The 57,671-nt window shown below is 71.3% G+C and carries 46 protein-coding genes, 2 pseudogenes and 1 riboswitch (1 of these 49 running past the window's edge); of the genes and pseudogenes, 18 read left to right on the top strand and 30 right to left on the bottom strand.

What is annotated here, in order from left to right; genetic code table 11:
- Together pruA and PJ985_RS12515 are read right to left on the bottom strand one after the other, a co-directional pair.
- Nucleotides 1–1,549 carry the 5' portion of an L-glutamate gamma-semialdehyde dehydrogenase gene (pruA, locus tag PJ985_RS12520; protein ID WP_271683758.1) on the bottom strand. 83 nt of this gene lie to the left of the window's left edge, so 1,549 of the gene's 1,632 nt are visible here — the first part of the coding sequence; it begins with the start codon at nucleotides 1,547–1,549; its stop codon lies off the left edge, out of view.
- Between the two features lie 53 nt (nucleotides 1,550–1,602).
- Entirely contained in the window at nucleotides 1,603–2,529 is a 927-nt protein-coding gene (locus tag PJ985_RS12515) for a proline dehydrogenase family protein (RefSeq protein WP_271683757.1), read from the bottom strand.
- Nucleotides 2,530–2,711: 182 nt separating this feature from the next.
- On the opposite strand from PJ985_RS12515, the gene PJ985_RS12510 reads away from it, so the two are divergent.
- Both PJ985_RS12510 and PJ985_RS12505 read left to right on the top strand, forming a co-directional pair.
- Nucleotides 2,712–3,917, top strand: coding sequence for a PucR family transcriptional regulator (locus PJ985_RS12510; RefSeq protein ID WP_271683756.1), 1,206 nt, complete (start codon nucleotides 2,712–2,714; stop codon nucleotides 3,915–3,917).
- Nucleotides 3,918–4,098: 181 nt separating this feature from the next.
- Nucleotides 4,099–5,226: a winged helix DNA-binding domain-containing protein gene (locus PJ985_RS12505; protein WP_271683755.1), complete on the top strand. Its 1,128-nt coding sequence runs from the start codon at nucleotides 4,099–4,101 to the stop codon at nucleotides 5,224–5,226.
- 93 nt (nucleotides 5,227–5,319) lie between these two features.
- Here PJ985_RS12505 and serA read toward each other — a convergent pair whose 3' ends face one another.
- The 6 genes from serA to PJ985_RS12475 form a co-directional block, all read right to left on the bottom strand.
- The gene (gene serA / locus PJ985_RS12500; RefSeq protein ID WP_271683754.1) at nucleotides 5,320–6,912 is read right to left on the bottom strand and encodes a phosphoglycerate dehydrogenase; all 1,593 of its coding nucleotides are present in this window, start codon (nucleotides 6,910–6,912) and stop codon (nucleotides 5,320–5,322) included.
- Nucleotides 6,913–7,114: 202 nt separating this feature from the next.
- Nucleotides 7,115–8,134 (bottom strand): ketol-acid reductoisomerase, encoded by a 1,020-nt coding sequence (ilvC, locus tag PJ985_RS12495; protein WP_271683783.1) that lies wholly within the window; start codon nucleotides 8,132–8,134, stop codon nucleotides 7,115–7,117.
- 69 nt (nucleotides 8,135–8,203) lie between these two features.
- Nucleotides 8,204–8,728 carry an acetolactate synthase small subunit gene (gene ilvN, locus PJ985_RS12490; RefSeq protein WP_271683753.1) on the bottom strand — a complete coding sequence of 175 codons (525 nt, stop codon included), beginning with the start codon at nucleotides 8,726–8,728 and terminating at the stop codon, nucleotides 8,204–8,206.
- Between the two features lie 37 nt (nucleotides 8,729–8,765).
- Entirely contained in the window at nucleotides 8,766–10,619 is a 1,854-nt protein-coding gene (locus PJ985_RS12485; RefSeq protein ID WP_271683752.1) for an acetolactate synthase large subunit, read from the bottom strand.
- 236 nt (nucleotides 10,620–10,855) lie between these two features.
- Nucleotides 10,856–13,720, bottom strand: a complete 2,865-nt coding sequence (locus PJ985_RS12480) for a putative bifunctional diguanylate cyclase/phosphodiesterase (protein ID WP_271683751.1) — start codon at nucleotides 13,718–13,720, stop codon at nucleotides 10,856–10,858.
- Between the two features lie 214 nt (nucleotides 13,721–13,934).
- Complete coding sequence (locus PJ985_RS12475; RefSeq protein ID WP_271683750.1) at nucleotides 13,935–14,873, bottom strand: 2-hydroxyacid dehydrogenase; 939 nt, start codon at nucleotides 14,871–14,873, stop codon at nucleotides 13,935–13,937.
- Between the two features lie 123 nt (nucleotides 14,874–14,996).
- Between PJ985_RS12475 and PJ985_RS12470 the strand changes: the two genes are divergently transcribed.
- From PJ985_RS12470 to PJ985_RS12460, 3 genes are all read left to right on the top strand, one after another.
- Nucleotides 14,997–15,980 (top strand): aldo/keto reductase, encoded by a 984-nt coding sequence (locus PJ985_RS12470; RefSeq protein ID WP_443033473.1) that lies wholly within the window; start codon nucleotides 14,997–14,999, stop codon nucleotides 15,978–15,980.
- A 155-nt stretch (nucleotides 15,981–16,135) separates the two neighbouring features.
- Nucleotides 16,136–17,257 carry a PQQ-dependent sugar dehydrogenase gene (locus PJ985_RS12465; RefSeq protein WP_271683748.1) on the top strand — a complete coding sequence of 374 codons (1,122 nt, stop codon included), beginning with the start codon at nucleotides 16,136–16,138 and terminating at the stop codon, nucleotides 17,255–17,257.
- Between the two features lie 47 nt (nucleotides 17,258–17,304).
- Nucleotides 17,305–17,538, top strand: a complete 234-nt coding sequence (locus tag PJ985_RS12460; protein WP_271683747.1) for a hypothetical protein — start codon at nucleotides 17,305–17,307, stop codon at nucleotides 17,536–17,538.
- 79 nt (nucleotides 17,539–17,617) lie between these two features.
- Here PJ985_RS12460 and PJ985_RS12455 read toward each other — a convergent pair whose 3' ends face one another.
- Complete coding sequence (locus PJ985_RS12455) at nucleotides 17,618–20,671, bottom strand: helix-turn-helix transcriptional regulator (protein ID WP_271683746.1); 3,054 nt, start codon at nucleotides 20,669–20,671, stop codon at nucleotides 17,618–17,620.
- 81 nt (nucleotides 20,672–20,752) lie between these two features.
- Nucleotides 20,753–20,911 (bottom strand): hypothetical protein, encoded by a 159-nt coding sequence (locus PJ985_RS12450; RefSeq protein WP_271683745.1) that lies wholly within the window; start codon nucleotides 20,909–20,911, stop codon nucleotides 20,753–20,755.
- 287 nt (nucleotides 20,912–21,198) lie between these two features.
- On the opposite strand from PJ985_RS12450, the pseudogene PJ985_RS12445 reads away from it, so the two are divergent.
- A pseudogene (locus PJ985_RS12445) lies at nucleotides 21,199–21,432 on the top strand (SAM-dependent methyltransferase); the annotation flags it as partial.
- Between the two features lie 98 nt (nucleotides 21,433–21,530).
- Here PJ985_RS12445 and PJ985_RS12440 read toward each other — a convergent pair.
- Together PJ985_RS12440 and PJ985_RS12435 are read right to left on the bottom strand one after the other, a co-directional pair.
- On the bottom strand, nucleotides 21,531–21,734 hold the full coding sequence (locus tag PJ985_RS12440) for a DUF397 domain-containing protein (RefSeq protein ID WP_271683744.1): 204 nt from the start codon (nucleotides 21,732–21,734) through the stop codon (nucleotides 21,531–21,533).
- Nucleotides 21,731–22,615 carry a helix-turn-helix domain-containing protein gene (locus PJ985_RS12435; protein WP_443033471.1) on the bottom strand — a complete coding sequence of 295 codons (885 nt, stop codon included), beginning with the start codon at nucleotides 22,613–22,615 and terminating at the stop codon, nucleotides 21,731–21,733. Before PJ985_RS12435 ends, PJ985_RS12440 begins: the two co-directional genes overlap by 4 nt.
- Nucleotides 22,616–22,813: 198 nt before the next feature.
- On the opposite strand from PJ985_RS12435, the gene PJ985_RS12430 reads away from it, so the two are divergent.
- A complete protein-coding gene (locus PJ985_RS12430) occupies nucleotides 22,814–23,533 on the top strand; it encodes a leucine-rich repeat domain-containing protein (RefSeq protein ID WP_271683743.1) in 720 nt (239 codons plus the stop codon).
- Nucleotides 23,534–23,614: 81 nt separating this feature from the next.
- On the opposite strand, the gene PJ985_RS12425 is transcribed toward PJ985_RS12430, so the two are convergent.
- The 9 genes from PJ985_RS12425 to PJ985_RS12385 form a co-directional block, all read right to left on the bottom strand.
- Nucleotides 23,615–24,187 carry a dihydrofolate reductase family protein gene (locus tag PJ985_RS12425; protein ID WP_271683742.1) on the bottom strand — a complete coding sequence of 191 codons (573 nt, stop codon included), beginning with the start codon at nucleotides 24,185–24,187 and terminating at the stop codon, nucleotides 23,615–23,617.
- A gap of 236 nt (nucleotides 24,188–24,423) precedes the next feature.
- Nucleotides 24,424–25,932 carry an Asp-tRNA(Asn)/Glu-tRNA(Gln) amidotransferase subunit GatB gene (gene gatB / locus PJ985_RS12420; RefSeq protein ID WP_271683741.1) on the bottom strand — a complete coding sequence of 503 codons (1,509 nt, stop codon included), beginning with the start codon at nucleotides 25,930–25,932 and terminating at the stop codon, nucleotides 24,424–24,426.
- A gap of 22 nt (nucleotides 25,933–25,954) precedes the next feature.
- Nucleotides 25,955–26,179, bottom strand: coding sequence for a hypothetical protein (locus PJ985_RS12415; protein ID WP_271683740.1), 225 nt, complete (start codon nucleotides 26,177–26,179; stop codon nucleotides 25,955–25,957).
- Nucleotides 26,176–27,687 carry an Asp-tRNA(Asn)/Glu-tRNA(Gln) amidotransferase subunit GatA gene (gene gatA / locus PJ985_RS12410; RefSeq protein WP_271683739.1) on the bottom strand — a complete coding sequence of 504 codons (1,512 nt, stop codon included), beginning with the start codon at nucleotides 27,685–27,687 and terminating at the stop codon, nucleotides 26,176–26,178. Before gatA ends, PJ985_RS12415 begins: the two co-directional genes overlap by 4 nt.
- A gap of 5 nt (nucleotides 27,688–27,692) precedes the next feature.
- Nucleotides 27,693–27,989 (bottom strand): Asp-tRNA(Asn)/Glu-tRNA(Gln) amidotransferase subunit GatC, encoded by a 297-nt coding sequence (gatC, locus tag PJ985_RS12405; protein ID WP_271683738.1) that lies wholly within the window; start codon nucleotides 27,987–27,989, stop codon nucleotides 27,693–27,695.
- A 95-nt stretch (nucleotides 27,990–28,084) separates the two neighbouring features.
- On the bottom strand, nucleotides 28,085–30,298 hold the full coding sequence (locus tag PJ985_RS12400; RefSeq protein WP_271683737.1) for a putative bifunctional diguanylate cyclase/phosphodiesterase: 2,214 nt from the start codon (nucleotides 30,296–30,298) through the stop codon (nucleotides 28,085–28,087).
- A 161-nt stretch (nucleotides 30,299–30,459) separates the two neighbouring features.
- Entirely contained in the window at nucleotides 30,460–32,682 is a 2,223-nt protein-coding gene (ligA, locus tag PJ985_RS12395; protein ID WP_271683736.1) for an NAD-dependent DNA ligase LigA, read from the bottom strand.
- A gap of 3 nt (nucleotides 32,683–32,685) precedes the next feature.
- Nucleotides 32,686–33,735: a methionine synthase gene (locus tag PJ985_RS12390; RefSeq protein ID WP_443033470.1), complete on the bottom strand. Its 1,050-nt coding sequence runs from the start codon at nucleotides 33,733–33,735 to the stop codon at nucleotides 32,686–32,688.
- Nucleotides 33,736–33,809: 74 nt separating this feature from the next.
- Nucleotides 33,810–34,499 (bottom strand): SDR family oxidoreductase, encoded by a 690-nt coding sequence (locus tag PJ985_RS12385; RefSeq protein ID WP_271683735.1) that lies wholly within the window; start codon nucleotides 34,497–34,499, stop codon nucleotides 33,810–33,812.
- Between the two features lie 175 nt (nucleotides 34,500–34,674).
- Between PJ985_RS12385 and PJ985_RS12380 the strand changes: the two genes are divergently transcribed.
- Nucleotides 34,675–35,250: a TIGR03086 family metal-binding protein gene (locus PJ985_RS12380; RefSeq protein WP_271683734.1), complete on the top strand. Its 576-nt coding sequence runs from the start codon at nucleotides 34,675–34,677 to the stop codon at nucleotides 35,248–35,250.
- Nucleotides 35,251–35,404: 154 nt separating this feature from the next.
- Nucleotides 35,405–36,196: a carbon-nitrogen hydrolase family protein gene (locus tag PJ985_RS12375; RefSeq protein ID WP_271683733.1), complete on the top strand. Its 792-nt coding sequence runs from the start codon at nucleotides 35,405–35,407 to the stop codon at nucleotides 36,194–36,196.
- 25 nt (nucleotides 36,197–36,221) lie between these two features.
- Here the strand turns inward: PJ985_RS12375 and mnmA are convergent, their stop codons facing one another.
- Nucleotides 36,222–37,340 (bottom strand): tRNA 2-thiouridine(34) synthase MnmA, encoded by a 1,119-nt coding sequence (gene mnmA, locus PJ985_RS12370; protein WP_271683780.1) that lies wholly within the window; start codon nucleotides 37,338–37,340, stop codon nucleotides 36,222–36,224.
- Between the two features lie 110 nt (nucleotides 37,341–37,450).
- Nucleotides 37,451–38,620, bottom strand: coding sequence for a cysteine desulfurase family protein (locus PJ985_RS12365; protein WP_271683732.1), 1,170 nt, complete (start codon nucleotides 38,618–38,620; stop codon nucleotides 37,451–37,453).
- A 72-nt stretch (nucleotides 38,621–38,692) separates the two neighbouring features.
- Between PJ985_RS12365 and PJ985_RS12360 the strand changes: the two genes are divergently transcribed.
- Nucleotides 38,693–39,370, top strand: coding sequence for an N-acetylmuramoyl-L-alanine amidase (locus PJ985_RS12360; RefSeq protein ID WP_271683731.1), 678 nt, complete (start codon nucleotides 38,693–38,695; stop codon nucleotides 39,368–39,370).
- Nucleotides 39,371–39,473: 103 nt separating this feature from the next.
- Here the strand turns inward: PJ985_RS12360 and PJ985_RS12355 are convergent, their stop codons facing one another.
- A complete protein-coding gene (locus PJ985_RS12355) occupies nucleotides 39,474–40,841 on the bottom strand; it encodes a diaminopimelate decarboxylase (protein WP_271683730.1) in 1,368 nt (455 codons plus the stop codon).
- A gap of 233 nt (nucleotides 40,842–41,074) precedes the next feature.
- A complete protein-coding gene (locus PJ985_RS12350) occupies nucleotides 41,075–41,548 on the bottom strand; it encodes a Dps family protein (RefSeq protein ID WP_271683729.1) in 474 nt (157 codons plus the stop codon).
- A gap of 83 nt (nucleotides 41,549–41,631) precedes the next feature.
- Between PJ985_RS12350 and PJ985_RS12345 the strand changes: the two genes are divergently transcribed.
- Complete coding sequence (locus PJ985_RS12345; protein WP_271683728.1) at nucleotides 41,632–42,234, top strand: GNAT family N-acetyltransferase; 603 nt, start codon at nucleotides 41,632–41,634, stop codon at nucleotides 42,232–42,234.
- A 34-nt stretch (nucleotides 42,235–42,268) separates the two neighbouring features.
- Here the strand turns inward: PJ985_RS12345 and PJ985_RS12340 are convergent, their stop codons facing one another.
- The 3 genes from PJ985_RS12340 to PJ985_RS12330 all read right to left on the bottom strand — a co-directional run bounded on the left by PJ985_RS12340 (nucleotide 42,269) and on the right by PJ985_RS12330 (nucleotide 44,644).
- A complete protein-coding gene (locus PJ985_RS12340) occupies nucleotides 42,269–43,111 on the bottom strand; it encodes a thioesterase family protein (protein ID WP_271683727.1) in 843 nt (280 codons plus the stop codon).
- A 38-nt stretch (nucleotides 43,112–43,149) separates the two neighbouring features.
- Complete coding sequence (locus PJ985_RS12335) at nucleotides 43,150–43,803, bottom strand: trimeric intracellular cation channel family protein (protein ID WP_271683726.1); 654 nt, start codon at nucleotides 43,801–43,803, stop codon at nucleotides 43,150–43,152.
- A 70-nt stretch (nucleotides 43,804–43,873) separates the two neighbouring features.
- The gene (locus PJ985_RS12330) at nucleotides 43,874–44,644 is read right to left on the bottom strand and encodes an enhanced serine sensitivity protein SseB (protein ID WP_271683725.1); all 771 of its coding nucleotides are present in this window, start codon (nucleotides 44,642–44,644) and stop codon (nucleotides 43,874–43,876) included.
- Between the two features lie 232 nt (nucleotides 44,645–44,876).
- A riboswitch (glycine riboswitch) is annotated at nucleotides 44,877–44,969 on the top strand.
- Nucleotides 44,970–45,137: 168 nt separating this feature from the next.
- Between PJ985_RS12330 and gcvT the strand changes: the two genes are divergently transcribed.
- The 5 genes from gcvT to PJ985_RS12305 all read left to right on the top strand — a co-directional run bounded on the left by gcvT (nucleotide 45,138) and on the right by PJ985_RS12305 (nucleotide 50,832).
- The gene (gene gcvT, locus PJ985_RS12325) at nucleotides 45,138–46,265 is read left to right on the top strand and encodes a glycine cleavage system aminomethyltransferase GcvT (protein ID WP_271683724.1); all 1,128 of its coding nucleotides are present in this window, start codon (nucleotides 45,138–45,140) and stop codon (nucleotides 46,263–46,265) included.
- Between the two features lie 62 nt (nucleotides 46,266–46,327).
- Nucleotides 46,328–46,705, top strand: coding sequence for a glycine cleavage system protein GcvH (gene gcvH, locus PJ985_RS12320; protein WP_271683723.1), 378 nt, complete (start codon nucleotides 46,328–46,330; stop codon nucleotides 46,703–46,705).
- A gap of 44 nt (nucleotides 46,706–46,749) precedes the next feature.
- Complete coding sequence (gene glyA, locus PJ985_RS12315; RefSeq protein ID WP_271683722.1) at nucleotides 46,750–48,021, top strand: serine hydroxymethyltransferase; 1,272 nt, start codon at nucleotides 46,750–46,752, stop codon at nucleotides 48,019–48,021.
- Between the two features lie 89 nt (nucleotides 48,022–48,110).
- On the top strand, nucleotides 48,111–49,493 hold the full coding sequence (locus PJ985_RS12310) for an L-serine ammonia-lyase (protein ID WP_271683721.1): 1,383 nt from the start codon (nucleotides 48,111–48,113) through the stop codon (nucleotides 49,491–49,493).
- 388 nt (nucleotides 49,494–49,881) lie between these two features.
- A complete protein-coding gene (locus PJ985_RS12305) occupies nucleotides 49,882–50,832 on the top strand; it encodes a PIN domain-containing protein (protein ID WP_271683720.1) in 951 nt (316 codons plus the stop codon).
- A 171-nt stretch (nucleotides 50,833–51,003) separates the two neighbouring features.
- On the opposite strand, the gene PJ985_RS12300 is transcribed toward PJ985_RS12305, so the two are convergent.
- Both PJ985_RS12300 and PJ985_RS12295 read right to left on the bottom strand, forming a co-directional pair.
- Complete coding sequence (locus tag PJ985_RS12300) at nucleotides 51,004–52,338, bottom strand: hypothetical protein (RefSeq protein ID WP_271683719.1); 1,335 nt, start codon at nucleotides 52,336–52,338, stop codon at nucleotides 51,004–51,006.
- A gap of 352 nt (nucleotides 52,339–52,690) precedes the next feature.
- Nucleotides 52,691–52,975 (bottom strand): transposase, encoded by a 285-nt coding sequence (locus PJ985_RS12295; RefSeq protein WP_271683718.1) that lies wholly within the window; start codon nucleotides 52,973–52,975, stop codon nucleotides 52,691–52,693.
- Nucleotides 52,976–53,527: 552 nt separating this feature from the next.
- Here PJ985_RS12295 and PJ985_RS12290 point away from each other — a divergent pair.
- Nucleotides 53,528–55,549: a restriction endonuclease gene (locus PJ985_RS12290; RefSeq protein WP_271683717.1), complete on the top strand. Its 2,022-nt coding sequence runs from the start codon at nucleotides 53,528–53,530 to the stop codon at nucleotides 55,547–55,549.
- Nucleotides 55,550–55,671: 122 nt separating this feature from the next.
- A pseudogene (locus tag PJ985_RS12285) lies at nucleotides 55,672–57,048 on the top strand (IS1380 family transposase).
- The last annotated feature ends 623 nt before the right edge of the window (nucleotides 57,049–57,671 follow it).

Below are 57,671 nucleotides of genomic sequence, written 5' to 3'. Positions count from 1 at the left end.
TGAACTTCGAGCCCGCCTTGTCGTTGGTACCGGAGGCGCGCGCTCCTCCGAAGGGCTGCTGCCCCACGATCGAGCCGGTGGGGCGGTCGTTGAGGTAGAAGTTGCCGGCCGCGAACCGCAGCCGCTCGGACACCTCGGAGAGCACCTGCCGGTCCTGCGCCAGGACGGCACCGGTCAGCGCGTACGCCGAGGCGGACTCCATCTGGTCCAGCATGGTGTCGAAGTCCTCGTCCTCGTACACGTGGACGGCCATGATCGGGCCGAAGTACTCGGTCTTGAATACCTCGTTCTCCGGATCGGTGCAGGTGATGACGGTCGGGCGGACGAAGTAGCCGACCGAGTCGTCGTAAACGCCACCCGCCACGATCTCGCAGGCCGGGTCGGCCTTGGCACGGTCGATGGCGGCCTTGTTCTTGGCGAAGGCCCGCTCGTCGATGACGGCTCCGAGGAAATGGGACAGGTCGGTGACATCCCCCATGGGCAGCTCCTCCGTCTCGGCGACGAGCCCGTCCCGGAGGCCGTTGTCCCACAGCGAGCGGGGGATGTAGGCCCGGGAGGCCGCGGAGCACTTCTGGCCCTGGTACTCGAACGCTCCCCGGATCACCGCGGTCTTCAGGATCGCAGGGTCCGCGCTCGGGTGGGCGACGATGAAGTCCTTGCCGCCGGTCTCACCGACCACCCGCGGGTAGCTGCGGTACCGCTGAATGTTGTTCCCGACCTGCTGCCACAGGTACTGGAACGTCGCGGTGGAACCGGTGAAGTGGACACCCGCCAGCTCCGGATGCGGCAGGGCGACCTCGGAGACCTCCTTGCCGTCCCCGGTCACCAGGTTGATCACCCCCTTGGGCATCCCCGCCTCCTCCAGCAGCTCCATCAGGAGCACGGCGGCGTGGGTCTGCGTCGGAGAGGGCTTCCAGACCACCACGTTGCCCATCAGGGCCGGAGCGGTGGGCAGGTTGCCCGCGATGGCGGTGAAGTTGAACGGGGTCACCGCGTAGACGAAGCCCTCCAGCGGACGGTGGTCGAGGCGGTTCCACACCCCTTTCGGCTGGGTGGGCGGCTGCTCGTCCAGAATCTGGCGGGCGAAGTGCACATTGAAGCGCCAGAAGTCGATCAGCTCGCAGGGCGCGTCGATCTCCGCCTGCTGGATCGTCTTGGACTGACCGAGCATCGTGGAGGCCGCGATCGTCTCCCGCCAGGGGCCGGACAGCAGCTCGGCCGCCTTCAGGAGGACGGCGGCCCGGTCGTCGAAGGACAGCGCCCGCCATGCGGGGGCGGCGGCCAGGGCAGCGTCGATCGCGTCCTGGGCGTCCTGCCGGGTGGCGTTGGCGTACGTGCCGAGCACGGCCTTGTGACGGTGCGGCTGGACGACGTCGAAGCGCTCGCCGCCGCCCATCCGCTTCTCACCGTTGATGGTCATCGGCAGGTCGACCGGCCGCTCGGCCAGTTCCTTGAGCTTCTGCTCCAGCCGCGCGCGCTCAGGGCTGCCGGGTGCGTAGGTGTGCACCGGTTCGTTGTACGGGGCGGGGACCTGGGTCACAGCGTCCATGGCCTTGGGCTCCTTCGAAAGTCGGGGTCGTCCGGTGTGCGGGGCCGGGGCGGTCAGCCCCGGGTGGCCAGCGACCGGAGGAAGAACGCGAGGTTGGCCGGGCGTTCCGCCAGCCGGCGCATGAAGTAGCCGTACCAGTCGGTGCCGTACGGGACGTACACCCGCATCCGGTGGCCGTCAGCGACCAGACGGCGCTGCTCGCCCTCCCGGATGCCGTTCAGCATCTGGAATTCGTACGAGCCGGGCTTCCGTCCGTACCGGCGGACCAACTCCTCGGTCAGGGCCACCATCCGCGGATCGTGCGAGCCGATCATGGGATAGCCCTGCCCGGCGAGGAGGATCCCCAGACAGCGGACGTAGGCCCGGTCGACCTCGTGCCGGTCCTGGAAGGCCACGGAGCCGGGCTCCTTGTAGGCACCCTTCACCAGCCGCACCCGGGAGCCTTCCCCGGCCAGCGCCCGGCAGTCGTCCTCGGTCCGGAAGAGGTAGGACTGCAGGACCGCGCCGGTCTGCGGGAACCGGGAACGCAGGCGGCGCAGGATGGCGAGCGTGGAGTCGACCGTGGTGTGGTCCTCCATGTCCAGCGTCACCGTGGTGCCCGCCTCGGCTGCGGCCTCGACGACCGGGAGAACGTGGTCGTAGGCCAGGTCGTCACCGCCGGGCAGCGCCTGCCCGAAGGCGGAGAGCTTCACCGACACCTCCACCCGGGCGCCCAGCTGCTGCTTTCCGAGGGCCTCCGCCAGCGCCAGGTACGCGTCGCGGGTGCGCAGTGCCTCGGAAGGGTCCGTGACGTCCTCGCCGAGATGGTTCAGTGTCACCTCCATACCGCGGTCGAGCAGCGCGCGGACCACAGCCAGGGATTCGTCAAGCCGCTCGCCGGCCACGAACCGGTCCACCACGGGCCGGGTCAGCGGGGTCGCCGAGACGGCGCGGCGGATGCTGTCGCTGCGCGCGGCGGCGAGAAGCACGGGACCGAGCACGGGCACCTCCTCCTTGGGGGTCGAGTGGCACACACACGGCGAAGCCGTCACCCGAACATAAGGAATGTCCGCATACCCCGGCCAGCGACAGCTGTCACGCCTCCGTGGCCCGAATCTCAGACAGATGTATGACAATGGTGTGGGAGCGGTGCGGGACAGCGCGAACGGTGAGGCGGTGCGCGGTGCGGGAGGAGTACCAGGAGCTCATCGATGAGATCTCCGCCCGGCTGGGCACCCCGGCAACGCTGGAGGGCCGGGACTTCGGACTGATCGCCTTCGGGGCGCACGACAGCGACGACGACCGCGTGATGGACCCCGTCCGCACCCGGTCGATTCTCCGGCGCCGTTCGACGGCCCAGGTGCGCGCCTGGTTCGAGAGCTTCGGGATCGCCCGGGCCCAGGGGCCGGTGCGGATCCCCGCGGACCCATCGGCGGGCGTGCTCACCGGCCGACTGTGCCTCCCGGCCCGGCACGGCGGGGTGGTCCACGGATACATCTGGCTGCTCGACGACGGGGTGCGGGGGGCCGGTGATCCCCGCCTCACCGACGCCATGAGCACCGCGGCACGCATCGGGGCCCTGCTCGCCGGGGAGGCCCGGACCGGGTCCCGCCGGGGGAGCCGGCTGCGCACGCTGCTCACCGCCTCCCCCGCCCTGCGCGAAGCGGCCGGCACCGAGCTGGCGGAGATGCTGGGCCCGGCTGCGGCCGGACCGATGGCCATGATCGCCGTCACTCCGTGGGTCGCGTCGGGCGAGGAGGGCTTGCCGATGTCCGGGCTGCCGGCCGTGCTCGCGGCCACCGCCCTGCCGTCCGGCCTCGCCGGGCTGGTACGGCTGCGCTCCACCTCCGACCCGCTGGAGCCGGCCCGGCTGGCGGCCCGGGAGCTGCTGCGGTCGCCGTGGACGGGGGCCGCGGGCCGGAACCACAGCACACCGGACAGCGGTGCGGCCCCGGAGCCCGGCAGTGCCACCGCAGGGGTCAGCGCACCCCGCACCGGGCTCGCCGAGCTGCCCGCCGCCTGGCGGGAGGCCGTCTCCGCCGCGCGGGCCGCCCGGGCCGGCGGCCCGCGGCACGGCCCGGTGGCCGACTGGGAGCAGCTGGGCCCCTACCGGCTGCTGACCGCGCTGCCGGACTCCGCACCGGACCCTGCCGTGCGGACCCTGCTGGACCCTGCCCACCGGGAACTGGCACGCTCCGCCGAAGTGTTCCTGGACCACGCGGGTCAGGCAGGAGCGGCCGCGGCGGCCCTCGGCATCCACCGGCAGACGCTCTACTACCGGCTGTCCCGGGTGGAAAGGCTCACCGGGCTGGATCTGCACGACGGCGAGGCCCGGCTGCTCCTCCACATGGCCCTGAAGACCGTCAGGCTGCGCGACACCACGGGATGAGCCGTGGGGCGCGGCGGGGCGGTCCTGGCACGGAGCGGCAGCAGCCGGTGGCCAAGGGGGCTCCACCACGGGTCGAGTCGCGCCGCATTAGGGTGACCGTGCCCGGCACGACGGCCCCCACTGCCGTCGTGGACCCGACGATCCCCCGCGGTGACATGCGCTTCTTCTCAAGGACCCTCCCGTGACGGCGGCCGGCCCGGTCCTCAGCCCCCGTGCACTCAACCGGGCGCTGCTCGACCGGCAGTTGCTGCTGCGTCCTGCACGGATGACCGCTCCCGAGACGGTCGAGCACCTCATCGGCCTGCAGGCCCAGGCGCCGTTCCCCCCCTACTACGGGCTGTGGTCCCGGCTGGTGGACTTCGGCCCGCAGGAGCTGGCGGAGCTGCTGCTGGAGCGTCAGGTGGTGCGGGCCGTCCTGATGCGGAACACCGTCCACCTCGTCTCCGCCCGCGACTGCCTGGCGCTGGCCCCCCTGCTGCAGCCCATGCTGCGGCGCGGTCTGTTCGGCGACCAGACCTTCGACGCGGAGCTGCGGAGAGTGGCCGACCCGGAGACGGTGGCGGCGACCGGCCGCGCGCTCGTGGAGGAGGAGCCTCGCACCTCCAAGGAGCTGGGAGCGCTGCTCGCCGAGCGGTGGCCGGACATCGCTCCGAGAGCCCTCACCCGGGTGGTCCGCCACCTCGTGCCGCTGGTCCAGGTGCCGCCGCGCGGAGTCTGGGGCAGGTCGGGGCAACCGACGCTGACCACCGTGGAGCACTGGCTCGGCCGGCCGCTGGACGCCCGGCCCGACCCGGACGCCCTCGTGCTGCGCTATCTGGGGGCCTTCGGCCCGGCGAGCGTGGCCGACGCGCAGAAGTGGTCGGGGCTCACCGGTCTCGGCGATGTCATGGACCGGCTGCGGCCCCGGCTGCGCACCTTCCGGGACGAGCGGGGCCGGGAGCTGTTCGACCTGCCCGAGGCGCCCCGGCCCGGACCGGACGTGCCGGCCCCGGTGAAACTGGTGGCGGAGTTCGACAACCTGCTGCTGTCGCACGCCGACCGCGCCCGGATCATGGACGACGGCTACCGGGCCCGGGTGATGGGCAAGAACGCGGTGATCAAGGGGACGGTACTGGTCGACGGGTTCGTGCGGGGGGTCTGGCGGACCGAGGAGCGCCGCCGGGAGCGCTCCGCGGCGGCGGTCATCACGGCTTTCGAGCCGCTCACCGACGCGGACGCCGAAGCTGTCGTGGCGGAGGGGGAACGGCTGCTGGCCTTCGCCACCCCGCTCGCGCAGACCCGCACGGTGCGGTTCGCCCCGCCGGAGTGACGCCCGGGAGCCGGGGACAAGCCGGTGAACGACAGGGCGGGCCCGCCTCCCGGTGTGGGGAGCGGGCCCGCCCGGAACCGCGGCGCGGGGGTGTCAGTCCGTGAGGTTGACCCCGCGGGCCGAGGTCGCCCCGATCTCCTGGGCGATCTCCGCGAGGACGGCCGGCGGGACGGAGTCGTCCACGGTGAGCGCCACCAGCGCCTCCCCGCCCTCCTCGGCACGGGCCACCTGCATCCCGGCGATGTTGATCTGCGCCTCACCCAGGATCCGGCCGACCGCACCGACGACCCCGGGACGGTCCACGTAACGCAGGAACGCCATGTGGTCGGCGAGCGCCAGGTCGACGGTGTGCCCGCCGATGCCGACGATCTTCTGCTGGTGCTTGGGACCGGCGAGGGTGCCGGAGACCGAGACCTCGCCGCCACCGGTGAGCGTGCCGCGCACGGTGATCATGTTCCGGTGGTCGGGGGACTCGGAGCTGGTGGTCAGCCGGACCTCGACCCCGCGCTCCTGCGCGAACAGCGGGGCGTTGACGTAGGAGACGGTCGTCTCCGCGACGACGTCCTCGAACACACCCTTGAGGGCGGAGAGCTCCAGCACCTTCACGTCGTGCTGGGTGATCTCCCCGTAGACCTCCACGTCGAGGCGTTGGGCGACCTCGCCGGCCAGCGCGGTGAAGATCCGGCCCAGCTTCTCGGCGAGCGGAAGACCCGGGCGCACGTCCTCAGCGATGACACCGCCCTGCACGTTGACCGCGTCCGGCACCAGCTCACCGGCGAGCGCGAGCCGCACGGAACGGGCGACGGAGACCCCGGCCTTCTCCTGTGCCTCCCCCGTGGAGGCGCCCAGGTGCGGAGTGCACACGACGCTGTCGAACTCGAACAGCGGGGAGTCGGTGCACGGCTCGGAGGCGTAGACGTCCAGCCCGGCTCCGGCGACCCGGCCCTCCTTGAGCGCGCTCGCGAGGGCGGGCTCGTCGACGATGCCACCGCGCGCCGCGTTGATGATCCGCACCGAGGGCTTGACCTTGTGCAGCGCCTCGTCACCGATCAGGCCCAGCGTCTCGGGGGTCTTGGGGAGGTGCACGGTGATGAAGTCCGCGGTCGCCAGCAGTTCGTCGAGGGAGAGCAGCTTGACGCCCATCTGCGCGGCGCGGGAGGGCTGCACGTAGGGGTCGTACGCGATGACCTTCATGCCGAAGGCGGACATCCGCTGAGCGACCAGCACCCCGATCCGGCCGAGCCCGACGACGCCCAGCGTCTTCTCGGACAGCTCCACGCCGGTGTACTTGCTGCGCTTCCACTCGCCGTTCTTCAGCGCCCGGTCGGCCTGGGGGATGTTGCGCGCGGTGGCGAGAACAAGACCGCAGGCGAGCTCGGCGGCGGTGACGATGTTGGAGGTGGGGGCGTTCACCACCATCACGCCGGCCTTGGTGGCGGCCGAGACGTCGACGTTGTCCAGGCCGACACCCGCCCGGGCGACGACGCGCAGCCGGTTCGCCGCAGCGATGGCCTCGGCGTCGACCTTGGTGGCGCTGCGGATCAGGATGGCGTCGACATCCGCGATGGCGCTCAGCAGCTCGGTGCGGTCCGCTCCGTTGCAGTACCGGATCTCGAAGTCCGGCCCCAGAGCCTCAACGGTGGCGGGGGAAAGCTCTTCAGCGATGAGTACGGCGGGCTTGCTCACTTGGTCTCGATCCTCGCTAGTCCTCTGCGGTTGGCCGCGTCCCGACGGCCGAAGGCGGTGGAGGTGGGCAGCCGCGTGAAGACGCACGACGCTGTGAGCCTGTGACGCGCTTGTTGCTGTGCAGTCTATCGCCGCCGCGGGGGCCGGGGGCCGGACCTGACCGGCCCCCGCGGCATTCAGCCGCCCTCCGGGGAGGGACTGCTCACTTCTTCTCGTCGACCCAGCTCATGAGGTTCCGCAGCTCCTTGCCGGTGGTCTCCAGCAGGTGGTCCTCGTCGGCCTTCTTGTACTCCTGGTACTTCGGCAGGCCGGCCTCGTACTCGGCCATCCAGTTCTTGGCGAAGGTGCCGTCCTGGATTTCGCCGAGGATCTTCTTCATCTCGGCCTTGGTGCCGTCGTTGATGACCCGCGGGCCGCTGACGTAGTCGCCCCACTCGGCGGTCTCGGAGATGGACCAGCGCATCTTCTCCAGGCCGCCCTCGTACATGAGGTCGACGATCAGCTTCAGCTCGTGGAGGCACTCGAAGTACGCGATCTCGGGCTGGTAGCCCGCCTCGACCAGGGTCTCGAAGCCGGCCTTCACCAGGGCGGCGGTCCCGCCGCAGAGCACCGCCTGCTCGCCGAAGAGGTCGGTCTCGGTCTCCTCGGTGAAGGTGGTCTTGATGACGCCCGCGCGGGTGCCGCCGATCGCCTTGGCGTAGGAGAGGGCCAGCGCGAAGGCGTTGCCCGTGGCGTCCTGCTCGACGGCCGCGATGCACGGAACGCCGCGGCCCTCCTCGTACTGTCGCCGCACCAGGTGGCCCGGACCCTTGGGGGCGACCATGCAGACATCGACACCGGCGGGCGGCTGGATGAAGCCGAAGCGGATGTTGAAGCCGTGGCCGAAGAACAGCGCGTCGCCGTCCTTCAGGTGCTCCTTCACGGACTCCTGATAGACCTTGGCCTGGAGCGGGTCCGGGACCAACACCATGATCACGTCGGCCTCGGCGGCGGCCTCGGCGGGGGTCGTCACCCGCAGGCCCTGCTCCTCGGCCTTCACCCGGGACTTCGAGCCCTCATGGAGGCCGACCCGGACGTCGACGCCCGAATCGCGCAGGGACAGCGCGTGGGCGTGGCCCTGGCTGCCGTAACCGAGGACCGCGACCTTGCGGCCCTGGATGATGGACAGATCGGCGTCGTCGTCGTAGAACAGCTCGGCCACTTGGCTTTTCTCCTTGCTCAGTCGCTTGCGGTGTTCCGCCGCGTGCGGACACCGTAAGCCGTGGATTCGGTGGGTGGTCTGCAGATCTCGCTATGCGGTCCGGTCGAGGGCACGCAGCGACCGGTCGGTGATGGAACGGGAGCCGCGGCCGATGGCGATCGTGCCGGACTGCACCAGCTCCTTGATACCGAAGGGCTCCAGCATCCGGAGCATGGCCTCCAGCTTGTCGCTGCTGCCGGTGGCCTCGATGGTGACGGCCTCGGGGGCCACATCGACCGTCTTGGCGCGGAACAGCTGAACGATCTCCACCACCTGGGAGCGGGTCTCGTTGTCGGCCCGGACTTTCACCAGAACGAGTTCGCGCTGCACGGCGGACGCCGGCTCCAGCTCGACGATCTTCAGCACATTGATCAGCTTGTTGAGCTGCTTGGTGACCTGTTCCAGCGGGAGGTCCTCCACGTTGACCATGATCGTGATCCGGGAGACATCGGGGTGCTCGGTCGTGCCGACGGCGAGGGAGTCGATGTTGAAGCCCCGGCGGGAGAACAGCGCGGTGATCCGGGACAGGACACCGGGCTTGTTCTCGACCAGAACCGAAAGGGTGTGCTTGGACATGGTTCGGTTACCTCGGGTTCTCTTTCGTCCTCGGCCGTCAGTCGTCGGTGTCGCCGAAGTCCGGACGGACCCCGCGCGCCGCCATGACCTCGTCGTTGGAGGTGCCTGCCGCCACCATCGGCCAGACCATCGCGTCCTCGTGGACGATGAAGTCGACGACCACGGGACGGTCATTGATGGAGTTGGCCTTCTCGATCACCGCGTCCAGCTGCGCGGGGTCCTCGCAGCGCAGGCCCACACAGCCCATCGCCTCGGACAGCTTGACGAAGTCGGGGATCCGCGTGCCGGTGTTGGTGGCCGTTCCGTCGGTGCCCGGACCGCCCCGGAGCACCGTGTTGGAGTACCGCTGGTTGTAGAACAGCGACTGCCACTGGCGGACCATCCCGAGCGCGCCGTTGTTGATGATCGCGACCTTGATCGGGATGTTGTTCAGCGCGGCGGTGGCGAGCTCCTGGTTGGTCATCTGGAAGCAGCCGTCGCCGTCGATCGCCCAGATGGTGGCCTCCGGGCGGCCGGCCTTGGCGCCCAGCGCCGCGGGGACGGCGTAGCCCATCGTGCCGAGACCGCCGGAGTTCAGCCAGGTGGCGGGCTTCTCGAACGGAAGGTAGTGCGCGGCCCACATCTGGTGCTGGCCGACGCCCGCGGTGAAGACGGTGTCGTCCGGGGCGAGCCGGCCGATCCGCTCGATCACCTGCTGCGGGGAGAGGCAGCCGTTGTCCGGCAGGTCGTAGCCCAGGGGGTAGGTCTCGCGCCAGCGGTCCAGCAGCTGCCGCCACGCGGTGAAGTCACCGCGGCGGCCGGCCTCGTGATCGGCGCGGACAGCGGCCGACAGGTCGGTCAGGACGTCCTTCACATCACCGACGATCGGAACGTCGGCCACGCGGTTCTTGCCGATCTCCGCGGGGTCGATGTCGGCGTGCACGACCTTCGCCAGCGGAGCGAAGGAATCGAGCTTGCCGGTGACCCGGTCGTCGAAACGGGCGCCCAGCGCGATGATCAGGTCGGCCTTCTGCAACGCGGTGACGGCGGCGACCGACCCGTGCATGCCGGGCATGCCGAGGTGCTGCGGGTGGCTGTCGGGGAAGGCACCCAGCCCCATCAGGGTAGTGGTGACCGGGGCGCCGGTGAGCTCGGCGAGGTCCATCAGCTCGGCGGAGGCAGTGGCCTTGAGGACACCCCCGCCGACGTACAGCACGGGGCGCCGGGCCTCGGCGATAAGCCGGGCGGCCTCCCGGACCTGCTTGGCGTGCGGCCGGCTCACCGGCCGGTAACCGGGCAGGTCGGTGGTCGGCGGCCAGTGGAAGGTGGTGTCCGCCTGGAGCGCGTCCTTGGCGATGTCCACGAGCACCGGGCCGGGCCGGCCGGTGGAGGCGATGTGGAATGCCTCGGCGATGGTCCGGGGGATGTCCGCCGGGTCGGTGACCAGGAAGTTGTGCTTGGTGATCGGCAGGGTGATGCCGCAGATGTCGGCTTCCTGGAAGGCATCAGTGCCGATCGCCTTACTGGCCACCTGCCCCGTGATCGCGACCATCGGCACGGAGTCCATGTGGGCGTCGGCGATCGGGGTGACGAGGTTGGTCGCACCGGGCCCGGAGGTGGCCATGCACACGCCGACCTTTCCGGTGGCCTGTGCGTAACCGGTGGCGGCGTGGCCCGCGCCCTGCTCATGCCGCACCAGAATGTGCCGCACCGACTTCGAGTCCATCATCGGGTCATAGGCGGGAAGGATCGCCCCGCCCGGAATGCCGAATACGGTGTCGGCGCCGACCGCCTCGAGCGAGCGGATGAGGGACTGGGCGCCCGTGAGGTGCTCCATGGTGGCGGGCGGCTGGGCGCCGCCTCGGGGGGCCCTGGGCTGCGGCTTGGGTGCCCCGGTGGCCTGCTCGGTCATCGGCGTTCTCTTCCCGGAGAGTGAGGGTGGTGACGCTGGTGCGGTGCGTACTGCGGTTTGTGCAACAAAAAACCCCTCGTGCCGTGAGGCAGGCGAGGGGAGCGCGTCGCTGGTGTTCCACGGGATGGTCCCGGGATCAGCCGACGCGCTTTCCAATTACGAGAAGTCGAGTGCGCATGGCACAGACCTTCCTCCTCCGGCATATCGCATGTCAAGCGAGTGGGATATGCGTCTCACTATTTGGGCGCAATGGGGGAAGGGGGCACGGGATCCGGGCTCGCGTTGCCCGCCAGCATGACCGGCGGGCCCGTCGGGGGAGGCTCTGCACCCGTGGCCGGCAACGGCAGCAGACCGCGCCCCAGCACCTGCCGGAGCTGCGCCTCCTCCAGCGGGGCGCACAGCGCCAGACCCTGCCCCCGGGTGCAGCCGAGGGTACGCAGGGCCTGCGCCTGCTCCGGCCGGTCCACCCCGTCGGCAACGGAGACGACTCCGAGATCTTCGGCCATCCGCAGCAGCGCCGCGGTGACGGTGCTCAACCGCGGGGAGTCGGGCAGACCGTCGGTCAGCTCACGGGCCAGCTGGATCTCGTCCGCGGGGAGCCGGTGCAGCGCGGTGGCAGCCGCGCTGCTGCTGCCGAAGCCGTCCAGTGCGATCCCGACCCCCAGACGGCTGAGGTCGGTGACGCGCCGCCGCAGCTCCTCCGAGGCAAGAGCGGACTCGGCGTCCGACAGCTGGAGCGTCAGCGACTGCGGACCCAGGCCGTGCCGGGCCAGCAGGTCCTCGACCCCGCCGGCGGCCAGTGAGCGGTCCGCGAGCCGCACTGCGGGCACCCGCACCCCGACCGGGACGGCGCGGCCCTCCCGGTGCCACCGGCCGGCCTGCGCGACGGCCTCCTCCAGCAGCCAGTGGCTGCCGACGGCACCGCGGCCGGTGGCCTGGGCCGGCACGAGGCCGGCCGGCTCCCGGTGCCCCTGACCGCGGTACTCCACGGAGGCCGACCGCAGCGGCCCGCCGGAGACCCAGCGGACTCGCGCGCTGACCGCGGTGACCCGGCCGGCCGCCAGATCGAGCACCGGCTGGTGCAGCAGCGTGAACTCGCCGGGGCGCAGCGCGCCGCGCAGCCCGCCCGCCGCCCGGGACCGGCCGGCCGCCGTCGGCTGCCTGGGGCTGAAGAGCTCGACCCGGCCCTTGCCTGCCTGCTTCGCCCGGTACATCGCCTGGTCCGCGTTGCGCAGCAGGGAGCCCGGGGTGCTCCCGGATTCGGCGAAGGCGATCCCGATACTGGCTGCCACCCGGATCTCGGTGCCCTCCACCCGGTACGGCTCCGAGAGGGCTGCCCGGACCCGCTCGGCGATCTCCAGGATGCGGCTCTCCCGGGATCGCCCCCGGCTCCCCGGGTCTCCCGGGTCTCCCATGATGAGCGCCGCGAACTCGTCACCGCCGAGCCGGGCGGTGGTGTCGCCGGCCCGCACGGAGTCCGTCAGCCTGCGGGCGGCGTGGACCAGGAGGTCGTCACCGGCCTGGTGCCCCACCGTGTCGTTGATCGCCTTGAATCCGTCGAGATCGATGTAGAACACGGCCGCTTCGGCGCCGCCGCGACAGCCCTTGATCGCCAGCCGGACCCGCTCGGTGAACAGCGCGCGGTTCGGCAGGTCGGTGAGCGGGTCGTGCGAGGCGTTGTGCTGCAACTGCGCCTGCAACCGGACCCGTTCGGTGACGTCCCGGCAGTTGAAGATCAGACCGCCCTGGTGGCGGTTGACGGTTGATTCGATGTTGAGCCAGTGCCCGGCGCCGTGCCGTACCCGGCACTCGACCCGGGTGGCGGGCTCCCGGGCCGGGGCGGCGGCCAGGAACCGGCACAGCTCGTGCAGCACCCGGCCCCGGTCCTCCGGATGGATGAGCGCGGACAGCTCCCGGCCGATGAGCGCGTCCGGCTCGAGACCGTAGACGCCGGTTGCCGCAGGGCTGACGTACCGCAGCACACCCTCCGGCGCGGCGATCATGATGACGTCACTCGACCCCTGCACCAGCGAGCGGAAGTGGCTCTCCTTGTGCACCAGCTCCTGAGTGAGCGCCATGTTGTCAGACAGCATGATGCCCTGCCGCGCGACGAGGGCGAGGACAACGGTGCAGGCGGTGAGCACCACCACCCGGTCCGCCTCCCGGCCGCTGACGACCGTGAGGAGGATGCTCAACGTGCAAACGGTCGCGGCCAGGTACGGCGTCAGCGAAGCCAGGGAACCGACCAGCGGCCGGCTGGAATGGCAGTCCTGGTCGCCGCCGGTCCCCGCCTGCGGGGCGGCCGGTGCCTCCCGGCCCCGGCTCGCCACCCAGGGGGCACAGGCCAGCAGCAGGGAGCCGGCGAACCAGCCCGCGTCCAGCAGCTGTCCCGAGTGGTACTGCTCGCGCAGCACCGGAGAGGTGAACAGGGCGTCACACAGGACAGTGAGAGCCAGGGCGCCGATGGCGGTGTTGATCGCCGAGCGCTGCGCCGCGCTGCGCCGGAAGTGCAGCACCAGCACCATGCTCACCAGGGCGATGTCCAGTAAGGGATAAGCCAGCGCGAGGGCGGCGCGGGACACCGTCTCGCCCTGCCACTGCGCCGTGTGGGTCAGCGCGACACTCCAGGAGAGCGTCAGCAGGGAACCGCCGATCAGCCAGGCGTCCAGCCCGAGGCAGATCCAGCCGGCGCGGGTCACCGGCCGCTTGGCGAGCATCAGCAGGCCGATGATCGCCAGCGGGGCGAAGAACAAGAAGCAGAAGTCGGCTGCCGAGACCCTGGGAACGGGCACCCCGAGCACCACCTCGTACCAGCCCCAGACGGCATTGCCCAGGCCGATCATCAGTGAGGACAAGCCGAACAGAACCCAGGCGGGGCGGAATTCGCAGGCGCGCGTCCTCGCATACCAGAGGCAGGAGACACAGGCGGCCAGGGCGGCGGCGCTCAGCCCGAAGTCCCCCATGACGAGCGCGGCATACGGCGATCCCCAGCCGAGGGCGGCCCCCACCGCGTATCCGCCGCACAGCACGATCACGGCCAGCTGAGGGGCGGCGGCCACCGGTGGGCCCGGGCGCGTCTGCACGGGGCGCGGCGCACTCACCGGACCACCCGGTCCGGGCGCCGACCGGACGGCCGGCGGGCCGGGCGGCTGCGGCCGGCCCGGTGTCCCTTCCACGAAACCTGCATTGGCTGGTCGCCCCCCTCGTCTCCTGGGCTCGCCCCACCGGACAGTACACCAGAGCGGTCACTCAGGGACATACCTCGCCCACACAGAGTGACAGGAGGGGGAAGGTTTGGTACCGTGCGCCGCCGGGTCAACCGGTGCCCACCACGTGAGGCAGTTCTTCACCGCGTGCGAGGCATTCCAGCCGGCTCCGCAGCAGCCGCTCCGCGCGCGGCCGGAAGGCCGAGGAGGCACCGCCCACGTGCGGGGTGATCAGCACCCCGGGCGCCTGCCACAGCGGATGCCCGGCGGGCAGCGGCTCAGGATCGGTGACGTCGAGTGCGGCCCGCAACCGCCCCGTCTCGAACTCGGCCAGCAGGGCCCCGGTGTCCACCACCGCCCCGCGGGAGACGTTGACGAGCAGGGCTCCGTCCCGCATCCGGGCCAGGAATTCCTTGCCCGCCAGCCCGCGGGTCGCGTCGGTGAGCGGCGTGCACAGGATGACCACCTCGGCCTCCGGCAGCAGCTCCGGCAGCTTTCCGGAGGCGTGCACCGGGCCGCGCGGGGAGGAACGTGCCGAACCGGCCACCCGCAGCACCCGCTCAGGTTCGAAGGCGACCAGCCGGTCCTCGATCGCGCTGCCGATCCCGCCGTATCCGACGATGAGCACCCGCCGGTCGGCGAGGGACGGCCGCACCGCCGGCGCCCACCGGCCCTCCAGCTGGCCACGCACGGCGCCTGGGATGTCGCGCAGCGCCGCCAGCGTCAGAGCCAGTGCCAGCTCCGCGGTGCTGGTGTCGTGCAGGCCGCCCGCGTTGCACAGCACGGCGCCGGCCGGCATCAGGGCAAGGCCGGGAAGCATGTGCTCGTACCCCGCGGTGAGCAGCTGGGCGACCCGCAGCCGCGCCATGTCCGGCAACGGGCGCAGGCACACCTCGGCAGGCTTCATGTACGGCACCGCGTAGAAGACGCAACGGGCCGGGTCGGCCGGGAAGTCCGCCTCACCGTCCCACTGGTGGTACCGGAAGGAAGGCGGCAGCGGCTCCGGGCCGGGAAGCGGAAAAGGCAGCCACACGTCTCCGTCGGTCATGCCGTCAGGTTAGCGGCACCGGGCAGCCCTGGTGCGGAAGTACGCGCGGGAACGGATACGTTGGGGCGTCTCGAACAGCGTGCAGGCCTGGGGAAGGAACGACGTCGGGTGCGGTACCGGAGGATGGGGGCGGGGGCCCTCCAGGTCGGGGCCATAGGGCTCGGCTGCATGCCGATGAGCTGGGCGTACTCCGCCTCCGAGCAGGACGGGGAGTCCTCGCTGCGCACGCTGCACGGCGCGGTGGACGCCGGCGCCACCCTGCTGGACACCGCGGACATGTACGGCCCGTACACCAACGAGCTGCTCCTGGGACGGTTCCTGCGGGAGCGGCGCCGGGAAGTCCTGCTCGCCACCAAGTGCGGGCTGCTCGTGGGCGACAAGCACATCGTGGCCAACGGCCGTCCGTCGTACGTGAGACGGGCCTGCGACGCGTCCCTGCGGCGCCTGCAGACCGACACGATCGACCTCTACCAGCTGCACCGTCCGGACCCGGAGGTCCCGGTCGAGGAGACCTGGGGGGCGATGGCGGACCTGGTGACGGCGGGGAAGGTGCGGGCGCTGGGGCTGTGCGCGATGGAGGTGCGCGGCCGGCGGCGCGGGGCCGGCGCCCCGCTGCACGAACCGACGCTGCGCCTGCTGAACCGGGTGCAGCAGGTGTTCCCGGTCAGCAGCGTGCAGGCCGAGTTCTCGGTCTGGAGTCCGGAGGCGCGCGACGGGCTGCTGCCGTGGTGCGAGTCGCACGGGGTCGGCCTGCTGGCGGCGATGCCGCTGGGCAACGGGTACCTCACCGGGACATTGACCACCGGAGGCGGTTTCGAGCCGGAGGACATCCGGGCCCGGCATCCCCGGTTCACCGCGGAGATCATGGCAGCCAACCAGCCGATCGTCGCCGGGCTGCGCCGGATCGCGTCCCGTCACCCGGGGACCACCCCGGCGCAGGTGGCGCTGGCCTGGCTGCTCGCCCAGGGACAGCACGTGCTGCCGGTGCCCGGGACCAAGAAGGCGCGGTGGGCGCGTGAGAACTGCGCCGCCGCCGAACTGGACCTGACCGCCGAGGACTTGTCGGAGCTGGCCGGGCTGCCGCCCGCTCAGGAGTCGTGGATCTGACCGGGAACCGCGTGGGAGCCCTGCGGTGCCGTCCGCGATGTGGTGTTCTGGAAGCCGGGACGACGACGGGCCCGGGAGGCGGCGCGGGCGTTCCCGAGGAGCTGTACCGCCACCGGCGCAGACCGGTGGCACGTCCCCTCGCGAAGGAGTTGACGATGGGAAGCCGCAGGCTGACCGCTCACGCAGCCGCGATCGCCGCGATCGCCGTACTGGCCGCCGGCTGCGGGACAGACACGAACGGGGAAGACGAACCGGCGGTGCCCGCGACGGACGGGCCTCCGGAACCGGGGGCGGCCCCGGAAGCGGAAGGCACCGCCGAAGTCGTGGGGACCGTGGCGGAAGACCTGGACTCCCCCTGGGGGCTCGTGGTCCTCCCGGACGGGGATCTGCTGGTCGGCAGCCGCGACGCCTCGGTGATCAGCAGGGTCGACCCGGAGGACGGCTCGGTGACCGAAGCGGCAGACCTCTCCGGAGTGGACACCGATGGTGAGGGCGGCCTGCTGGGCATGGCGTTCCGGGACGAGCAGGTCTACGCCTACCACACGGCCGCGGAGGACAACCGCATCGTGCGCATGGACCTCCGGGACGACGGCACCCTGGCCGAATCCGAGGTGGTGCTCAGCGGCATCCCACGGGACGCACGGATCCACAACGGCGGCGGGCTGGCCTTCGGCCCGGACGACATGCTGTACGCGGGCACCGGGGACGCCAACGATCCCGCACTGGCACAGGACGAGGACTCCCTGGCGGGCAAGATCCTGCGCATGACCCCGGACGGCGAGCCGCCGGAGGAGGGAAACGCGGAGCCCGGCTCACTGGTCCACTCCCTGGGTCACCGCAACGTGCAGGGGCTCGCCTGGGACGACGACCAGCTGTGGGTCTCGGAGTTCGGAGCCAGCGAGTGGGACGAGCTCAACCTGATCCGGCCCGGCGGGAACTACGGCTGGCCGCATCACGAGGGCAGCGGCGGCGAAGCCGAGGGATACATCGACCCGGTCGTGGAGTGGCAGCCGTCCGAGGCCTCACCGAGCGGGCTGGCCTTCCACGAGGGCGCCCTGTGGATGGCCGCGCTGCGCGGCGAACGGCTGTGGCGGATCCCGCTGGACGCGGCCGGCCCGTCGGCCGAACCGCAGTCCTTCTTCGCGCACGAGTACGGGCGGCTGCGGACCGTGGTGCCGGACGGCGACGGGCAGCTGCTGCTGGTGACCAACGAGACCGACACACGGGGCAACCCGGACGAGGGCGACGACCGTATCCTGAGAGTGGACATCACCTGACCGGCACCGGCGCCTGCGCCGGCCCTCGCGGTTCGAAGGAGCACACCATGGATGAGGCATTCGGCGCTCCCGTCGACGTCCCTGAGCTGCCCGCGCCCGACGAACGCGAGCACCCGGACCACACGCTGACCGTCGAGCACTCCCACGACCCGGCGGTGAACCTGGACGGCGGTGTGGTCTTCCTCGGCGGGAGCACCGAGGGCGCCGTCCTGCCGGCGCGGCCCCGCGTCGAGGAGGCATCGGAGGACACGGACGACCCGGAGGAAGCCGGCACGCTGTGACGGCGGCACCCTGAGGGAAGGCGCCCCGGCCGGATACCGGCCGGGGCGCCTTCCCTGTGCCCTCCAGGACGCTCGGCGGTCAGCCGGGGGTGGCGGGGAGCATCCCCAGCCGGTGCGCCAGCGCGGCCGCCTCGCCACGGCTGGACACCTCCAACTTGGCCAGGATGTTGGAGACGTGCACACTCACCGTCTTCGGCGAGATGAACAACTCGCCGGCTATCTGCCGATTGCTGCCCCCCGACGCCACCAGCGCCAGCACATCCCGCTCCCGGCGGGTGAGGCCGAAGGGGTTCTCCGGGCTCTCACCGTTCCCCGTTCCCCCCGGCCCGGACGCCGCCCGGCTCGCCGGGGAGCCGGGAGCAGCAGGCGCGGTGAGCTCCAGCCGGGCCCGCCGGGCCAGCTGGTCGATGCGGGTCAGCAGCCGCACCGCACGGAGCCCGGCCGCGGCTTCCCGGGCCTGCCGCAGCAGCCCCGCCGCCTGCCGTCGGGCGGCAGCACCCCCGTCGGCCACCAGCGCCTCGGCCCAGCCGTGCCGCGCCTGTGCGAGGGGGTACGGCATCACCTCCGGCAGCGCGGCGTACGCCTCCGCGGCCTCCTGCCAGGTCTGCGCGTCGCTGCGGCCCTCCGCCCGCGACAGCTCCGCCCGCAGCAGCGCCTCGGCCGCCACCCAGATCGGCAGGACCGCCGGGAACGTCGCGGCCACCGCCCGGATGCGGTCCAGCGCCTCGGCGCGGCCGGCCGCGGCCGACGGCACCCCGAGGGCGTCGGACTCCATGGCGGCCGCCGCCTGCAGCAGCTGCCACACGATGCTCACCATGAACGGTGCCAGCCCGTGGGAGACGGCCTCGGCGAACCGGGCCCGCCCCTCCACGATCCGGCCGTGCGCCGCGGCGACCTCCACGGCCAGCCAGTCGGCCTGGAGCGAGAACTGCTTCTGCAGGTCGGGGAGGTCCAGCTCACGCCGCGCGGACGCCAGATGCTGCTCGGCGGCCGCCAGATCACCCCGGACCAGGCGCAGCCACCCCAGATGCGCGTAGTCCGCTCCCCTGGTCCGCGACTCACGGCCCCGCTGCCGGGCCCGGGTGTACATGCGCTCGGCCTCGTCCCAGCGGCCCAGGTCCTCCAGCACCTTCCCGAGGTTGCCGTACAGCCACGGCTTGGTCTCCGTCAGCCCGAACCGGTCGCACAGCTCGATGCCCTCCCGCGCCGAGTCCAGGGACTCGGTCAGCCGCCCGGTCCGGGCCAGCGCGGCCGAGAGATTGACCAGGGTGCGGCCGATACCGAAGCTGCTCGGGCTGTCCCTGGAGACGAGCCGGTCGCGGACCGCCCGCATCTCGGCGATACCGCCCTCGATGTCCCCGGCGTCGGACTTGAGGTTGCCCAGGGTGAACCGGGCGTGCAGCTCGACGTTGCGGGCCCCGACCAGCCGGGCCATCTCGACCGCCCGCTCGGCCAGCCCGAAGCTCTCCGCCTCCGGCTTGTGCACCATCTGCCAGGCGGCCACGTGGGAGAGGACCTGGGCGTGCACCATGGAGGGCGGCAGCCCGCCGATCAGCTCCTGAGCCCGGACCAGCTCCGCCAGGCCGTCCCCCCGGCCGAGTTGCTCGCGCACCCGCGAGCGGTGGGTCCAGAACCACGCCGCCCGCAGGGGATCCTCCTGCTCGTCCAGCAGCCGCAGGGCCTGCTTGCTGAGAACCCACCCACGGTCCGGCTGGTCGGACAGGTGCGCGGCGGCCATCGCCTCCGCGAGCAGATCCCGGAACCGCAGCGGCTGCTCGCTGTCGTCGACGGGGTAGCTCTCGATGTGGTCGGCGGGCCGGAGCCCGTCCCGGATGTCGCGCGGAACCCTGTCCCACAGCTCCAGCGCGCGCTCCAGCAGGCTGAGCTGCTCGGCATAGGCATAGCGGCGGCGCGCGTCGACGGCGGCGTCCAGGACGGCGGGCAGCGCCTTGGCCGCGTCCCCGGCGTGATACCAGTAGCTCGCCAGCCGGGCGGACCTCTGGTCGCCGGACACCAGCTGCGGTGCGTCCTCCAGCGCTTCCGCGTACCGGCGGTTCAGCCGGGTGCGCTCCCCCGGCAGCAGGTCGTCGATGACGGCCTCGCGCATCAGCGCGTGCCGGAAGCGGTAGCCGTCCCCGTCCTCCGTGGGCACCAGCAGGTGGGCGCCGACCGCCGTGCGCAGGGCGCCGAGCAGCACGTTCTCCGGACACCTGGCCACTGCTTCGAGCAGTCCGTGCTCCAGAGCGGAACCGCCCTCGGCGGCGAGCCGCAGCACTTCCTGGGCGTCCTCGGGCAGCTCCTCGACCCGGACCAGCAGGAGGTCCCGCAGCGTCTCGCTCATCCCGCACCGCATGGAGTCACCGGTGGTGAGCTCCTCGACGAAGAACGGGTTGCCCTGGGAACGTTCGAAGACCGTGCGGACCAGGTCCGGGGAGGGCTCGACGCCCTTGATGCCCGCGAGCTGTTCGGCGACCTCGTTGCGGGTGAGCTGCCGCAGCTCGAGCCGCCGTACGGTGCGCAGCCGGTCCAGCTCGGCGAGGAAGTGCCGCAGCGGGTGGCGGCGGTGCAGGTCGTCCGCCCGGTAGGTGGCGAGCACCAGCAGGCGGGTGCCGGGCTGCACGGACCGGAAGAGGTACCCGAGCAGTTCCCGGGTGGAGCGGTCGGCCCAGTGCAGGTCCTCCACGGCCACGACCAGCGGCCGCTCGACGGCGAGCTGCTCCAGCAGCCGGGTGGTGAGCTCGAAGAGCCGGGCCCGCCCCACGTCGTCCCCGGCCACCGGGGACGCCTCCCCGAGCTCGGGGAGCAGCCGGGCCAGGTCGCTCTCCTGACCGCGGACGGCAGCGGCCAGCTCCGGGCCCAGCCGGCGGTGCAGGGAGCGCAGCAGAGCGGCAACAGGCGCGAACGGCAGACCGTCCGCGCCCAGCTCCACACAGCCGCCGACCGCGGTGACCGCGCCGGCGGCCCTGGCCCGGTCGAGGAACTCCTCGAGCAGCCGCGTCTTGCCGACCCCTGCCTCTCCGCCGATCACGCAGGCCTGGGGCTCGCCGCCGTCCGCCCGGGCGAGCCAGCCGCTGAGCGCGGTGAGCTCGCCACTGCGGCCGACGATGACAGGACTGACGGTGCGGGTCTCCACACTAGGGAGAATGACACGGGAATCCGACAACGCGGAATCGGTTATCCCGGCCGGTGACCGCGGCGCGGCAACCGCCACGGGTCACGCCTCGGTGCGGGCGGGGAGCCGGCTGCCCTCCTGGCCGGTGTCGCCGCTGTGGCGCCGCCGGCGCGCGGCCCGCCGGGTCTGCCGGTCCCGCTGGACCTCACTGCGCAGCTCGTTCGCGCGCTGCCGGTGGTGTTCGATCTCGTATCCCCACATGGTGGCTGTCTCCCCTGACAGTCGGTGTTCTCCTGATGCCTCAACCCTCCTCGCCCAGTAGGGGCGGGCGCATCGGGCGATTTCCCGGTATTCACTGTCAGGGGTCCTTAGATCAGCGCACGGTGACCGCAGAGGTGAGGCGGCGTTCCCTAGGTGTATGGGGCCGGGGCGTTGGTGGCTGCGAGTAGCAGGTAGCCACCCAACCCCACCGGGAGAAAGGGAATCTGTTGGCGGCAGAGCACAACTACGCGCACGAGTAAGAGCTTTGGGACACCTACGTCGCACGAGGGGGCTTCGTGTTCTCCCGGCCTCCGGCCGTCCCCGGCGCCTACGGGCCGCAGGGCATGTACAAGGGCGGCTTCGCCGGACCCGCCATGTTCACCTACCGCTACAGCTACACCCCCGACGCGTGGGAAGACTTCCTTTCCGCCGCCGGACTCACCGCACCACACGTTCGGGTCCTGGACGCCCCCAAGCCCGGCCGCATCGGAACACTGATCGGCAGAGCAGAACGCCGCTGACTGTCCCCATCCGGTCCCGCCGTGCGCTGCCGCCGTGGCGCTGGGACACACACAGAGCGCACCGCTCCCTGGTCAGGGAGCGGTGCGCTCTGCTCTGCTCAGCGGGCGGTGTGCGCGAGGAAGGCGGTCCACGCCTCGGTGCCGACCGCGAACCGAGGACCGCACTTGTCCTTCGAATCACGCACGTGCACTACTCCTCCTGCAGCGGCCACCTCCACGCATTCGGGGCCGTCGTTGCTGCTGTACGTGCTCCGTATCCACAGCAGACCGGTGTCATTCCCGGTGAGCGGCTCAACAGTCATGTCTCTCCCAGCAGTCTCTCGATGAAGGTCAGCGACTCCCGCGGGGGCAGTGCCTGAGCCCGGAGGATCCCGTACCGCATCTCCATGATCAGGACCTCCTTCGGATCAGACACCAGACGGCTGTGAAGCTGCCCCTCCCAGTGACCCACCGCGGTGCCGTCCTGGAGTTTCAGCAGTTGCAGCTGACCGCCCATCCCGGCGTGGTCCTCACAGCTCGTCGGCATCACCTGGATCTCGACGTGCCGCAACTGGCCGACGACCAGCAGGTGTTCGAGCTGGCGTCGGAGCACCATTCTGCCCCCGAGAGGGCGTCGGAGCGTGACCTCTTCCTGGACAAAGCTGAGCAGCGGGGCCGGTTTCCGGTCGAAGATCGCCTGGCGGGCCATCCGTGCGGCCACGTGCTGCTCGATCTCGTCCGGGCTGTACGCGGGCCGCCGCATCTCGAACAGCGCCCGGGTGTACTCCTCCGTCTGCACCAGACCGTGCACGTTGTGGTTGCCGTAGGCGCCCAGCTCGACGGCCTGCTCCTCCAGCCTGGTCAGGTGCCGCACCTTCCGTGGGTACCGGAGATCCGCCACATCGCTCTTCATCGCGGCGATCTTGCCGCCGGCGGACAGCACCTCGTCGGCCTTGTCCAGGAACTCCGGCTTGGCCAGCCGCCGCCCGCGTTCCACGGACGAGACCTGGTCCACGCCGTACCTGATCGCCGCTCCCAGCTCCGACTGGGTGAGGCCCGCGCCTTCCCGCCAGAGCTTGATCTGCCGACCGACCGTCCTGATCACCCCGGCCGAGTCCTCGTCCGCCTCACCGTCCCAGCACGCCCCGTCCGCACCGTCCGTCGTGTGGTCGGTCCGTCCCGCACCGCCGTTGTCCACGCCCACGCGCGCCACCTCCTCCGCACCGTCAACGCCGCACGACCGCGAGGGGTCACGGCGCCCGGCCCGGACCGATTCACCTCCCCAGCCGTACCTTTCCGGTCTGTCCGGGCGCTCGCCCCTGCCGTGCGCATTGCCCGGCGGGGCCGGAGCGCAGTGGATGAGAATCGAGGCCCAGGGACCGCTGACGAGAGCGAGAAGACCGTGAGGCACGTACTGAACCTGTGGCGCCAGGAACTCGGAGAAGTGCCCGACTCGGTCTGGCAACAGACCGAACTCCGCGTGCTGATCCTCGGGGACAACGAACTCACGGCGCTCCCTCCAGGGATCGGGCAACTGCGCCGGCTGACGACCCTGGACCTCGGCCACAACGCGCTCACCTCGGTACCCGACGAACTGGGCAGTCTGAGCGAGCTCAGCGGCTGCCTCTACCTGCACGACAACCACCTGGCACGGATTCCGGATGCTCTGGGACAACTGACCCGGCTGCGTTACCTCAACATCGGTGAGAACTCCCTCACGGCCCTCCCCGAGGCCATCGGAGGGATGACCGGCCTCATCGAGTTCAGGGCACAGCGCAACCGGCTCACCACGCTGCCCGATGCCATCGGCCGACTCCGCAACCTGCGGGAGCTCTGGCTTCGAGCCAACGCAATCGAGCACCTGCCGCCGTCGGTCTCTGCACTGCGCGAACTTCGTCACCTGGACCTGCGCGAGAACTCCGTGGCCGAGCTGCCGCGGTCACTGGCCCGCCTCCCGCGACTCCGTCAGATCGACCTGCGCAGCAACCGCCTGAGCCGACTGCCGGACTGGCTCACTGGCCTTCCCTCGCTGGAGAAGCTGGATCTGCGCTGGAACGACATCGACCCCTCCTTGCCGCTGCTGACGGAACTCGAGGGACGGGGTTGCGTCGTCCTGACATGAGGCAGGCGACACCGACGAACGAGTTGATCTCTGCACGCACGCTGCTGAAGCTGCACGAAGCCACGGGAGACAGGGAGCCTGTCAGTGGACGACGTCGAAGACGTTCTTCTGGAGACCGTTGGCGTAGGCCTGGTGCTCGACGAGCTTCAGCTTCTGGGTGTCCTTGTCCGTGGCGCTGAACAGGCGCTTGCCCGCTCCGAGCAGGAGCGGGAAGACGAGCAGGTGGTAGCGGTCGATCAGGCCGGCGTCCGACAGGCTCCGGTTCAGGGCGGCGCTGCCGTGGACGATGATCGGGCCGCCCTCGGTCTCCTTCAGCGCGGCGACGTCTTCGAGTGAGCGCAGGAGGGTGGTCTCCCCCCAGTTCGGGGCCAGGCGCTCTTCGGTGAGCGTGGTGGAGACGACGTACTTGGGCATCACCTTGTAGCCGGCGAAGTCCTCCATGTCCGGCCACACCTGGCTGAACGCCTCGTAGCTGACCCGGCCCAGCAGCATCGCGGTGGCTTCCCGCTGCTCCCGGTCCTTGATCTCGAACGCCTCGGGGAGAAACTCCACGTCCTTGAAGGTCCAGCCGGAGTTCCGGTAGCCGGGCTCACCGCCCGGGGCCTCCACGACACCGTCGAGCGAGATGAAGGCGGTGCTGATCAGGGTGCGCACTTGAGTTCCTCACGTGGTCGGATGCCCGGCTGCTGCCCGGTGTGATCGGGGCGCGCCACCACCACCACCCGCGCGGTCGCGGCGCACCCTTCATGATCTCCGAGGGCGGGGCACGGGGAAACCCGGGTGGTCGCTCCTCGTGCCCCCCATGCCACGGCCGGGCCCCGGGCGCACCGAGCGGGGCGCCCCCGGACCGGAGTCCGGGGACGCCCCGAGGGTCGTGTGCTGCTGGGCGGTCAGCCCTGGACGCCGAGCTTCTCCAGAATCAGCTCCCGGGCCCGGCCCGCGTCGGCCTGCCCGCGGGTGGTCTTCATGACCGCTCCGACCAGGGCTCCGGCGGCGGCGACCTTCCCGCCGCGGATCTTGTCGGCGATGGCCGGGTTGGCCGCGATGGCCTCGTCGACGGCAGAACCCAGTGCGCCGTCGTCGGAGACGACCTTGAGCCCGCGCTTCTCGACGACCTCGTCCGGGGAGCCCTCGCCCGCGAGAACACCCTCGAGTGTCTGCCGGGCCAGCTTGTCGTTGAGCGAGCCGTCGGCGACGAGCGCGGCGACCCGGGCAACCTGCTCGGGGGTGATGGGCAGGGCGGTCAGCTCGACGGCCTGCTCATTCGCCCGGCGGGCCAGCTCGCCCATCCACCACTTGCGGGCCGCCGCGGGGTCCGCGCCGGCGTCCATGGTGGCGACGATCGGGCCGATGGCCCCGGCGTTGAGCACGGACTGCATCTCGTGGACGGAGATGCCCCACTCCTCACGGAGCCGGTTGCGCCGCAGCCTCGGCAGCTCCGGCAGCCCGGCGCGCAGCTCCTCGACCCATTCACGGGCCGGTGCGACGGGCACCAGGTCGGGCTCGGGGAAGTAGCGGTAGTCCTCCGCCTCCTCCTTGACCCGGCCGGAGGTGGTGGTGCCGTCCTCCTCGTGGAAGTGACGGGTCTCCTGCAGGATCGTGCCGCCGCCGCCGAGCACCGCGGCGTGCCGCTGGATCTCGGAGCGGCAGGCGCGCTCGACGCTGCGGAGCGAGTTGACGTTCTTGGTCTCGCTGCGGGTGCCGAACTGCTCCCGCCCGTGCGGGCGCAGCGACAGGTTGACGTCGCAGCGCATCTGGCCCATTTCCATGCGGGCCTCGGAGACCCCGAGTGCCTTGATGAGCTCACGCAGCTCGGCCACGTAGGCCTTGGCGACCTCGGGGGCGCGGGCGCCGGCCCCGGTGATCGGCTTGGTGACGATCTCGATCAGCGGGATACCTGCCCGGTTGTAGTCCAGCAGGGAGTGCGAGGCGCCGTGGATACGGCCGGTGGCGCCCCCGACGTGAGTGGACTTGCCGGTGTCCTCCTCCATGTGGGCGCGCTCGATCTCGACGCGGAAGATCTCACCGTCCTCCAGCTGGACGTCCAGATAGCCCTCGTAGGCGATCGGCTCGTCGTACTGGGAGGTCTGGAAGTTCTTCGGCATGTCCGGGTAGAAGTAGTTCTTCCGGGCGAAGCGGCACCACTGGGCGATCTCGCAGTTGAGGGCGAGGCCGATCCGGACGGCGGACTCCACACCGATGGCGTTGACCACCGGCAGGGCTCCGGGCAGGCCGAGGCAGACGGGACAGGTCTGGGTGTTCGCGTCCGCGCCGAGCGTGGTGGAACAGCCGCAGAACATTTTGGTCTTGGTGCCGAGCTCGACATGGACCTCCAGGCCCATGACGGGGTCGTAGGACGCCAGCGCGTCCTCGTACGACACCAGGTCGGTGACGGTCACTGGGTGGTACCTCTCAGTGCGCTCAGTCGGCGAGGATGTCGGACTGTTCCCGGTTGAGCCGCCGGAGCTCCCGGGCCAGCAGGGCCACACTCGTCACGATCGCCGCGGCCGAGACCACGGCGTCCACCAGCTCCAGCCCGTCGTGGTCCTCGCGGGCGTGCTTGAGCTGCTTGACCACACCGAGAACCCCGAACAGCGAGGTACCGATGGACAGGTACGTTCCGGCCTTGGACTTCTTCTTGGTCATAGCGCGGGCGCCTCCTCCAGTATCGGGTGGCCCCACCTTGCCTGGAAGGCCGCCTCGACGGCAGCCCCGACACGGTAGAGCCGGTCGTCGGCCATGGCGGGGGCGATGATCTGCAGCCCCACCGGGAGCCCGTCCTCGGGGGCCAGCCCGCACGGCAGGGACATCGCCGCGTTGCCGGCCAGGTTGGACGGGATGGTGCACAGGTCGGCGAGGTACATCGCCATCGGGTCGTCGGCGCGTTCGCCGATCGGGAACGCGGTGGTCGGGGTGGTCGGCGAGACGATCACGTCCACGCCGGTGCCGTCCGCGAAGGCCCGCTGGAAGTCCCGGGTGATGAGGGTCCGGACCTTCTGCGCGCTGCCGTAGTAGGCGTCGTAGTAGCCGGAGGACAGCGCGTAGGTGCCGAGCATGATGCGGCGCTTCACCTCGTCGCCGAAGCCCGCCGCGCGGGTCATCGAGGTGACGTCCTCGGCCGAGCGGGTGCCGTCGTCGCCGACCCGCATGCCGTAGCGCAGGGCGTCGAAGCGGGCCAGGTTGGAGGAGCACTCGGACGGCGCGATCAGGTAGTAGGCGGCGAGGGCCTTGTCGAAGGACGGGCAGGAGAGCTCGACGATCTCGGCGCCCAGCGCGCTCAGCAGCTCCACCGACTCGCGGAAACGCTGCATGACACCGGCCTGGTAGCCGTCGCCCGCGAACTCCTTGACGACGCCGATCCGCAGGCCGGCGACCGTGCCGTTGCGGGCGGCCTCGACGACCGGCGGCACCGGGGCGTCGACGGAGGTGGAGTCCAGCGGGTCGTGGCCGGCGATGACCTCGTGCAGCAGCGCCGCGTCGAGGACGGTGCGGGCGCAGGGGCCGCCCTGGTCCAGTGAGGAGGAGAACGCCACCATGCCGTACCGGGAGACGCCGCCGTAGGTCGGCTTGACGCCGACGGTGCCGGTGACCGCGGCGGGCTGCCGGATGGAGCCGCCGGTGTCGGTGCCCACGGCGAGCGGAGCCTGGTGGGCGGCGAGCGCGGCTGCCGAACCGCCGCCGGAGCCGCCGGGGATCCGGGTGAGGTCCCAGGGGTTGCCGGTGGGTCCGTAGGCGCTGTTCTCGGTGGAGGACCCCATGGCGAACTCGTCCATGTTGGTCTTGCCGAGGATGACGACGCCGGCGGCCTTGAGCCGGCTGGTCAGGGTCGCGTCGTAGGGCGGGATCCAGCCTTCCAGCATTTTGCTGCCGACCGTGGTCGGCACGCCCCGGGTGGTGAAGATGTCCTTGAGCGCGAGCGGGACGCCGGCCAGCGGGCCGAGCGGCTCGTCCGCGGCGCGGGCGGCGTCGACGGCGCGGGCCTGGGCGAGGGCGCCCTCCCGGTCGACGTGCAGGAAGGCGTGCACCTTCTCGTCGACGGCCTCGATGCGCGCGAGGTGGGCCTCGGCGACCTGGACCGCGGACGTCTCCCCGGCTGCCATGCCGGCCGCCAGCTCGGCGGCGGTGAGCTTGATCAGTTCGGTCGATTCGCTCATGGCGGTCACTCCTCCCCCAGGATCTGCGGCACCTTGAAGCGCTGCTGCTCCTGAGCGGGGGCGCCGGACAGCGCCTGCTCGGGGGTCAGGCTCGGCCGGATCTCGTCCGGCCGCATGACGTTGGTGAGCGGCAACGGGTGGGAGGTCGGAGGCACGTCCTCGTCGGCGACTTCGGAGACGCGGGCGACCGCGCCGATGATGTCGTCGAGCTGTCCGGAGAAGTGCGCCAGCTCTTCGTCCGTCAGCTGCAGGCGCGCCAGCCGGGCGAGGTGGGCTACTTCCTCGCGCGTGATGCCTGGCATGCGGCGATCCTCTTGTCCTTGGTGGGGCTCGGGGGCTCGGGTTTGCGTTCCCCAATCCTATGGGTCCCGGAGACCGTCCCGCGCAGCCGCTCCGTTCAGCGCACCCGGGCCCGGCCCGAGGGGCGTTCGGAGGGCTGCTCCCGGCCGGCCGGCTCGGCCTGGTCGGGCAGGCCGGGGGCTGCGGTGGTCCGCCCTGCCACGGCGCCGGGCGTCGGGGCGGGGCCGGTGCACGGTGCCCGGCCGGCGGGCTCCGTGACGGCCCGGGCCTCATCGCGGGCACCGTCCCGGGCCCGGATCCAGGCGGTGATGCGGTCGGCCGGCATGGCGGCGGCGACCAGCCAGCCCTGGACGGCGTCGCAGCCGAGGTCGCGCAGCCGCTCCCACGTTTCGTTGTCCTCGACGCCTTCGGCGACCACCACCAGACCGAGGGAGTGGGCCAGCTCGACGGTGCAGCGGACAATCTCGGCGTCCTCGTTGTCCACGGCGAGCCGGCCGACGAAGGAGCGGTCGATCTTGAGCTCGCTGACCGGCAGCCGGCGCAGGTGCACCAGTGAGGAGTAGCCGGTGCCGAAGTCGTCGAGGGACATCCGCACGCCGTGGCCGATGAGGCCGGCGAGCGTGTCGGCCGCCTGCTGGGGGTCCTCCAGCATGACGTGCTCGGTGATCTCCAGTTGCAGGGAGCCGGCCGGAACGCCGTGCCGGGCCAGCCGCGCGGCCACCGCCCCGGCGAACCCGGGGGTGTACACGTCGCGGGGGGAGACGTTGACGGCGACGGGCACCCGGATGCCTTCCGCCCGCCAGCGGGCCACCTGGGCCAGGGCGGTCTCCAGAACGTAGTCGGTGAGCCGGGGCATCAGCCCGGACGTCTCCGCGATGGTGATGAACTCGTCCGGCGCCACTCGGCCGCGCTCCGGGTGCTCCCAGCGGAGCAGCGCCTCCAGTCCCGCGACGGCGCCGTCGAACTGCACCTTGGGCTGGTAGTGCAGTTCGACCTCACCGCGGTCCAGTGCGCGGCGCAGATCGCCGAGAAGGCTGAGCCGGTCCGGGGTGTTGCAGTCCCGGCTGGCGTCGTAGACCTGGACTCCGCCGCGGTCCCGCTTCGCCGCGTACATCGCGACGTCGGCGCGGCGCAGCAGGCCCTCGGCCTCCGGGGCGTGATCGGGGAAGACCGCCACTCCGGCGCTCGCTTCGACTTCCAGGATCAGGCCGTCCAGTTCCAGCGGGGCGCCGAGCCGGCCGAGGAGGGTGCGCGCGGTCCGCTGTGCGCCGGTGGCGGAATCGACCCGGGGCAGCAGGACGGCGAACTCGTCGCCGCCGAGCCGGGCGCTCTCCGCGCCGGGAGGCAGGGCCCGTTCGATGCGGTCCGCTATTTCCAGGAGCAGCCGGTCCCCGGTCAGATGGCCGAGGGTGTCGTTGACCGAGCGGAACCGGTCAAGGTCGATCAGGATCAGTGCGCACCGGGCTTCCGCGCCGGCGGCGTCCTCCAGGGCTGAGCGGGCACGCTGCAGCAGCCACTGCCGGTTGGGCAGGCCGGTCAGCGGGTCGAGCAGCTGGTCCTCGGCCCGGGCCCGGGCGATCCAGAGCGTGAAGTCGAGCGCGATGAGCGGGACGGCGAACAGCGGGAGGAGCACCGGCGTGCTGTCCGCGACCACGATGATCAGCGGCGCGATGCCCAGCAGGGCGACGGCGAAGAAGCCCTGCCGGAGGAGGGCGGTACGGGCCATCATCGGCAGCCCGCCGGGCGGGGCGAGACACATCCACAGCAGCAGCCGGGTGACCAGCAGGTAGGCGAGCGAGGAGAGCAGGAGGGCGGGCACTGCCGAGGGCTCCCACTCGGCGGGCCCCCACGGCTCCTGGACGGTGGGCCGGATCTGCCAGGCGGCGAGCACCAGGGCGGCGGCGGCGATGCCCAGGATGTCGGCGGAGCCGTGCAGCACCGCCTGTCTGCGGCGGTGCCCCCGGAAGGCTCCGACCAGGGTGACGACGGCGAAGCTGATGAGAAGGGCCGGTACCCAGCCGTAGAGCATCAGGACGGCGAGGGTGAGCGCGGCCCCCGAGCCGCTGCCGCCCCACCAGCGGTCCCGGCCGAGGGCCAGCAGGTGGCCGACGACAAGCACCGTGAGCAGGGCGATCCCCCAGCCGGCGGTGGCCGGCGGGAAGGGCGCGTGCCCCTGGGCGAGCGCCTGGAGCCCGCCGGCCGTCAGGACGGCCCCGGCCGCGGCGGGCACCGCGATCCGGACGGCCAGAGGCAGCGAGGCGCAGTCCCGCGGCGGCAGCACGAAGCGCTCCCTGGGTGCTGCTAACCGCATGCGGGCCCCTTTCGCCGAGACGGTGCCCGGTGGAAGAGGGCACCGTCCCACGTTAGGCCCGGGGGTGGGGGACGCGGGCGAAGACGCTCAGCGGTGGCCGGAATACGTGCTACCGCTTCCATGCGCATGGCATATGCCAAGGGCGTGTCGCGGATGTTCCGTCACTCCCCCGCGGGCGGGGCCACGGGCTCCGGCGGAGCGGCTGCCCGGGCGGTTTCCCTCGCTGCGTCGGGTCCCTCGGCCAGCAGCACGCCGAAACCCGCCTCGTCGAGAACGGGAACCTTCAGCTGCACGGCTTTGTCGAATTTGGATCCAGGATTGTCGCCTGCGACCACGAATGCGGTCTTCTTGGACACCGAGCCGGTGACCTTCGCCCCCAGCTCCTGCAACGCTTCCTTCGCCCCGTCACGGGTGTGCTGGAGGAGGGTGCCGGTGACGACAACCGTCACACCCTCCAGCGGCCGGGGCCCGGCGGCCTCCCCGCCCTCCTCCGCCATGCGCACCCCGGCGGCCCGCCAGCGCTCGACGATCTCGCGGTGCCAGTCCTCGGCGAACCACTCCTTCAGCGAGACCGCGATGGTGGGCCCGACCCCCTCCACCGCCGCCAGCTCCTCCTCGTCCGCCGTCATGATCCGGTCGATCGACCGGAACTCCCGGGCCAGCGCCTGAGCCGCCACCGGGCCCACATGCCGGATGGACAGGCCGGTGAGGATCCGGGACAGCGGGCGGGACTTGGCGGCCTCGATGCTCTCCAGCATCGCCAGGGCGTTCTTCTTGGGCTCGCCCTGCTGGTTGGCGAAGAAGCTGACGACCTTCGGCTCGCCCGAGGACGGGTCGCGCTTCGGCAGGCCGGTGTCCTGGTCCAGCACGTGGGACCGGATGGGCAGGAGCTGTTCGACTTTCAGGTCGAACAGGCCTCCCTCGTCCCGCAGCGGCGGCTCGGACGGCTCCAGCGGCTGGGTCAGCGCGGTGGCCGCCACATAGCCGAAGTGATCGATGTCCAGGCACTTGCGGCCTGCCAGATAGGCCAGGCGCTCCCGCAGCTGGGCGGGACAGGACCGTGCGTTGGGGCAGCGCCGGTCGATGTCCCCCTCCTTCATGGCTTTCAGCTCCGTCCCGCACTCCGGGCAGTGCTTCGGCATCACGAACTCGCGCTCACTGCCGTCCCGCAGGTCGGCGACCGGCCCCAGAATCTCCGGGATCACGTCGCCCGCCTTGCGCAGCGCGACGGTGTCCCCGATCAGCACGCCCTTGGCCTTCACCACCTCCTGGTTGTGGAGGGTGGCGAACTCCACCTCGGAGCCCGCCACGGTGACCGGCTCCACCACGGCGTAGGGCGTCACCCGTCCGGTGCGCCCGACGCCGACCCGGATGTCCACCAGCCTGGTGTTGACCTCCTCGGGCGGGTACTTCCAGGCGATCGCCCAGCGGGGCGCCCGCGAGGTGGATCCCAGACGGCCCTGCAGCGCGATCTCGTCGAGCTTCACCACCACGCCGTCGATCTCGTGCTCGACGGCGTGCCGGTGCTCGCCGAAGTACGCGATGAAGTCCCGCACCTCGTCCAGCGAGGACACCACCTTGCTGACCCGGGCGGTCGGCAGACCCCACTCCTCCAGCAGCACGTAGGCCTGCGACAGCCGGTCGATGGCGAAGCCCTCCCGGGCGCCGATGCCGTGCACCACCATCTGCAGCGGCCGGGTCGCGGTGACCCGGGGGTCCTTCTGCCGCAGCGAACCGGCCGCCGCGTTGCGCGGGTTGGCGAACGGCTTCTCCTCCGCCGCGACCAGCCCGGCGTTGAGCTCCTCGAAGCGCTCCATCGAGAAGAACACCTCGCCGCGGACCTCCACCAGAGCGGGCACCCGATCCCCGTGCAGCCGGTTCGGGATCTCCGCGATGGTGCGCACGTTGGGCGTGATGTCCTCCCCCGTGCGGCCGTCGCCCCGGGTGGCGGCCCGGGTCAGCAGCCCGTGCTCGTAGGTGAGGTTGACGGCCAGCCCGTCCACCTTCAGCTCGCACAGGAAGTGGTGGTCCAGGCCGGCCAGCTCCTCGGTGACCCGGGCCGCCCAGGCCGCCAGCTCCTCGTTGTCGAAGGCGTTGTCCAGGGAGAGCATGCGCTCCCGGTGGTCCACCGAGGTGAAGTCCGTCTCGTAGGCGCCCGCGACCTTCTGCGTCGGGGAGTCCGGGGTGCGCAGGTCCGGGTGCTCCTCCTCCAGGGCCTCCAGCTCGCGCAGCAGCACGTCGAACTCGGCGTCGCTGATCGTCGGCGTTTTCACGTAGTAGCGGAAGCGGTGCTCCTCGATCCGCTCAGCGAGCCGCGCGTGCCGTTCCCTCGCCGCTGCGGGCGCTGTCTGCTCTTCGCCGGCCACCGTCTCGTCTCCCGTCATCCATCACTCAGGGTTGTCCGCCAGGGATCGCGACGCCCTGGCGCAGTGCGCCAGCGCGGCCCGGGCATACGCCGGGGAAGAGCCGGCCAGCCCGCAGGAGGGCGTCACGACCACGATCTCCGCGAGAAGCTCCGGCGAAAGCCCCAACCTGCGCCAGAGCGCCTTGACACCGCTGACAGTACCGGCAGGGTCCGACAATTCCCCGGGCTCCGTGCCGACGGCGGGCAGCACACCGGCGAACAGCGCGGTGCCCTCCTCCGCCGCCTCCCCGATCTCGTCGTACTCACTCTCGGTGAGCAGGGCGAAGTCGAAGGAAATGCCGCTCACTCCACTCCTGCGCAGCAAGGGGAACGGCACCCCGGGCGCGCAGGAATGGACGACGACAGGATCACCGTCCGCGGTCGCGACCAGGTCGCGCAGCGCTCCTTCGACGATGGAGCGGTCCGGTGCCCGGTAGGTGCGGTAGCCGCTGGCGGTCCGGACACCGCCGTTGAGCACCCGCGTCAGGGAGGGCTCGTCGAGCTGCAGCACCGGTACGGCACCCGGCACCCGGCGGCGCACGTCGGCCAGCAGCTGCCGCAGCCCCTCGGCGAGGGAGGCGGTGAGGTCCCGGCAGGCGCCGGGGTCCCCCAGCATCGCCTCGCCGTTGCGCCGCTCCAGAGCCGCGGCCAGGGTCCACGGTCCGGTCACCGCGATTTTCAGGGCTCCCCGGTACCCCTGGGTGAACTCCTCCAGCGTGTCCAGGTCCTCCCGCAGCAGGGACCGGGCGCGCCGGGTGTCGCGGCCCGGCCGGTCGCTGATCCGCCAGCCGCTGGGCTCGACCCGCGCGTACAGCTCGGCCAGCAGCCCGGTGGTGCGCCCGATCATGTCCGCGCCGGGGCCACGCTCCGGCAGCTCCGGGAGGTACGGCAGGGTCTCCAGCGACTCGACGACACATTTCGCCGTCTCCCGGACGTCCGTGCCGGGCATCGACCCCACGCCGGTGGCGGCGGCCCGGCCCCACGGCTTGTTCCCGGCAGTTCTCTCAGTGCTCTCAGTGCTCTCAGTGCTCACCACCGCAGCCTACGAGCCGGCCGGCGGTGCACGGATCGGATCCCCGTCCGGCGGGGCCGCTCCCGCTGCCGGTGTCAGCCGCCCGGACGGACGCTGAGGTCGACGATCTCCGTGCCGGGCGGCAGGTCCAGGGCGGTCAGCACCGTGGTCGCCACGGAGTCCGCCGTCATCCAGCGGTCCGCCTCGTAGCTCTTGCCCTCCTGCCGGTGCACCTTCTCCTGCATCGGGGTCGCGGTGCGTCCCGGGTACACCGAGGTGACCCGCACGCCGTTCGCCTTCTCCTCCGCCCGCAGGGCGTCGGCGAGCGCTTTGAGACCGTGCTTGCTCGCCGCGTAGGCGCTCCACTGGGCGTTCGCGTGCAGCCCGGCGCCGGAGTTCACGAAGAGCACGTGGCCGGCGGCCTGCCGCAACTGCGGCAGGAACAGCCGGGTCAGCTCGGCCGGGGCGACCAGGTTGGCGGCCAGCGTGGCGTTCCAGACGGCGGGGGTCAGCTCGCCGACCGCACCGAGTTCGACCACTCCGGCGATGTGCAGCAGCGAGTCGACCCGTTCGGGGAGCGGCTGGTGACTGAGCGCCCAGGACAGCCGCTCCGGGTCGGCGAGGTCCCCGGCCAGCGTCCGGGCACCGGGGAACCGCTCGCGCAGCTCCCTGGCCCGGCCGGCGTCGCGCGCCCACAGCCAGAGTTCGTCCCCACGGGCGGCCAGCCGTCCGGCCACGGCCGCCCCGATGCCGGATCCTGCCCCGGTGATCACATGCGTTGCCATGCCCCCATGATCGCGCACCTCGCGCCGGCAGCTCCGGCCGGGGCCGGGCCGCCGGAGTGGCGCAGGCCGCGGACCCGGCCGCACATCCGGGGCACGGGGCCCGGGCCCCGGCCTCGCGGTCCGCGCCGGTCCGTACCACACTGGCAGTGGCGGGAGGTCATCGGAGGAGGGCCCCATGAACACGGTGCAGGACCCCCGCCCGCTGTTCGAGCGGGCGGCCGGGCAGACCGCTTCCCTCATCAGTGACGTCCGGCCCGAGCAGCTGGACCTGCCGACCCCGTGCCCCGGCTTCGACATCCGCCACCTCGTCGGCCACCTGGTGGAAGGCGTCAACCGGCTCGCCGGGATCGGCGAGAGCATCCCCGCCGAGCCGTTCGCGGAACGGGAGGCGCGGGTACCGGACGGCGAGTGGGCACGGGAGTTCGCCGCCGCGCAGGCCCGGTACCGGCTGGCATGGGCCGACGACACACTGCTCGACTCCCCCGTCACCATGCCGCGGGCGGCATCCGGCCGGGAGACCGTGGCCGGCTACGTGATGGAACTGACCGCGCACGACTGGGACCTGGCTCGGGCGCTGGACGATCCCCGGCCGCTCGACTCCGAGCTGGCCGAGTACGCGCTGGCCGTCGCGCTGCGGACGGTTCCCGAGGACCACCGGGGCGGAGTGTGGCCGTTCGGCCCGCCCCGGCCCGCCCCGGAGGAGGCCGACAGCTACCAGCGGCTCGCCGCCTGGCTGGGACGGCCGGTGTGACGGCCGGTTCCGGCCTCCCGCCTGCCCGGCCGGCCTCTCCGGGGAGATCCGGCGGCGTGCCGCCGGTTTGCGCGGGCCTCGGACACGGAAGCAGAGCCTGGGGAAGCCCGCGCGGACATCCGGTCCGCCGCCCCTGCGAGGTCTGGGAGGTCCCGTGCGGATCGCGATGAGTCAGCTGGTCTCCGGCACGGATCCGAAGCGCAATCTCCTGGCCATCGGCGAGTACGCCGCGCGGGCCGCGGCGGAGGGCGCCGAGATCGTGGTGTTCCCCGAAGCGGCGATGGCCCGGTTCGGGATCCCGCTCGGCCCCGTCGCGGAGCCGCTGGACGGTCCCTGGGCGGACGGTGTCCGGGACATCGCCAAGCACACCGGTCTGCTGGTGGTCGCCGGGATGTTCACCCCCGCCGAGGACGACCGGGTGAGCAACACCCTGCTGATCACGGGACGGGGCGTGGACACGCACTACGACAAGCTGCATCTGTTCGACGCCTTCGGCTTCGCCGAGTCGGACACCGTGGCCCCCGGAAACCGCACCGTGGTCGCCGAGGTGGACGGCGTCCACGTGGGGTTCGCCACCTGCTACGACATCCGTTTCCCGGAGCTGTTCCGGCGACTGGCCGACGAGGGCGCCCAGGTCATTGTGGTGCCCGCGTCCTGGGGCGCGGGCCCCGGCAAACGCGAGCAGTGGGAGCTGCTGGTGCGGGCCAGGGCCCTGGACAGCACCTCATGGGTGGTGGCCTGCGGACAGGCCGATCCCGAGTCGGTGGGAACCCGGCCCGCCACCTCTGCCCCCACCGGCATCGGGCACAGCCTGGTGGTCTCCCCACTCGGCGAGATCCGGGCCGGTCTCGGCGCCGCGCCCGAACTGCTGACCGTCGACCTGGACCTCTCGGAGGTCGAGGAGGCCCGCCGCGCCGTCCCCGTCCTCGCCAACCGCCGCCTCTGAGAACGGACCGCTCCGCCGGCCCGGCTCAGCGCTCGGCCGGGACGGGGCGTTCGGTGGTGGCGATGGTGCCGGAGCCGACCACCCGGCTGCCGTCGTAGAGCACCACCGCCTGGCCGGGGGCCACCGCGCGGACCGGCTGCTCGAAACGCACCCGGAGCTCATCGCCGACCGGCTCGGCGGTCACCGGGGTTTCCTCGCCGTGCGCCCGCAGCTGCGCGGTGTAGGAGCCGGGGCCGGAGGGCGGGGTGCCGCACCACCGGGGGCGGATGGCGGTGAGGGCCGCGATGTCCAGTGCCTCGGCGGGGCCGACCGTCACCGTGTTGTTCACGGGGGAGATGTCCAGCACGTAGCGCGGCTTGCCGTCCGGCGCCGGCCGGCCGATGCGCAGCCCCTTGCGCTGGCCGACGGTGTAACCGTGGGCGCCGTCGTGGGTGCCGAGCTTCTCGCCCTGCTCGTCCAGGATGTCGCCCTCCGCCCGGCCCAGACGGCCGGCGAGGAAGCCCTGGGTGTCCCCGTCGGCGATGAAGCAGATGTCGTGGCTGTCCGGCTTCTTGGCGACCGCCAGACCGCGGCGCTCGGCCTCCGCGCGGATCTCGCCCTTGGTGGTCACCGTGTCGCCCAGCGGGAACATCGCATGGGCGAGCTGCTGCTCGTCGAGCACTCCCAGCACGTAGCTCTGATCCTTGGCCAGGTCGGCGGCCCGGTGCAGCTCCCGGCTGCCGTCCTCGGCGCGCACCACCGTGGCGTAGTGGCCGGTGCACACCGCGTCGAAGCCCAGGGCCAGCGCCTTGTCGAGCAGGGCGGCGAACTTGATCTTCTCGTTGCAGCGAAGACAGGGATTCGGGGTGCGGCCGGCCTGGTACTCGGCGACGAAGTCCGCGACCACGTCCTGCCGGAAGCGCTCGGCAAGGTCCCAGACGTAGAAAGGGATGCCGATGACGTCGGCCGCGCGACGGGCGTCGCGGGAGTCCTCCAGGGTGCAGCAGCCGCGCGCCCCGGTACGGAAGGATTTCGGGTTCTCGGAGAGCGCCAGGTGAACGCCGGTCACGTCGTGTCCGGCCTCGGCGGCCCGGGCGGCGGCGACGGCGGAGTCCACGCCGCCGGACATGGCGGCGAGCACACGCAGGCGGGGAGCAGCAGTCATCACGGGTCCAGCGTAGTGGGCGCCGGACGGCGCGTGCAGGCAGCGGCCGGCGATCCCCCGGTGCAACCGGCTGTCCGGTGCGGGAGCGCGCGGCTGGGGCCGGTGACCGGTCAGCTGAGGCCGGCGGTGCGGGCCCGCTCGACCGCGGGCCCGATGGCCTCGGCCAGCACCGTCACGTCCTCCTTGGCCGAGGTGTGCCCGAGCGAGAAGCGCAGCGTCCCCCGGGCCAGCTCCCGGTCGGTACCGGTGGCCAGCAGCACGTGGCTGGGCTGGGCGACGCCGGCGGTGCAGGCCGAACCGGTGGAGCACTCGATGTTCTGCGCGTCCAGGAGCAGCAGCAGCGAGTCGCCTTCACACCCGGGAAAAGCGAAGTGCGCGTTGGCGGGCAGCCGGCCGGCCGGGTCGGGGTCGCCACCGAGCCGGGCGTCGGGGACTTCGGCGGTGACCGCCCGGATCAGCTCGTCGCGCAGCGCGCCGATCTCCCGGGCGAACTCCTCGCGGCGGGCGGCGGCGAGCTCCGCGGCGGCCGCGAAACCGGCGATGGACGGGACGTCCAGCGTGCCGGAACGGACGTCCCGCTCCTGTCCGCCGCCGTGCAGCACCGGAGTCGGCGTCCACTGACGGCCGAGCAGCAGCGCGCCGATGCCGTACGGGCCGCCGATCTTGTGCCCGGAAACACTGAGGGCGGCAAGCCCGGAGGCGGCGAAGTCGATCTCGAGCTGGCCGACGGCCTGCACCGCGTCCGCGTGCATCGGGATGCCGTATTCCTGAGCCACGGAGGCAAGTCGGGTGATCGGCTGGACGGTGCCGATCTCGTTGTTCGCCCACATGACGGTGATCAGTGCAATATTGTCCGGATCCTGCTCGATCGCCGTGCGCAGCGCGTCGGGGTGGACCCGGCCGTAGCCGTCCACCGGGAGCCAGTCGGCTTCGGCGCCTTCGTGCTCGACCAGCCACTGGACCACGTCGAGCACCGCGTGGTGCTCGACCGGGCTGACCAGGATGCGGGTGCGGTGCGGTGCGGCGGCGCGGCGGGCCCAGTACAGGCCTTTGACGGCGAGGTTGTCCGCCTCGGTGCCTCCGCCGGTGAAGACCACCTCGCCCGGCCGGGCGCGGAGGGCGGCGGCCAGCTTTTCGCGCCCCTCCTCCACCACCCGCCGGGCCCGGCGGCCGGCGGAGTGCAGGGCGGAGGCGTTGCCGGTGACCGGCAGCTGAGCCGTCATCGCCTCCATGGCTTCGGGCAGCATGGGAGTGGTGGCGGCGTGATCGAAATACGGCATGGTTCCCCGAGTCTACGAGCCCGGCGGCAACCACCGGGCCGTCCCACGCGTCGTTTCGGCCGGAGGAACAACGTGCAGGAGCATCCAGCGGGTACCGCGAGCGACCCCGAACACCGGGGGCCGTCCCGCCGGGCCGTGCTGCTCGGGGGGACCGCGGCGGCGCTGGGTGCCGCGGGGGCGTATGCGGAACGGGAGCGGCTGGCCCGGGCGTGGTGGCGCTGGTCCGGTATGACGGAGCCCCGGGTGGAGGGCGAGGTGGACCACCCCGGCGCGGAGTGGATACCGGCCTCGTCCCGGAACCTGCGGCGGGCCAGCCGGCCGCGGGACTACGCCATCGACCGCGTGGTGATCCACATGCCGGAGGCCACGTACCCGATCACGCTGCGGGTCTTCCAGGACCCGTCGCACGGGGCCGCCACGCACTACGTGCTGCGGTCGGAGGACGGCCATGTGGCGCAGCTGGCCCGTGAGCTGGACGTCGCGTACCACGCGGCGAACCGCGACTACAACGAGCGCAGCATCGGGATCGAGCACGAGGGCTGGGCCGCCGACCCGTCCTACCTGACGGATGTGATGTACGCCTCCTCGGCCAGGCTGGTGGCCGGGATCTGCGCGCGGCACGGCATTCCGGTGGACCGCGAGCACATCATCGGCCACAACGAGGTCCCGGAGGTGGCCCGGATCTGCCCCGGCCCGCACTGGGACTGGGACCGCTACCTGGATCTGGTCCGCCGGGAGCGCGAGGCCTGAGCCCTGCCCCGGCGCTGCCGGCCGGCCGCGTGCACGGCGCGTTTCCACGTCGAGGCGCCCCACCTGCACGGGGAAACGCGCCCGGTTCCCCCGGCCCTTCTGCTCAGCAGTCGCCGCCGGATTCGGCGACGACTTCCTCCAGGGTCTGGGCCCGGCGCAGCGGCGTGAAGCTGACGGTGCCACCGGGGTCGCCGTTCGCGTCGCCGCCGGTGAGGGTGTAGCCGTACACGGCCGGGCGGGGCAGGCTGTTGTAGCCGAACGGGGTGGAGGCGTAGTAGGCGCCGGTGTCGAGCAGGGCTGCCAGGTCCCCGGCGGCCAGCGGGGGCAGGGGCCGGTCGCGGGCGACGAGGTCACCCGCGAAGCAGCACGGCCCGGCCACGTCCTGGCGCACCGGCTCACCGGTGCGGGGGCGGCCAGCGGGGTCGTAGGCGGTGACCCGGATCGGCCAGGATTCGGGGGCGAAGACGGTGCGCACCGCGATCTGGGCACCGGCGTGGGTGATGGCGATCGGTCGCCCCCCGGAGGTCTTGGTGTACTCGACGCGGGCGAGTACCAGGCCGGCTTTGGCCGTCAGCGAGCGGCCGAACTCGGTGACCAGGCCGTAGCGGCCGTCGAAGAGGCCGGGTACCTCGGCGCGCAGCAGCCGGGCGTAGTCCCGGAAGGTGGGGGTCACTTCGTCGGAGGCGAAGTTGACCGGCAGGCCGCCGCCGAGGTCCAGGGTCTCGACCTGCCGGCGGCCGTGCGCCCGCTGTGCCGCGGTGTTGATCTCCTCGGCCAGCTCATAGGTGGCGCGTACTCCGGCGGCCATCTGCGCCAACGGCATGCCCTGGGAGCCGACGTGGCAGTGCAGCCGGGTCAGCCAGGGGCGGTCGCGGTAGGCGCGCAGCACGTGCTCCCGTGCCCCGGCGTCGCGCAGCGCGAAGCCGAACTTCGACGTGTCGGTGGCCGTGCTCATGGCGCCGATGCTGCCCGCCCCGAGCTGCGGATTGACCCGCAGACCCACTCGGACGTCCGTCGGGCCGGGGCCGAGGAGGGTGTCCAGGCGGTCCAGCTCCTGGGTGTTGTCCACGTTGAGGGCGACGCCCAGCGCCAGGGCCTCGCGCAGCTCCGTGACGGTCTTGGCCGGGGAGTCCAGCACGATGTGGTCCCCGGGCACGCCTGCGGCGCGGGCCAGTGCCAGCTCGCCGGGGCTGGCCACCTCGCATCCGATACCCATGCCGTTCAGCAGGCGCAGCAGCGGTACCAGGGACCCGGCCTTGACCGCGAAGGCGTGCAGGACCGGTTGGCCCGGCGCGGCTGCCTCGGCGAACGCCGTGTGCAGTGCCTGCGCGGTCTCCCGGACGGCGTCCAGGTCGAGCAGGGCGACGAGTGGCCGGTCGTCGTTGAGCAGCCGCTGCCCGGCGGCGGCGCGGACCGCGAGGTCGCGGCGGACGGGGAAGGGATGCGGGCCGGACGTGGCGGAGGTCTCCATACCGACCAGCCAAACACGGGCGCGCCCGGACGTCAGGGGCGGGCGGGCGCTGGGCTGTCGGGGGAATCGGGCGCGTTCCCCGTGGAGCAGGGCCGTTTCGACGGGGAAAGGTGCCCTCGGGCGTGCGTGAGGGCCCCGAACCGCTGCGCGCTGCGGATCGGTTCGGTGCCCTCACGTTCCGGGAGGCTGTCACGCCCGGCCCGGCAGGTCGGGGGCCGTGCGGCGCTCCGGCCTCAGTTGCCGTTCTCGGCCTGGAACATCCAGTGGTGCTTCTCGAGTTCGCCGGTCATGCCGATCAGGATGTCCTCGGTGACCGGGTCGACCTTGCCGGCCGCCGTCATGCGCTCCCGCATCCGGACGATGACCGCCGCCAGCGCGTCCACCAGTGCCGACACGGCGTCGGAGTCGCGCTGCCAGCCCTCGGGGAACTGCTTGATACCGGTGTGGGCGGCGACGGTGGCGGCCCGGCCGTCCGGGGCGACGCCCAGCGCGGACGCGCGCTCCGCCACCGTGTCGGAGTACTGCCGCGCGGTGGCCACCACGTCGTCGAGCTGGAGGTGCACGGTGCGGAACCGGGAGCCGACGACGTTCCAGTGGGTCTGCTTGGCGACCAGCGAAAGGTCGATCAGGTCGACGAGAGCGCCCTGCAGCGCCTCACCGACGACCTTGAGGGACTCCTCCGGCAATGTGCTCTTGATCGCGTACATCGATGCCCGCTTTCGTCCGAGTTTGAGCCTTCCTGCGCCAGCGTACCTCCGGACCCGCCGCGGCGTAGGGGACCATGTGGTCCATGCACCGGTCTTCACGGAATATTCGGCTCGCGACCGCTTCCGATCTCTCCGCGGTCTGCGAGCTGGTCAATGTCTACATCCGGAACAGCACGGCCAACTTCCGTACCGAGCCGCAGGAACCGGCCGAGTGGGAGGCCCTCTGGAAGGAGTTGCACGAGCGGTACCCGTGGTACGTGGCCACGGCCCCGGACGGTGAGCTGGCAGGGCTCTCGTACGCCCGCCCGTGGAACCCGCGCGGCGCGTACGCCTGGAGCGCGGAATCCACCGTGTACGTCGCTCCGGGACACCAGGGCCAGGGGCTGGGTGCGGCGCTCTACGGGCGGCTGCTGGCCACCTTGCAGGCCCAGGGCTACCGGAGTGTCGTCGCGGGCGTGGCGCTGCCCAACCCGGGCAGCGCCGCCCTGCACCGGGCCGCGGGTTTCGAGCCGGTGGGGACGTTCCGGGCGCTCGGCCACAAGCACGGCGACTGGCACGATGTCAGTTACTGGCAGCGCCGGTTCAGCACGGCCGCGGAGCCGCCGGGCGAGCTCCGCACGGTCGCGCAGGTGGTGCCGGTCACCGGAGGAGACGCCGGACGGGACGCCGGACCGGGCGGGGAGTAGCGCGCGGGGCCGGCGGCCGGCCGGGACGTCCCCGTCAGCCGCGCGGGGCGCGGGCCAGCTGCCGGGACTGGGCCACCAGGCGGTCGGCGCTGTCCCAGATGTCGGCGTCCTCCTCCAGGAAGCCACCGGCCAGGTTGCGGGTGGTGATGGCCACCCGCAGCGGGCCGGGGGCGGGGCGGGCCCGTACGTGGGTGGTGAGCTCCACGGTCGGCACCCAGCCCTTCAGGCCGAGGTCGAAGGCGGTCGGCGGCAGTGCGTCGCCGACCATCAGCAGCCCCAGCGGGTCGAGGTCGCGGCCGTCGGCGAAGGCGAACCAGCCGCGCATCTCGCCGTTGCCGGAGGGAGAGCCGAGGGCCCAGCCGGCCGTCGCGGGGTCGAGCCGGGAGTCGAGCCGCTGGATGAGATCGACGTCACCCGGCACGGGAGCGCCGTCGGGCGCGTCCTTCATGCCGGGGCACCTCTCGTAGGGTGGCAGCACGGGTGGTTTGGCGCTGGTCCTGACGTCCTCGGGCAGGGCGGTGAGGTCGCCGTAGGTGCCCAGGAAGCGGATGCGTTCCACCTCGTCGCCGTTCGCGTCGGCCTGGAAGAGCGAGGCGGACCCGGTGGAGAGGGTGTTTCCGGCCCGGGCGACCGCGGTGCGGATGACGGCCGGCCCCGGACGGGTGGCGGTCAGGAAGTGGGCGGTGACGGTGAACGGGTCGGGGTGCGGCAGAGTGTGGGCCAGTGCCCGCCCGAGCAGGGCGTTGAGGTAGCCGCCGTTGATCGCACCGATGATCGACCAGCGCTGCGAGATGTCCGCCTCGAAGACGCCCGGTTCGCGCGTACGCACCGTCGTGTCGCGGTCGAACTCGCTGTCCCCGATGTGTGCCTGGCTCATGACCCGCAGCCTACCCCGAGCACCTACTAAGCGGTAGCTCAGCTCTCGTCCGGAGCGCTGCTCCTGCGGTGCCATGCCCCGGGAGCCCGCCAGCCGAAGCGCAGGGCGAGCAGTCGCAGCGCGAAGGCGCCCAGCGCCGAGAGCGCCATCGTCAGGTCGTTCAGCGCGTCGTAGCGCAGCAGGAGGGCGACGGAGGACGCCCCGGCGATGGCCGGCAGGGCGTAGATCTCCTGGTCCCGGCGCAGCAGCGAGGGCACCTCATTGGCCAGCATGTCGCGTGCCACTCCGCCGCCCGCCGCGGTGGCCAGCCCCAGCGCCGCCGCGGAGAGCGTGCCGAGGCCGTACTCGTGGGCCTTGAGGGTGCCCACCACGCAGAAGAAGCCGAGGCCGGCCGCGTCGAACACCTGCACCGCGCGGTTGATCCGGGTGACCTGCGGGTGCAGGAAGACCACCAGTACGGTGACGACCAGCGGCGTCACGAAGTAGCCCAGGTCGGTGAAGGCGGCCGGGGGCACGTCCCCGATCACCAGATCCCGGAACAGCCCGCCGCCGAGGCCCGTCGCGAACGCCAGCACCGCCATGCCGAACACGTCGAAGTTCTTGCGGACGGCCAGCAGCGCTCCCGAGATGGCGAAGACGAAGATCCCGGCCAGGTCGAGCCAGTGCTGGAGCGAGGGCGTCAGTACGGTCACCCGGCATTTGTACCGGCTGATGCGGCGGGACCTCTCGGGGCCCCGCCGGGCCGCGCCCCGGCCGGGCGGCTCAGGTCTCGCGGGTGTAGAACGGGGACACGCAGCTGCGCAGCCAGTCCACGACCGGGTCCTCGGCGGCGTCCATGAGCACCAGCTGCACCGGCCAGCCGACCGGCTGCCGGGCCAGCGCCCGGCCCAGCGCCTCCTGCACGGCGCCGCTGGTCTCCGCCTCCAGCAGGTCGGTCTCCACTCCTATGAACAGCGCGGGAGGTGCGCCCTCGGCGCTGGCCAGGCCGCGCCGGGCCGCCCGGACGTTGCGGACCCCGGACAGCTCACCGGCCGCCGCGGCGAGGAAGTCCACCGGCTCCTCCTGCCAGTCCGGCTCGAAGAGCCGCATCCGGGCACCGGTGGGCTGCCCCGGCACCCGCTCCCCCGGGGTCGCACGGCACAGTTCCGCGACCGCGGCCGGCGGCAGGGGGGCCCCGACCGTGCCTCCCGGGTTCACCACGATCCCGGCCTGCGGCGGCAGCCCGCGGGCGAACTCCCAGGCCGGCGCGACAGCGAAGGACAGGTGTGCCCCGGCGCCCAGCTGGAACTGCTCGGCCGAGCTGAACACCGGCACATAGGCGCCGCCGTTGATCTCCAGGGTCGGAAGGCTCAGGTCGCTGCTGTCCGGGCCGCCGCCCTCCGGCAGTGGCACCCACAGCCTGCTGCGGCCCAGCACCTGCAGCAGCCGCAGCCCCGCGTCGGGCACTCCGACGGAGGCCGCCAGGGCCTCTTCCAGCTCGTTGGCGGGCCAGCCCGTCCCCGCTGCCCCCGCGCGCTGCCCCGGAATACTCATGTCGCCCCACTGCGTGTCGAACGGCGCGCCCGGCGCCGTCAGGTTTCCTCAGGAAGGGACCGCCCGCTCCCCGTCTCCCCCGCACCCTAATGGCTGCGCCACCCCGGTCCGCCGGGCTGCGGACGCCCGGACCGGGACCGGCCGGGCGTCCCGTTCCGGACCGCGGCCCGCCCGACGGCCCTCGTCCCCGGGACCGTGCGATGATGAGCGGACCAACTGCATAACGGCCGTTCGACCGCGCGCGGGAGAGTCCCCGGGTTCACCGGGGCGCCGAAGGAGCAAGTCCTCCCTTGAATCTCTCAGGCCCCTATACCGCGCACGGGAGGCAGATCTGAAAAGCGGGCCGCCCACCCCGGGCCGCCCCACCCACGGTGCAAGCCGCGCCCGGACCGGGCTGCGGCGAACCTCTCAGGTTTCCGATGACAGAGGGGGAGGAGCACAGCACCGGTGCGCCCGCGCACCGTTCGCCGCCCGTACCCCTGGGAGCCAGTACATGACCGACACCCCCCGCACCACCGCGCTCGACGCCGTGCACCGGGCCCTCGGCGCCACCATGACCGACTTCGCCGGCTGGGACATGCCGCTGCGCTACGGCAGCGAGCGCGAGGAGCACCAGGCCGTGCGCACCGCCGCCGGGCTCTTCGACCTCTCGCACATGGGCGAGATCACGGTCACCGGGCCCGAGGCCGCCCAGCTGCTGGACCACGCCCTGGTCGGCCGGCTGTCCGCCGTCGCGCCGGGCCGGGCCCGCTACACCATGATCTGCGACGCCGAGGGCGGGATCCTCGACGACCTCATCGTCTACCGGCTGACCGAGCAGGACTACCTGGTGGTCGCCAACGCCGCCAACGCCGGGACGGTGCTCGACGCGCTGACCGAGCGGCAGCCGGGCTTCGACGCCCTCGTGCGCGACGACGGGGCGGAGTACGCCCTGCTCGCCGTCCAGGGCCCGGAGGCCGCAGGCATCCTGAAGGGCCTCACCGACGCCGATCTCGACGGGCTGAAGTACTACGCCGGCCTGCCGGGCACGGTCGCCGGGGTTCCCGCCCTGATCGCCCGCACCGGTTACACCGGCGAGGACGGCTTCGAGCTCTTCGTGTCCCCCGGCGACGCCGAGCGGCTGTGGCAGGCGCTGACCGACGCCGGCCGCCCCGTCGGCCTGCTGCCGTGCGGGCTGTCCTGCCGGGACACCCTCCGGCTGGAGGCCGGCATGCCGCTGTACGGGCACGAGCTGACCCGCGCCACCACCCCGTTCGACGCCGGGCTCGGCCGGGTCGTGAAGTTCGACAAGCCCGGGGACTTCGTCGGCCGGGCGGCCCTGGAGGCCGCCGCCGAGCGCGCCCGCAGCAACCCGCCGCGCAAGCTGGTCGGGCTGGTCGCCGAGGGCCGCCGCGTGCCGCGGGCGGGTTACGCCGTACTGGACGCCGAGGGCGGCGTCATCGGCGAGGTCACCTCGGGGGCGCCGTCCCCGACGCTGGGCCGGCCGATCGCCATGGCCTACCTGGACGCGGAGCACGCCACGCCCGGCCCGGCCGCCGACACCGGCGTCGGCGTGGACATCCGCGGCACCAAGGAGCCCTACGCGGTCGTGCCGCTGCCGTTCTACCAGCGCGCGCGCTGACCTCGCGTCCACTCGCTGACACACCTCACCGCCGCACCGTCTCGATCCGGGAGAATCACCTCATGAGCAACCCCCAGCAGCTGCGCTACAGCAAGGAGCACGAGTGGCTGTCGGACGCCGAGAACGGCGTCTCGACGGTCGGCATCACCGGGCACGCGGCCACCGCGCTCGGCGATGTCGTCTTCGTGCAGCTTCCCGACGTCGGCGACCCGGTCACCGCGGGCGAACCCTGCGGCGAGCTGGAGTCGACGAAGTCGGTCAGTGAGCTGTACGCGCCGGTCTCCGGAGAGATCACCGAGGTCAACCAGGACGTGGTGAACGACCCGGCGCTGGTGAACTCCGCCCCCTTCGAGGGCGGCTGGCTGTTCAAGGTCAAGATCAGCGAGGAGCCGGACGACCTGCTCACCGCTGACGAGTACACCGCGTTCACCAACGAGTGACGCCCGCCCCGGCCGCCGGCTCCTCTCACCCACAGGAAGACCGCATGTCTCTTCTGAACAGTTCCCTCCACGAGGTGGACCCCGACGTCGCCGCCGCCGTCGACGCCGAGCTCCACCGCCAGCAGTCCACCCTCGAGATGATCGCCTCGGAGAACTTCGCGCCGGTGGCGGCGCTGGAGGCGCAGGGCTCGGTGCTGACCAACAAGTACGCGGAGGGCTACCCGGGCCGCCGCTACTACGGCGGCTGCGAGCACGTCGACGTCATCGAGAACATCGCCCGGGACCGGATCAAGGCGCTGTTCGGCGCCGAGGCGGCCAATGTGCAGCCGCACTCCGGTGCCTCCGCCAACGCGGCGGCGATGGCCGCCCTGATCAAGCCCGGCGACACCATCCTGGGTCTGGACCTCGCCCACGGCGGGCACCTGACCCACGGCATGAAGCTCAACTTCTCCGGCAAGCTCTACCAGGTGGTCGCCTACCACGTCGACGACGAGAGCAGCCGGGTGGACATGGCCGAGGTCGAGCGCCTCGCCGTGGAGCACCGGCCGCAGCTGATCATCGCCGGCTGGTCCGCCTACCCCCGGCAGCTGGACTTCGCCGCCTTCCGCCGCATCGCCGACCAGGTCGGCGCGCTGCTGATGGTGGACATGGCGCACTTCGCCGGCCTGGTGGCGGCGGGGCTGCACCCGAACCCGGTGCCGTACGCCGACGTGGTCACCACCACCACGCACAAGACGCTCGGCGGCCCGCGCGGTGGCGCCATCCTCTCCCGTCAGGAGCACGCCAAGAAGATCAACTCCGCGGTCTTCCCCGGTCAGCAGGGCGGCCCGCTGGAACACGTGATCGCCGCGAAGGCGGTGTCCTTCAAGATCGCCGCGTCCCCCGAGTTCAAGGAGCGGCAGGAGCGCACCCTGGAGGGCGCCCGGATCCTCGCCGAGCGGCTCACCCGGCAGGACGCCGTGGACGCGGGTGTCTCCGTGCTGTCCGGCGGCACGGACGTGCACCTCGTCCTCGTCGACCTGCGCACGTCCGAGCTGGACGGGCAGCAGGCCGAGGACCGGCTGGACGAGGTCGGCATCACCGTCAACCGGAACGCCGTACCCAACGACCCCCGCCCCCCGATGGTCACCTCGGGCCTGCGGATCGGTACTCCGGCCCTCGCCACCCGGGGCTTCACCACCGACGACTTCCACGAGGTCGCCGACATCATCGCCGAGGCCCTGCAGCCGGCGTACGACGCGGACAAGCTCAAGACCCGGGTCACCGCCCTGGCCGACAAGCACCCGCTCTACCCGGGGCTCGGCCGGAAGCAGTAATCCGCACCGCCCGCAGCAGCACGCGCGGGTGCACCGGCGATCCCGGGGCACCCGCGCACCGCCCACGAGCAGACAAAGGAGTCCGCGACGTGGCTCTCTCCGCGTTCGACCTCTTCTCCATCGGCATCGGCCCGTCCAGCTCGCACACCGTCGGCCCGATGCGGGCGGCCCGGATGTTCGCCCACCGCCTCAAGAGCGAGGGCGCCCTGGCCGGCACCGCCTCGCTCCGCGCCGAGCTGTTCGGCTCGCTGGGCGCCACCGGCCACGGACACGGCACACCCAAAGCCGTCCTGCTGGGGCTCCAGGGACACGCACCCGACACCGTCGACGTCAGCACGGCCGACGCCGAGGCCGAGCACATCCGCTCGACGAAACAGCTGCATCTGCTGGCCACCGAGACCGGCAGCTCCCACCCGGTCGCCTTCGACCCGGACCGGGACCTGGTCCTGCACCGCCGGCGCTCGCTGCCCCACCACGCCAACGGCATGACCCTGTGCGCCTACGACGCCGACCGCCGTCCGCTCCTCGAGAAGACCTACTACTCCGTCGGCGGCGGCTTCGTCGTCGACGGGGACGCCCTCGGCACGGACCGCATCAAGCTCGACGACACCGCCCTGCGCCACCCCTTCCGCACCGGCGACGAGCTGCTGCTCCGCACCCGGGAGACCGGCCTGTCGGTGTCGGCGCTGATGCTGGAGAACGAGCGGGCCTGGCGCACCGAGGCCGAGATCCGCGCCGGGCTGCTGGACATCTGGGCCGCGATGCGGACCTGTGTCGACCGCGGTATGGCGCAGGAGGGCATCCTGCCCGGCGGCCTGAAGGTCCGGCGCCGCGCCGCCCAGTCGGCCCGCCAGCTGCGCAGTGAGGGCGCCCGCGCGGAGCACGCCATGGAGTGGGTCACCCTCTACGCCATGGCGGTCAACGAGGAGAACGCCGCGGGCGGGCGGGTCGTCACCGCCCCCACCAACGGCGCGGCCGGCATCATCCCCGCGGTGCTCCGGTACTACCTGGAGTTCGTCCCCGGCGCGGACGAGGACGGCGTCGTCCGCTTCCTCCTCGCCGCGAGCGCCATCGGCATGCTCTTCAAGGAGAACGCCTCCCTCTCCGGTGCCGAGGTCGGCTGCCAGGGCGAGGTCGGCTCGGCCTGCTCGATGGCGGCCGGCGGACTGGCCGAGGTACTCGGCGGCTCCCCCGAGCAGGTGGAGAACGCCGCCGAGATCGGCATCGAGCACAACCTGGGCCTGACCTGCGACCCGGTGGGCGGCCTGGTGCAGATTCCCTGCATCGAACGCAACGGCATGGCCGCGGTCAAGGCCATCACCGCCGCCCGGATGTCGCTGCGCGGCGACGGCCGCCACCACGTCTCCCTCGACAAGGCCATCAAGACCATGAAGGAGACCGGCGCCGACATGAAGGTCAAGTACAAGGAGACCTCCCGCGGCGGCCTCGCCGTCAACGTCATCGAGTGCTGACCGGCAAGGCCCCGACCTGCCGTTTTCTGTCTTTCACCGCAGTCGGGGCCTTCCGTCCTTGTACCGCGCAAAGTCCCCGGGCAGTCCCTCGGACGGCCGTGAAAGGCGCCGCAAAGTCCCCAGGAAATCCCCGGTGTCGGTGACTGGATCGGGCTCTTCTCAATGCTGATGAGGGCCCGGGCCAGCCGTCTACTCCCACACACTTCTCCGAACCGACCGGCCGCGGCCATGCGGGCGGGGTCATGTCGGGGCAATCATGACCGGCAGCGTAACGGCCGGCCACCGGGTCCAGCCACGAGGTGTCCGGATGGCGCTGTCGTCGAGCGCGGCAGTTCGGCGTCCGGAAACCTCCAGGCGCACCTGCGGTCAGCACTGACATGATCGGCGCATGCTCATCACACCCCGTCGGGGCGCCGACCGGAAGAACATTCGCCGGGTCCTCAGCGGCGTCCACACCACAGCTAAGAACCTGCAACGGCCGTACGGCAGCGCCTTCGAGGGGCTGCTGACGTATCTGGAATGGGCCACGGAGTCCGCGCGAATGCTGCGCTCCCAGGTCAGCGACCCGGACCTCGCCCAGCTCGTTTTCACCGACCGCTACCGTGCCCTGCTGGGCAGCTGCGGCACACTCGCCGGCACCGCCCAGCAGCGCCTCGTGAATGGTCTGGTGCAACTAGAGGTGGCCGAACGCGTCGAGGCCTTCGAGGCGGCTGTGGCTGCGCTGGACACGCAGATCGGCCGGTGGAGCCAGCGGGAGGTTTTCGTCGTCGCCGACTCCAGCTTCTACATCCAAAATGCCGTGAAACTGGCCGATGTCGACCTGCACGAGATTCTCGACGTCCCGCGTTGGCAGTTCGTACGCCTGCTGTTCCCCATCGTGGTGGTCGACGAATTGGACGACCTCAAGGACGCCAGTAAGCAGCGGGCCCGCTGGCGTGCCGCTCACACGCTCGGTCTCCTCGACGGAGTTCTTGACGGCGGCACGCACGGGATGCTGCATGAGGGTGAGCACACTGCCCAAGACGGCGAGACCTGGGGCAGGGTAACCGTGGAGATCGTTCTCGATCCTCCCGGCCATGTGCGCCTGGACCGCCCCGACGTAGAGATCATCGACCGAGCGGTGGCCATCCAGGGCCTGGCAGGCCGCGACGTTCGGTTGCTGACGTGCGATACCAGTCAGCACACCCGCGGCAGGGCCGCCGGGCTACACGTGACCAAGGTGGCGACGAAGGACCCCGGGGATGAGCCGGACTGGTCTGCCGCGGACGGGTCTGGCACTGGCGTACGCGCACAGCGGCGCGCCCGACAGGCTGAAGCCGAGGCTTCGACGGCCAATTGAAAAACGAGGACCATGACAGTAACACCGCACTGCACGCCACCTTGGCAGTTTCGTTTGGATCAGTTGGTCGTTGTCCGGTTGTGCCGTTGACTGATGCGCAGTGGGCGCGGATTGAGCCGTTGCTCCCGGACCGGACACCGAAGAGGGGTGGCCCCGCCAGCGGCCAGCGTACTAGCTCTCCGATTGGCTTTCGATGCGGGTGACCTGATCAGGGCCGGGATGATCCACGCCGGGCACCATGGGGTTCTCGTAGTCGAAATCCACCCTGCCGAAGGAGTCGCTAGTGATGGGTGGGGGATCGTTGTCAGCGATGATCAGTTGCAGGCGTTCGCCGTATGCGTCAGCCAGGGTACTGAAGCGACTGTAGATCTCGGCTGCGCGTTGCCGGTCGGAAGTGTTGTTGCCGAAGGCCTTGCGGGGTGAATCGATCACGAGGAGCGACGGGACGAGGACGTCTGAGTGGTCGAGTCCGAAGGCGACGAGCGTGAGACTGTAGGCGAGGTTGACGGAGGTGGCGATGCCCCCGCCGGAGGCCTGCAGGCTCTCGAAGGGCCGTCCGTTGACGACCGGCAGGTAGAAGTCGCGGTCGATGACGGCAGTGTCAACCCAGGGCAGGTTCCAGCTGGTGAGCAGTCGGCTGAACTCGGCGCTGAGGTCGCCGAGCAGAGTTTGGCTGGCCTTGAGCTGCTCGGACTTCTCCTTGATGTCCTTATTGATCTGCCGACGATTGACCTTGAGTGAGCGGATGTCCGCATCGATGATGCGCACCCGCGCCCAGGGTTCGCGCAGTTGGGTGATGGCATCAATGCTGGCCTTGAGCGCGGCGACGCGGGAGCTGGCCTCAGCGATGGCATCAAAGCGCGGGGAGACCGCATCACGGGTCTGGGCGTCGAGTTCCCGGCGCAGGCTGGTTACGACGAAGCTGAATTGCTGCGACCGCTCCTGGGCGGTCTGCAAGTGCGCCTCGTCCGACTGCTGGATGCGCTGTGCGTCCTCAAGCTGCTGCTGCAGGGCCGTGCGTGTCTCCTCGATCGCAGCCGGGTCGATGTCGCCCTCGACGGGGTCGGGTTGGAGACAGACGAGGCAGTGGCCGTCTTCGACGGCCCGGGCCGCCAATGACTGCATGCACCGCGGACAAACGACGAACTCGAACGGAGAGAACTGGTCGATGGCGGTGGCCGACCGAGAGAGACGGGAGAGGTCGAGAGGTACCTGAGCGACGACGGCATGCCGCGCCTCCACGAGGTCGGCGGCCGCGGACACTTCTTGTTCGCTCTGCCGGGCAGCGCGGATGGCGTTCTGCAATTCGTCTCGCAGCGCCGTGTCAGCGGCGGTCTGTTCCTCAAGTTCAGTGCGGAGGCTGGCCAGGGCAGACTCGGCCCGCTCCAGGGTGTCGCGCAGCTGCTGGAGTTCGGCCCGCAGTTCGTCGTCGCTGCGAGGATCGGAGGCCGCCAGGAAGGAACTGACGTTGTCGTACTCGGCCGTTCTGGCCTTCAGCGTGTCCAAGAGCTGGCTCCTGGTGCGCTTGAGCTCCATGAGCGCGCTGTCGGTTAGCCCGAGCATCAGGCGGAAGAGCAATCATCCGGCCCGTCGGCACCTTCCGGCGAGTTCGACCACGATCCCGTACAACAAGGGATTTGGTCCGGCCGGAATCCTCTGCTATAGACCCTCCGGCCCATCTACGGCGTCGAGACCATCAGACCCGTTCAGCAATTGCGACGGGGCTCAGATCCCGGCGTCGAAGGCGTGGTGCACTCTGTCCCGTGTGCGCGGCAGGCGCGCCGTCGAGCGCCATGACGGAGCGGTGGACGGAGACATCGGATTGCCAGCTGGGCGCGGGCGTGCCAGGTCGCGGAGTTCATCGGTGGTGTCGGCGATTTGGTCCCACAGGTCGCTGAACTGGGCTGCAGCGCTGCCTTCCGCGTTCCCTAATCATTCCTGCCTCACGTATCCGGTCCAGGGACAGGGACAGGAGCTGGTCGGCGCGGTCGTCCTGGCCAAGGCGGTCACGGAAGTCCGTGAGCACACTGTGGTGGAAGCCGGGGTCGTCCAGGTCCATCACCAGGGCGTACTTGAAGTCGATCCGGCACCGCACCGCCTCGGCGCCCTGCCGGCCGGAGAGGTTGAGCAGGAACTGCAGCACGCACGCGGTGGACAGCTGAGCCGGGGAGAGGCCGGGACGGCCATCGCGCGGATACCAGGAGACGAAGTCCTCGTCACCCCAGAGCCCGTCGAGGTGGTTCCGTCCTACATAGCTGTGGTCCCACGAGGATGGCTGGCCCGTGCCATCCGAGCCGTGAACTCGGGCACCACCAGGCCGGACCGGGGACGAACGGACACTGGCCACCTCGGGAAGACAGGGTTGTACAGGATCAGCCGAAGCACCCCGAGCCGCTGGCACTCTTGTCCGCGGAACTTCAAGATCCCCGACAGAGTCGCTCAGTGGCGACAGGATGGACGCGGTCGATCCCAATCATCTGTTGATCGGTCAGTTAGGTTTTCTGATTCGGAGCTGGACATCGCCTGTCAGTGGTGGGAAGTAACGTGCGCGCATGGCAGGAACCTCTGCCGAATCACCCGACAGTGACATGAACGGAACGGCCACACCAGAATGACTCCGGACCTCTTCAGCGAGACCAGCCAACCGGCCACCGCCCCGAGCGCGCCCACTCTCGGGGCGCAGCGGAGCAGGTGGATGCAGCAGGCGTCATCCGTACCGAACCTCCTGTGCGGGAAGGACGAGATGTTCCCGCTCACCCTTGAGCTCGTTCGTCGGATCGCCGCTGGTGAGGCCACGGAACTCGACGCGCGGCCACAGCTGTCGAGTGTGGAGTCGTCGAGGTCCTGGCGGCAGTACTCGTACGCGCTGCGTCCGATGGGATTGGCCCAGAATCGAAAGGGAGTTCTTCAACTGACCCCCGAGGGCTCCGAACTGCTCGCGGACGAGTCGCGCTCACGTCTCGCCTCGTTGCTGGCCGAGCGGATCCGGCTGTTCGCCGAGGTGCTCGGGCTCCTCGTGCGCGAGCCGCTGACGATCGAACAGGTCAATGCCGAGTTGATCGAGTCGTACAACCTCGACTGGGCGAGCCTCAACAACACGCGCGGCCGCATGACCTGGCTCGAAGTCCTGGGGCTGACCGAATGGCTGGGCGAGCGGAAGCACAGCGCGACCGCTGAAGGACGGTCGATCTTCGCCACCTGGGACGTCGTGACGCCTTCGGCCCTGGCCATGCACGACTCCGACGAAGCGGCCGACATTCCCGAAGCCCCGGAGGAGATCACCGCACTCCTCGCGCACCTGGCCGCGACCGACGGGGCCCAGGAAGCCAGGAACACCTACAACATCTGGGTTCCGAGCCCGAAAGAGGACCCCAATAAGATTGAGAACCTGCGGACGTGCATCGCGGCCGCAGAGGACCAGATGGAGAAGGGCGCCCTGCTGGGCTTCATCGCGGACCGGTTCGGCCTGAAGCGCAGCAGCGTCGACACTATGCTGCCGTTCATGCGGGCCGCCGGGCTGCTTCTGGAGGTCCGCCGCGGGGTGTTCACGGCAACGCCGGCCGCCAAGGCGTGGCTGCAGTCGGGATCGGACATCGACTTCATCCGGATCCTTCACGCGAACATGAAGTTCGTCGGAGAGCTGATCCGTGCGGCGAAGGCCAATGTTCCGAGGAACGACGTATACCGGCAAGGCATCACGTACGGCTTGAACAAGGACAAGGTGCGGTGGCTCACGGCCTTCATGGTCGAATCGGGCTTGCTCATCGAGACGTCCTGGTCGTCGGTCCAGGCTACGGCGACCGGGCTGCGTCTCATCGAGACACTCCCCCTCGCCGAACCGCACCTGCCGGAGGCCGCCGTGGAGCTGGAGCTGTCGCCGGACCTGGCGCAAAGCACGTCGTGCGCGCCGGGCGAACCGGACAGGCTCTCGCTCATCGTGGAATCACTGACGCGCAGCTCCGTCGACCCGGGCGCCGATGGCATGGCGCCCGGTGCGGCGTTCGAGGCGCACATCGAGAGCGCGTTCAGGCACATGGGCTTCCGCGCCCAACGCATCAGTGGTTCCGGTGACACCGACATCCTCGTGCAGTGGTACGACGGCAACGGGTCGTTGCGGACCGCGATCGTGGACGGAAAGTCGACATCATCCGGTCGGGTCACGCACAACAACGTGAGCGACGTGGCAATCGACACGCACAAGGAGAAGCGTTCTGCGGAGTACGTCGCTATCATCGGCCCCGCCTTCGGCGGCGACACGATCAAGAACATGGCCAAGCGGAAGCAATGGGCGCTCATCACCGCCGACGAGTTGGGTCAGGTCGTCAGCTCCGCCGAGGCCCTCGGCTTGCGGCCGGCGGATGTCGGGATGTTGTTCGAGACGCCGGATGGGTTGTCCAGGCTCGCCGGGCTCATCGACACGCGGCAGCGCGAGCTCGACATCTTGTCCCTCGTAATCTCCCGACTCAAGACCGAGTCGGAGACGGAGGAGGCCGTTTCGGCACGCGATGTCTCGCTGATCGAGCGCGGGTCGCCGTTGGCGCCGAACATCGATGAACTGCTCGACACGTTCAGGCTGTTCGATCGCCTCGACCTGGACATCGTACGGAGCATTGAGGACGTGCAGGATCCGCGCTATGCGACCTACCGGATGGGTGACGCGCGATCGGCGGCGAAGCGCCTTCGCGCCATCGCGACTTCGATCGAGAGGGGTCTCTAGCCTCGCGCTTTCATGAAGCGTGCTGTCCGACAGGTGATCAGCTAAGCAGAAAGTGCCTCTGACCAGCGAGAATGAGGATTGCTGAGGTCCTTGTTCCCGCCCCTGTCGGAGGCACTTCCCAGGTGAAACAGCTTACCGGTTCCTACCCTCATGTCCGTGTCCGGGACGACGGCCGGGCCGTGGTCTCGCAGGCCGGTTCGGTCCTGCTGGTCGAAACCGTCCGCAAGACAGATCTCGACCGGGCCGTTTCTGCTGCCCTCGCCCCATGGTGCAAGCCCCGAGCCGTCCACGACCCGGGCAAGATATTGGTGGACCTCGCCCTGACGTCGCGCTCGGCGGGGACTGCCTGGCCGACATCGCGCTGCTGCGGGCCGAGCCGGCAGTGTTCGGTCCGGTGGCCTCCGATCCCACAGTCTCCCGACTGATCGACACCCTCGCCGCCGCCGACGGCAAGGCGCTGGCCGCGCTCCGCGCCGCACGCTCCGAGGCCCGCAGGAGGGTCTGGGAGCTGGCCGGGGAGCGGGCCCCGGATGCGGGCGGGCAGGTGGTCGTGGATCTGGACGGGGTGTTGGTGATCGCGCACTCGGACAAGCAGGACGCGGCCGCGACCTGGAAGAGAACCTACGGCCACCACCCGCTCATGGCCTTCGTCGACCACGGCCCGGGCGGAACCGGCGAACCGGTCGCCGCACTCCTGCGGCCGGGCAACGCGGGCAGCAACACCGCCGCCGACACCACATCACCACCACCGGCCTGGCTCTGGCTCAACTGCCCAAGGAGTACCGGCGGGGCCGCAAGACCCTGATCCGCTGCGACACCGCCGGAGGCACCCATGACTTCGTGAACTGGCTGACCAAAGCGGACGCTGGCTGTCCTACTCCGTCGGCATGACCATCACCGAGGCCATTCACCAGCATGTTCTCAAGATCCCGGAAGCGGCCTGGACACCTGCCATTGAACCCACCGGCGAGATACGTGAGGGAGCCTGGGTCGCCGAACTTACCGGCGATGTCCTGGAAGGATGGCCGAACGGCCTGCGGCTGATCGTCCGCAGGGAGCGGCCCCACCCAGGGGCCCAGCTGAGGATCACGGACGCGGACGGCATGCGGATCACGTGCTTTGCCACCAACACCCCCAAGACCCCGATCGCCGAGCTTGAGCTCAGACACCGGCTGCGGGCCCGCGCCGAGGACCGCGTTCGGGCCGCCCGCGCCACCGGCCTGCGCAATCTCCCCCTGCACCACACCGCGCAGAACCAGGTCTGGCTGGAGATCGTCCAGATCGCCCTCGACCTACTGGCCTGGATGCCCATGCTCGCCCTCACCGGCAAAGCCCGGCTCTGGGAACCCCGCCGCCTGCGATTCCGCCTCTTCTCCGCAGCCACCCAGCTCGTCACCACCGGCCGCCGCCGCATCCTCCGCCTCGCCCGCCACTGGCCCTGGAACGCCCAGATCACAGCCGCCTTCGAACGACTGGCACTCCTACCCAACCCCGGATAACCAGTAGCTCGCCCGCCCCGACGACCAGCACCACCCCGGCCGGAGCAGTAAAACCCGGCGCCCACCCGAGGCGACACACGGGCCCCCACCCTGCCCGGCCTCAGCCACGGACAGCGTGAGGGTCCACCGACTCCGTCGGTGGACCCTCACGCAATATAGAGGCTAAGGCCACCCAGATCTTCGAGAACGCTTTCGTCCATCGCCACTCTACGCCTTCCATGCGGCCGACACTATCCGCCACACCTTGAATGTTCGCCAACTCTTCGAACGCAATTCCACCACAGAAGCGGCACTGGCCGACAATCCTCTCTCAGCGCGAAACGAGCGGCAACTTTTTGCCGCCCCGTAACGTCGACCGACATAGACGTGCCACTGATTATTCCGAGCGGCAGTTTCTTGCCGATGCCCTCAAAGGGACCCACGTCATTCGGCGAGAAGCCGAGGAAGACGCCTTGGCAACGAGCACGAGATGCACTGTTCCACCCAGGAACCCTTGCCCGAACGGCAGAACTCGCATCGACACCAGTGCTCGTCAGCACCGCAGCCAACTGGCCTCACAGCGTGCCCATCCGAAGATCATCCGCCGCCCCACGCCGGCGGTCGCGACGGGGTTCGATGCCGGT

This window comes from Streptomyces sp. ACA25 (assembly GCF_028200735.1).
Taxonomy (GTDB): domain Bacteria; phylum Actinomycetota; class Actinomycetes; order Streptomycetales; family Streptomycetaceae; genus Streptomyces.
This window is presented reverse-complemented; position numbering and strand designations above follow the sequence as displayed.

Excerpts from the sequence above, each read along its gene's own strand:
- gatA (WP_271683739.1), bottom strand. The coding sequence starts at position 27,687 with ATGAGCGAATCGACCGAACTGATCAAGCTCACCGCCGCCGAGCTGGCG.
- PJ985_RS12290 (WP_271683717.1), top strand. The coding sequence starts at position 53,528 with ATGCAGCAGGCGTCATCCGTACCGAACCTCCTGTGCGGGAAGGACGAG.
- PJ985_RS12355 (WP_271683730.1), bottom strand. The coding sequence starts at position 40,841 with ATGGAGACCTCCGCCACGTCCGGCCCGCATCCCTTCCCCGTCCGCCGC.
- PJ985_RS12470 (WP_443033473.1), top strand. The coding sequence starts at position 14,997 with ATGGGGGCGGGGGCCCTCCAGGTCGGGGCCATAGGGCTCGGCTGCATG.
- ilvN (WP_271683753.1), bottom strand. The coding sequence starts at position 8,728 with ATGTCCAAGCACACCCTTTCGGTTCTGGTCGAGAACAAGCCCGGTGTC.
- PJ985_RS12485 (WP_271683752.1), bottom strand. The coding sequence starts at position 10,619 with ATGACCGAGCAGGCCACCGGGGCACCCAAGCCGCAGCCCAGGGCCCCC.
- mnmA (WP_271683780.1), bottom strand. The coding sequence starts at position 37,340 with ATGACTGCTGCTCCCCGCCTGCGTGTGCTCGCCGCCATGTCCGGCGGC.
- PJ985_RS12365 (WP_271683732.1), bottom strand. The coding sequence starts at position 38,620 with ATGCCGTATTTCGATCACGCCGCCACCACTCCCATGCTGCCCGAAGCC.
- ligA (WP_271683736.1), bottom strand. The coding sequence starts at position 32,682 with ATGACGGGAGACGAGACGGTGGCCGGCGAAGAGCAGACAGCGCCCGCA.
- gatC (WP_271683738.1), bottom strand. The coding sequence starts at position 27,989 with ATGCCAGGCATCACGCGCGAGGAAGTAGCCCACCTCGCCCGGCTGGCG.
- glyA (WP_271683722.1), top strand. The coding sequence starts at position 46,750 with ATGTCTCTTCTGAACAGTTCCCTCCACGAGGTGGACCCCGACGTCGCC.
- PJ985_RS12475 (WP_271683750.1), bottom strand. The coding sequence starts at position 14,873 with ATGACCGACGGAGACGTGTGGCTGCCTTTTCCGCTTCCCGGCCCGGAG.
- PJ985_RS12400 (WP_271683737.1), bottom strand. The coding sequence starts at position 30,298 with ATGCGGTTAGCAGCACCCAGGGAGCGCTTCGTGCTGCCGCCGCGGGAC.
- PJ985_RS12340 (WP_271683727.1), bottom strand. The coding sequence starts at position 43,111 with ATGAGCCAGGCACACATCGGGGACAGCGAGTTCGACCGCGACACGACG.
- PJ985_RS12385 (WP_271683735.1), bottom strand. The coding sequence starts at position 34,499 with ATGGCAACGCATGTGATCACCGGGGCAGGATCCGGCATCGGGGCGGCC.
- PJ985_RS12350 (WP_271683729.1), bottom strand. The coding sequence starts at position 41,548 with ATGTACGCGATCAAGAGCACATTGCCGGAGGAGTCCCTCAAGGTCGTC.
- PJ985_RS12440 (WP_271683744.1), bottom strand. The coding sequence starts at position 21,734 with ATGACTGTTGAGCCGCTCACCGGGAATGACACCGGTCTGCTGTGGATA.
- gcvH (WP_271683723.1), top strand. The coding sequence starts at position 46,328 with ATGAGCAACCCCCAGCAGCTGCGCTACAGCAAGGAGCACGAGTGGCTG.
- PJ985_RS12415 (WP_271683740.1), bottom strand. The coding sequence starts at position 26,179 with ATGACCAAGAAGAAGTCCAAGGCCGGAACGTACCTGTCCATCGGTACC.
- gcvT (WP_271683724.1), top strand. The coding sequence starts at position 45,138 with ATGACCGACACCCCCCGCACCACCGCGCTCGACGCCGTGCACCGGGCC.
- PJ985_RS12345 (WP_271683728.1), top strand. The coding sequence starts at position 41,632 with ATGCACCGGTCTTCACGGAATATTCGGCTCGCGACCGCTTCCGATCTC.
- PJ985_RS12305 (WP_271683720.1), top strand. The coding sequence starts at position 49,882 with ATGCTCATCACACCCCGTCGGGGCGCCGACCGGAAGAACATTCGCCGG.
- PJ985_RS12330 (WP_271683725.1), bottom strand. The coding sequence starts at position 44,644 with ATGAGTATTCCGGGGCAGCGCGCGGGGGCAGCGGGGACGGGCTGGCCC.
- PJ985_RS12460 (WP_271683747.1), top strand. The coding sequence starts at position 17,305 with ATGGATGAGGCATTCGGCGCTCCCGTCGACGTCCCTGAGCTGCCCGCG.
- PJ985_RS12450 (WP_271683745.1), bottom strand. The coding sequence starts at position 20,911 with ATGTGGGGATACGAGATCGAACACCACCGGCAGCGCGCGAACGAGCTG.
- PJ985_RS12380 (WP_271683734.1), top strand. The coding sequence starts at position 34,675 with ATGAACACGGTGCAGGACCCCCGCCCGCTGTTCGAGCGGGCGGCCGGG.
- PJ985_RS12465 (WP_271683748.1), top strand. The coding sequence starts at position 16,136 with ATGGGAAGCCGCAGGCTGACCGCTCACGCAGCCGCGATCGCCGCGATC.